Raw genomic sequence first — 57,671 nt, forward strand, 5'->3', positions numbered from 1 at the left:
CGATATCCGCTGCATATGTATCCACAGCCTCCGCTACGTATGGATAGTATTCGTAGGTGTAAATGTACAAGGATTCGATTTCTTTTTCGTTGGCGGTAAAGAATGACTGAATATAATTACCGTACTCCGGGCTCTCAATGACCTGTTTACTCGCTACAATCTGTCCCGCTTTTGCCCACTCAATCGAGTTTTGGCGAATGAATTCCAGGAACTGGCCGATGGCCTGCTCTTTCTCGTCCGTTCTCTTATCGTTCTTCAGCATGGAGAATAAGTGCGAAGAGGCCCGGTTCGTATACTTATCAGCACTCGTCGAATAAATGTTCGTAACGCCAAAGTCCAATCCATCGACGGTTGCGTGTGCCGTCGAGCTCCATGTGCCGTCTGTGGAAAATAAAACGTTTCCAGATTGGAACATCAGATAGCCGTCCTCACCAAAAGGGGTCATCAAGCCTGCATCCGATATTTTCTTAATCTCCGTAAATGCTTGCTTCATGGCTTCTGTATTTACGGCCGGCTTGCCGTCTTGTTGAATGTCGCCGCCCAGGTTCTGGATTTGCGCCAGCACAACCCAGCCCAACAGAGCGTCATTGATCACGTAATCGCCTTCATCCAGCTTGCCTTGCAGCGACAAAATTTCATCAATGGTCACGACATCATCATCCAGGAAGCTTTCAACATTGTATTTTTTGAGCAAATTTTTATTGTAATACATCGCATTGCTGTGAATATCAAGGGGTACTGTATATTGGGTGCCCTCGACGTTTCCTGTTGCCCAGGCCTGCGGCAAGTAATTATCCGCTTTCAATTCTGGCTGAGCTTGCATGACTGCCGTCATCGGCTCCAACACACCTTGCTTAACGAAGCTAGGAACGCGGTCTGCGTGAATAATGGACAGATCAGGAACGCCTTTGCCTGAATTCAGGACGGTAGAAATTTTTGTATACATATCCGAAGTAATCACGTGCTTCACTTTATATTCAGGATTGGTGGCGTTGTAATCTTTCACTAGCTGATCCATGTAAGCCCCGTCATCACCTGTCAAAGGCGTCCAGAAGGTAATGGTGTTCTTGTCCCCGTTGCCACATCCCCCTAGTACCGCTACCGCTAACAATACAAGTATTAGTGAAACCCCCATTTTTTTCTTCAACAAACTCTCCTCCTATTACTAATCATTTGGTTAATCATTTACCGGCATGGATCATGAAAACGATTAACTTTGGTTCAGTATACACTCGTTTTGAAAACGGTGTCAATAACATATATATAAATCTTTGTTACTTATTTTTAGTTTAATTAACATTTACATTAATCATATAATTGAAAATTTGTTGTATTAAATGCTTAGATTTATATACAGGTTAATAAAGCATGTGTTATGATGCATATAAGTTAATGAACCTGGTTTATGAAAAACTTGTTGAAAGAAGTGGTCATATGCAATTGGAAATAGACAAGTCATCGCTTGTGGTTTACGAGGCTTTGGCCAGCGAAGTTCGAATCAAGATTATTCAGCTGCTCTCCAAAAACAAAATGAATATCAAAGATTTGGCCCAAGAACTTCAAATCAGCAGTCCGATTGTGACAAAACATATTAAAAAGCTCGAAGATGCAGGCATTATCCGGACAGAAAAAGTACCGGGAAAATCGGGACAGCAAAAAATATCGATCCTGAAGGTGGATCATATCGAAATCAACTTCCCGAAAAAGATTTTTCATTCCTTTGCTTCATATGAGGCATCCGTGCCGATCGGGCATTACACGGACTATGACCTGAAACCTACCTGCGGCCTTGCTACCGAGAAGGAATTTATCGGGCGGGTTGACGAACCCAAATACTTCATGGATCCCAAGCGTGTGGATGCAGAAATCCTGTGGTTTACGGAGGGCTTTATCCAATACAACATCGCGAACTTCCTTCAAAAGGATGAAAAGCTGCAGCAGTTCGAAATCAGCTTGGAGATTTCCTCGGAATTTCCTTTTTCCAATGATGTTTGGCCTTCCGACATCACGTTCTCCTTAAACGGGATCGAACTTGGGACGTGGACAAGCCCGGGGGATTTCGCGGATACGAGGGGGAAGTATACGCCTGCATGGTGGCCGCACAACATCAACCAATACGGTCTGCTAAAAACGATACGAATTACAAGCCATGGTACTTATATCGATGGCGACCCGCTCTCTGCCGTCTCCATAGATGATTTGGATGCAACCTGTGATCGCTGGACCTTTCGAATTGAAGTGAAGGAAGATGCAAAGCACGTGGGAGGTGCCACCTTATTCGGCAAGAAGTTCGGAAACCACGAGCAGGATATCCAGTTCAAAATGTATTATCTGTGAGGCCAATCGAAGGTAGATAACACCGAAGATTGTTCACCTGTTAAGTTACCTAAATAAAAACAAACCAGCCGGATTAGCGGCTGGTTTGTTTTGCTCAAAGTCCATGGCAAACATAAAATCACTCCTTCACAGATTACGACATCGCAACCAATAAAGGAGTGATTTCAATGTTCCGCGCAAGTAGACATTCAGGATAACCTCTTTCATTACCCTAAATCCCTTCCTCAGTCCTTACCCTTTCAAGATACCTTATGCTCAATTCTCAGCTTGTCAGCGACCATCGCGATAAACTCGCTGTTGGTTGGCTTGGATTTGCTGATGTTGATGGTGTAGCCGAACAGATGCGAGATGCTGTCGATGTTACCGCGTGTCCAGGCCACTTCGATTGCATGACGGATCGCACGTTCCACGCGGGAAGGCGTTGTTTTGAATTTCTCTGCGATTGCCGGATACAACGTTTTGGTGATCGCACCAAGAATTTCGATATTGTTGTATACCATCGTAATGGCTTCACGCAAATATTGGTAACCCTTGATATGAGCAGGGACACCAATCTCATGGATAATCGAAGTGATATTCGCGTCCAGATTTTTGCCTTTGCCCATGGGAACCACATTGGATTTCATACTTGTAAATGAAGCGCCTGACGAAATGCTGCTGGACGAGCCAACGAGTTGACGAATACGGCTGGCGAGCACCTCCATATCAAACGGCTTCAAAATATAATAGGAAGCCCCCAACTGTACGGCTCGCTGCGTAATATTTTCCTGACCAAATGCCGTAAGCATAATGACTTTCGGCTGCGGAGACAAATTCATATCGCGTAATCGCTCAAGTACGCCAAGGCCGTCCAAATGAGGCATAATAATGTCAAGGATCAGCACATCCGGTACTTTTCCCGATTCCTCAATCATGCTCAGTACTTCTTCGCCGTTATAAGCGATTCCGGAAACCACCATATCTTGTTGATCCGAAATGTATTCACCAAGCAGGTTTGTAAACTCACGGTTGTCGTCTGCCAATAATACCTCGATCTTTTGCAATTCGTGCTCCTCCTTTATCAGATCAGTTGTTATTTTAGAACATTTTCTTGTGTATAAAGTTTTCGACATGCTTATTTAAATTCCTTCTGTCGAAAATTATTTTTCTTTATTTTTTTTTGAAGTTGATTTATAATTAAATATTTTGTTTCAAATTAATCTCTAATTCGTTATTTTACGACAAAAAATCTCAAGGCATTAACCTGCCTTAAGATTTTGAGGAGTTGATTCTGTAGATTGTAGTACGCCGGAGTCCTGAAGCATCCATTCAATAAAGCATCCATACCCCGATTTAGGATCATTAACAAAAACGTGCGTTACCGCTCCAATCAGCTTGCCATCCTGAACGATCGGACTGCCGCTCATGCCTTGTACGATCCCGCCTGTCTTCTTAAGCAGTCTCGGGTCGGTGATACGAAGCACAAGCCCTTTCGTTGCAGGAGCATCCTGCTTGGACACATGAACAATCTCCACTGTAAAGCGTTCAACATCCTGCCCTTCAACGACAGTTAAAATCTCTGCCGGTCCTTCCTTGACCTCATGGGATAAGGCTACGGGAATGGGCTCCTGATACAGACCGTGTTCAGGAAGATTATTCATTTTACCGAAGATGCCAAAATGGGTATTGCGCTCGACATTGCCCAAAATCTTGCCGTCTTTTGTGAAGGTGGCCCGTTTTTCCCCCGGCTCGCCTTCTTCACTTCGACTAATGGATGTAACGTTGGACTGAACAATCTGTCCGCTTCCGACATCAATGGGTGTTTGAGTATTCATATCGGTGATAACATGGCCTAAAGCTCCATAAACTTTCTGATGAGGCGCATAGAAAGTTAAGGTTCCTACCCCTGCTGCAGAATCACGGATATACAGACCAAGACGCCAGCTTTGATCTTCTTGATCATATGCCGGACTCAGTTTTGTTGCCATTACTTTGCCGCCCCGCTTAAAGGAGATATCCAGTGGCTTATTAGCTTTACCAGCCTTCTCGACGATATCAGCAACCTTAGTCACATCATTAAGCGGCATTCCATCCATCGTGGTCAGCAGATCGCCAACCTTCAAGCCAGCTGCTTCTCCAGGAGACACTTTAGCACCGTTTTGAACGCGTACCAGATGATGTCCAACGACCAGTATACCGGAGGATTTCACTTTGACACCGATGGTTTGGCCTCCAGGAATGACCTTGAGCTCCGGGATCACCTTCACATGAACTGTCTTCAGAGGAATTTTACCAAATAATTTCAGGGTTACTTCCGCATTTCCGCTTTGCTGGGGGTTCAGCTGCAGTGGATGCTTTAGCGATACTTGAAGTTTTGACTCGCGGGAGCCGTTGAGCTGCAGGACATCCGGGCGATCAACTGAAGCGAGGGCTTGAACAGGCATGGCTACATCAAGGCGGGACTGCTGACCGGAAATCAATCTCAGCTCATTAGGCAATGAAGCAAAAGACTGGACTGGATCAGCGGTTCCAATGAAACAAAGAAGGAAAGCAAGAACGAAACCGAGCAGTTTTCTCCTGAGGTTGGGCTTCAATGGCTGTCACGCTCCCTTTTTCTTCTTTCGCTTGACGAAAAGGTGGTCGCCAATTGCGTACCTTTAAGTTACCCTGCCCTTAAGGATTTATAACTGTCAATCATTGACCCAGAGCCGTTCTGGAAGCCTTTTGCGCTGCCGCCAGATTGAGCATTTCTTGGGCATGATGAAGTGTCTTTTGAGTGATCTCGACTCCGCCAAGCATTCGTGCAAGCTCTTTTACACGCCCCTCTTCAGTCAGGTTTTCTACTTGCGTCATCGTTCTGGAGGCTTCCAGCTTCTTCTCGATTAAATACTGATGATCCGCCATGCAAGCGACCTGCGGTAAATGCGTTATGGAGAACACCTGACAGGTTTTAGCCAGCAAAAACAGCTTCTCCGCAATCGATTGGGCAGCCCTTCCACTGACACCTGTGTCGACTTCATCAAAGATTAAGACCGGTATTTGATCATGACGGGCAAATATACTCTTCATCGCCAGCATAATTCTGGACATTTCTCCACCCGAAGCAATTTTGGCAAGCGGACGCAGAGGTTCACCCGGATTGGCGGATATGAGGAATTCGGCCGTATCCATACCTTGTCTGGTCAACCTTACTTTATGTCCTTCATATTCGTAACCGTTAGGATCCAGCTGCAGTTCCATGCGAACCTCAAGCGAGGTGCGTTCCATTTGAAGATCCTTTAGTTCTCCCTCCACCTGCCGTGCTAAATCTTGCGCACATTGCTTGCGGGCAATACTAAGCTCTTTCGCGCTAACCAGCAGCACGCTTAACAACTCGTCACGGCGCTGTTCCATCGCTTGTATAAACTCGTCCTTATTCTCCAGCATATCGGTTTCCTGCTGAATTCTCACGTAGTATTCCAGAATTTGCTCAACATTATCCCCATATTTTCGTCGCAATCCGGAGATCATATCTAAACGAAGTTCAATTTCATTCAGCCGTTCCGGATTGAATTCAATGCTGTCGCGATAATCCCTCAGCTGGAAAACCGCATCCTCCAGCTGATAATACGCGGATTGCAGCTGCTCAACAAGCGGCTTTAACCCCTTCTCATCGTAGCCGGACACATCCTCCAATCTGGATAGGGCACGGCTGACGGATTCCAGACCCGAAGATCCGTACAATAGGTCGTATGCTCCGGCAACGGAATCCATCATCTTCTCGCTGTGGGACAGCTTGGTTCTTTCTTCGGACAATTCCTCATCCTCACCGGATTTTAGCTCCGCAGCCGCGATCTCCTCGAGCTGAAACCGATACATATCCAGCATTTGATACGCCTTCTGGCTGGTCTCCTGCAGCTCCCTGAGCTCCCGCTCCACTTTGCTGAATTCGCCGTACAATTCTTGATATTTCCGTTTGGCAGGCCCGATGACCTTATCTCCGTATGTGTCCAGAAGACTCATATGCTGCTCTGAACGCAGCAAGCTTTGATGCTCATGCTGGCCATGAATATTGATGAGCTTTTCTCCAACTTCACGCAGCATGCTTAAATTCAGCAGCTGTCCGTTAATACGCGACGTGCTTTTCCCTTGAGATGTCAGTTCTCTCCGAATCAATAAATGCTCTTCCGGATCCGCTTCAACACCCAGCTTCTTCAGTGTTTCCCATACGGGATGCTGCGGAGGCAGCTCAAACAGAGCCTCAATCTCCGCTTTGTCGCACCCGTAGCGAATCAGCTCAGCCGAGCCGCGGCCGCCGGCAATTAATCCCAGCGCATCGATTATGATGGACTTACCTGCTCCGGTTTCCCCCGTCAGTACGTGAAATCCCGGATAAAAATGCACATCCACGCTTTCTACAACCGCAAGATTCCGAATGGATAGCGTGTTTAACATGTTTCCCACCTCCGCTACTGCTTAAAACTGCCAATGAGTCACAAATATTTATTACGAAATGAAATTTTTGATTTGGGTAACCACATGTTCTCCGTCATCTTCCGTTCGGCAAATCAGCAATATCGTGTCATCGCCGCAAATGGTCCCCATGATCTGGGTCCACTCCATATTATCGAGCAGCACGGCAACGGAATTGGCTGTTCCAGGCAAGCATTTCATGACGACAAGATTACCGGTACGGTCAATGTAAACAAAATTATCGACAAGCGCTCTTTTGAGCTTCTGTACAGGGTTATAACGCTGATCTGTCGGCATGGAGTATTTATATCGCCCATCATCTGTAGGCACCTTAATGAGCAGCAGTTCTTTGATATCACGTGAAATCGTAGCTTGAGTGACCTGAAAACCTTCCGCACGCAATGCGTCCACAAGCTCATCCTGTGTCTCAATATCCTGGTGGGTAATAATATCCCTGATTTTAATATGGCGTTGTCCCTTCATAAAGAGCCTCCTGAGTATTAACTGTTGTAATCATCCTGACCAATCCATTCTTCGTCCGACCAATCCATGCTTAAACGGTGAATCGACTTCTCGTTCACATTAATGTAGAGCAGCCCGGCACATTCGGGATACAGCAGCAAAAACGGCATCAACCGATCGCGAATGCCCGAGCCCGTCCAGTCGACCGGCATCCGTTCCCGTGCCAGCTTCACCATGTACAGCTCACCACTGTCATCGGATGCAATGTAATCGATAAACAACCGACTCAAGATGGGTCTATGCCCCGTTTCAAATGACAAGTTTATTTTTACTTTACCCCCAACGACATCATATCCTTCTTGTTCGAGCATCCCAATCGCTGGGTGTTCTGGAATGTGTTCATTTATCGGGATGCCCGGCAGTCGATCCGGTGATGGCGACATTAGCCAACGATTCAGCCTATAACCGATAAGCAAGGCTATGACGACACCAAGCAATATCATTAATAACCAATCATAACGCTCATTCATCCTCTCACCTCGAATTTTGTATTCGCGTATGAGAACATAAATTCCTCTTTTTCAGCAAAAGAAACCCATCATTTCGATGAGTTTCCTGTGAATGTATGAGCCGCTTGCGTTACGACGGTATCAATCCATTGACTCAAATGGACAGGTTCTTGTCCATCTGCCTGAGTCGGTTCTTCCGAGCTTTCAGAAACCTCCGGCTCTAATCGCCAGTGGGCCAGGAATTCTATATTGCCTTCTCCACCCGTAATCGGAGAGAATGTCAGGTTTTTTAATTTGAACCCAATTTCATCCGCAAAAGTCAGCACTTGCGTCAAGACTTCCCTGTGAACCTTCGGATCACGAACCACGCCGGACTTACCCACCTTCTCCCGCCCTGCCTCAAATTGAGGCTTGATCAGAGCAGCTACATCTCCTGGTTTACCCAGGAGCATCTTCAAAGGCGGTAAAATGATGCGAAGGGATATAAACGAGACGTCAATGCTGGCAAAATCAGGCTGAGGGCCATTCAGGTCATCCGGTGTCATATAGCGGAAATTGGTTCGCTCCATGACACACACGCGTTCATCGTTACGCAGCGACCAATCCAACTGGTTATAACCGACGTCGATCGCATACACATAACTTGCCCCGTGCTGGAGCGCGCAATCCGTGAATCCGCCAGTCGAAGAGCCGATATCCAGCATCGCGCGCCCCTTCATATCGATGTCGAATGAACGAATCGCTTTCTCAAGCTTTAATCCTCCACGGCTGACATAGGGATGAACCGAGCCTTTGACTTTCAATTCGGACGTCCTCGGAATTTTCATGCCGGCTTTCTCGATCCGCTCGGTTCCGGCATAGACCAGACCCGCCATAATCGCGGCCTTGGCTTTTTCGCGACTCTCATAATATCCCTGCTCCACGAGCAGGACATCAATTCGTTCTTTCTGAGATGAATCCATATTATACTCCCGATGGTTTACTAAGACATAAAACTTCTCTTGCCGAGCCCGGCTGTCCGGGCATTCTTCAAGCTCCGGATCTCCTGACAAACCGATTCCAATGTCAGCCCTACTTCTTCGCGCTGCTGCGGTATGCTGCCATGCTCGATAAACCGGTCTTCGATCCCCATTAAAGATACGACCGCATCATGGATTCCCTGCTCCGCAAAGAACTCCAGAACCGCGCTGCCCATACTACCTGCTTGCGAAACTTCCTCCAGAACCAGCATGGATGTCCCCGTCTCTGCCAGATTCCGCAGCATGCCTCCATCAAGCGGTTTAAGGAATCGGGCATTTACGACTTCCACCGTAATGCCTTCCCGCTTGAGCTGCTCCGCAGCTTCCTCGGCCAACTGAACCATAGGACCGGATGCCAGAATCGCGTATCCTTCGCCAGGACGAACGACTTCCCAAGTCCCGATAGGAATCGGCACCAGTTCGGTGTCCATTGGAACGCCGCGCACATTGTTCCGGGGGTATCGGTAAGCGATAGGTCCCTCATTATAATCGAGCGCTGTTTTCATCATATGACGAAGCTCGTTCTCGTCTTTTGGCATCATAATGACGATATTCGGGATATGACGCATGAAGGCCACATCGTATACCCCTTGATGGGTTTCGCCATCTGCACCAACAAAGCCGGCACGGTCAATCGCAAACATCACGTTGGCGTTATGGCGGCAAATATCATGCACGATTTGGTCGTACGCACGCTGCATAAACGTGGAATACACCGCAAATACAGGCTTCATGCCTTCCATTGCCAATGCTGCGCACAAGGTCGCGGCGTGCTGCTCGGCAATCCCCACATCGATCATACGATCAGGGAATTTCTTGCTGAACGGGATCAAGCCGGAGCCGCCCGGCATCGCCGGCGTAACGGCCACGATTCGCTCGTCCTGTTCCCCCAGCTCAACCAGCGTCTGTCCGAACACTTCCGTGTACATCGGATTTCCTACCGCTTTAAGGACTTGGCCGGATTCAATCTTGTAAGGCGTGATCCCATGCCATTTATGAGAATCGGATTCAGCCGGTCGGTATCCCTTGCCTTTGGTTGTTACGGCATGAATCAGAACGGGTCCATCCACATTGTCGGCCTGCTTTAACGTATCGATCAGTTTGTTCAGATCATGTCCGTCTACAGGGCCCAGATAGGTAAATCCGAGTTCCTCGAATAAAACGCCGGGAACCATCATATATTTAAGGCTGTCCTTCATCTTCTCTGCCGTCTTGGCCAGTTTGCCGCCGATGGCAGGAATTTTCTTCAGGAGCATTTCCACTTCGTCCTTGGCACGAAGATAATAACGATCAGATCGGATCTTGCTTAAGTAGTTATGCATGGCACCCACATTCGGTGCAATCGACATTTCATTGTCATTCAGGATGACCATCAGCTTTTTCTGCTCATGGCCAATATGGTTGAGCGCTTCAAACGCCATGCCGCCGGTAAGGGCACCGTCACCGATCAAGGCGATCACCCGGTTGTTCTCACCTTTCAAATCACGCGCCATCGCCATACCCATTGCGGCAGACAGCGAGGTGCTGCTGTGCCCGGCTTCCCAGACATCATGCTCGCTTTCGGAACGCTTTACGAAGCCGCACAAGCCTTTGTATTTACGGAGCGTATCAAATTTATCCATTCGTCCGGTCAATATCTTGTGTACATAGGCTTGATGGCCCACGTCAAATATGATCTTGTCACGAGGGCTGTCAAAGCAATAGTGCAAGGCCAGCGTGAGTTCAACCACTCCCAGATTCGGTGCAAGATGGCCACCGGTAACGGACAGCTTTTCGATTAGAAAATGACGGATTTGTCCTGCTAAATCCTCGAGTTCGTCCACCGATAGATGTTTAAGTTGTTCGGGATGCTTGATATTTGGAAGAAGCACGAAGAATCTCCCCGCTTTCCTTGATTAAGTTTACGTTCTTCAGCTGATATGAAATCAGCCATTAACAGACATTATATCACAAAAAAACCGTTTGCATGTAAAGCGTGCTTAGTGATCCCGAGCCATCAGGAAATCGGCGATCTCCAGCAATCTGGAGGGATCATTAAAATTCCCTTCGGAAATGACCCGCTTGGCTTCTGCTGTCAGGCGCTCAACTTCACGCCTTGATGCGTCCAAACCGATGAAGTACGGATACGTCACTTTTTCCTGTTTCACATCGCTTTGTACCGGCTTCCCAAGCTTGGACTCATCCCCGACCAGATCCAGGATATCATCTTGAATCTGAAAAGCAAGGCCGATATGATGCCCGAAGGTTCGCAAGGATTCAATCTGGGATTCCGAGCACCCGGCAATATGCCCGCCGGCCATCAGCGAGAACATGATCAGATCACTCGTCTTATGCAGGTGAATATACTCAAGCTGCTCTAGCGTCGTTATCCCTTGTTCACCCTCCATATCGGCAACCTGACCGCCTACCATCCCCCGCGGACCTGCATACTCCGCAAGATCCTCCACAATCGACAGCACGCGCTCAGCTGGAACACCATGCTTTCTGGCAGCCTGGATTACACTGTAAAAGGCATGCGTCAGCAAGGCATCGCCGGCCAAAATAGCGCTCGCTTCGCCAAAAACCTTATGATTCGTTGGCTTGCCGCGGCGATAATCGTCATCATCCATCGCTGGAAGATCGTCGTGGATAAGGGAATATGTATGGACCATCTCAACGGCGCAAGCGACTGGAAGAGCGGCATCACGGTTGCCGCCTCCGGCCTCGCATGCCGCAATGACAAGCAGCGGACGCATTCGCTTGCCGCCTGCCATTAAAGAATACGACATGGACTGGCAAAGGGTTTCAGGAACTTTCCAACCTGGCGGAAAAAGATTTGTTAACTCGCTATCCAGTCTGTCCCAAATCTCATTCATATATTGATGAATCGGAAGTCTGTTATTCACCCAGTTCACCTGTCTCATCCAGCGTCCCGCCAAAAGGCTTACGCTTCAGTTCTCCGCCTTCTTCCACGATCATTTCGATTTTTTGCTCAACCTGCTCCAGCTTTTTGCTGCACATCTGCGACAGCTTCATGCCCTGTTGAAATAAATCGATCGCTTTTTCCAGCGGCACATCTCCATCTTCCAACTGCTCTACAATCGTCTCGAGCTGCGCCATCGCTTCTTCAAAGCTGATCTCCAATGTTTCATTCGCCATTCTCTTCATCCTCCTTCATTCCCCACACTTGACACTGCAGCTGTCCGTCGCTGACCCTCACGTTAACCAAATCGCCTAACTGAACATCTTCGATGGATTTGACAAGCTTTTGTTCTGCCTCGTCATACACGAGGCTATATCCTCTGGACATAATTTTCAGCGGACTGAGCGCATCGAGATGCCTCATTTCGGTTTGCAGCTGAGACACCTTGGATTTCATGATCGACTGCATCGCATTCATTAACTGCCGGTTGGCCTGATCTTTTCTTCTCGCGGCGAACTCCGCTTGGGTTCGCGGATTATACCGGATTAATCCCTGATGCAGTGATTTTTGTCGCTGGCGGACCAGGGATAGCCGGGATTTGAGGTTCCCCTGCAGCCGCTGGGACAGCATGTCCAACCGTTCGGCATGTTGAAGCATATACCGGCGGGGATGAACCAGAACCGGGGAACGCTGGAGCGAAAATAAACGTTCACGACTCCGCTTAAGACGCTGCTGAAGTCCCTGGTTCAGCTGACGCTGTCTTTGAACAAGCTGCCCCGTCAGTTCCGCGCTGCTCGGTACCGCAAGTTCAGCGGCGGCTGTCGGCGTTGCGGCTCGTAAATCTGCAACAAAATCGGCGATCGTAAAATCCGTTTCGTGTCCGACGGCCGAAATGACGGGAATATCGGATTGATAAATAGCTCTTGCAACGATCTCCTCATTAAACGCCCACAGCTCTTCCAGTGATCCGCCGCCGCGCCCAACGATGAGCACATCAGCCTCAGCCATGTCATTCATCGTCCGAATACCCTTCACGATCGAAGGAGCAGCCCCTTTGCCTTGAACCAGCACCGGATAAAGAATGGCTCTAGCCTGTGGGTACCGTCTCCGGATCGTAATCATAATATCCCGAACCGCGGCGCCCGTCGGCGAGGTAATAACACCAATTGTCTTGGGATAACGCGGCAGAGGGCGCTTGCGCTCGGCTGCAAACAAGCCCTCTTCCTCCAGCTTCGACTTCAGCTGTTCATAAGCAAGGTACAAACTGCCGATCCCGTCGGGCTGCATTTGAACCGCATAGAATTGATACTGACCATCTCGTTCATATACCGACACATTGCCCCGGGCAATGACGCGCGAGCCTTCCTTCGGTATAAAAGGGAGCCTCTGGTTATGAGTCGCAAACATGATCGCACGAATCCGGCTGCCTTCATCCTTTAAGGTAAAGTACATATGTCCGCTGGAGTGATGGGTGAAATTCGAAATTTCACCGCGGATCCATACGTCGGAGAGCCTGGAATCGCCTTCCATTTTCATGCGGATATAACGGTTTAAATCCTTAACGGATAATACTCGTCCTGGATCTGCCGACTTCATATCAGCTCAACCCATTGAGCCTTTTGGCGGCTATCAAGGTATTCTGCATGAGCATCGTGATGGTCATAGGGCCCACGCCTCCAGGAACCGGAGTAATCGGACCGGACACTTCCTTCACGCTCTCAAAGTCCACGTCCCCGGCAAGCTTCCCGTTCTCCAAACGGTTCATGCCGACATCAATTACAACAGCACCCGGCTTCACATAACTGGCATCAATCATATTCGCTCTGCCAATTGCAACGACCAGGATATCCGCTTGGCGAGCGATTTCAGCCATATTCCCCGTTCGGGAGTGACACATCGTAACGGTGGCGTTCTCGCGCTGGAGGAGAAGTGATACCGGTTTGCCAACGATGTTGGATCTCCCGATTACAACCGCATGCTTGCCTGCAATCTCGATGCCTGTCCGCTTGATCATTTCAATCACGCCGGCAGGCGTGCACGGCAGCAGACTGTCATCGCCTATTACGAGGTTACCCACATTAACTGGATGGAAACCGTCCACGTCCTTTTCCACTGCGATCGCATCAATGACGGCCTTCTCATGGATGTGCTTTGGCAATGGGAGCTGGACCAAAATCCCGTGAATGGATTCCTGTGCGTTAAGCTTGTCCACGAGCGCCAGCACTTCTTCCTGGCTGGATTCCGCGGAAAGACGGTGCACCTCGGAATAAAAGCCCAGATCCTGACATGCCTTCTCCTTGTTGCGAACGTAAACATGCGAAGCCGGATCATCACCTACAAGTACAACAGCCAAACCAGGACGTAAATTCTGCTTGGACAATTGTTCTACTTCTAACGCAATCCCCTTGCGAATTTCTTCAGAAATCTGTTTTCCGCTAATTATCGTTGCTGCTGTCATCCTAATCTCTCCTCCATTATGATTGAATGATGCCGATTCAAGCTTAGCTTAAGCGTACAGATTAAGACTGACGCAGCTTCACCTTGACTTGATCCAGCTCCTGAATCATCCGGCCAAGTACACCGTTGACGAACTTCCCTGATTCCTCGGTTCCGAAATGCTTGGACAACTCAATCGCTTCATTCACAGCTACCTTGCCAGGCACATCTTCACGGGATGTCAGTTCATATACAGCCAGACGCAGGATTTGACGATCCACACGGGAAAGACGACTTACCTGCCAGCCTTTCAAATAATGAGCGAGCAGTGCATCAATCGAATCCTTGGATTCCCATGTTCCATTGACCAATTGCAGCACATACTCCTTCATTTGAACTTCGTCGCCGATGACCCGCTCGGTCTCATTTTCTTCGGCCGCTTCCGAGAGCAGCATCGACACGGCTTCCACACTGTCGACTTCGTTCATCTCCATCTGGTACAGGCTTTGAACGACAATCTCTCTTGCTACACGTCTTTTCATTTTGTTCCTCCTGTGGACCCTGCTGAATCCATTTTTCTAATTAGTATGATCCATTTGCCGTCAAGACTTGACAACAATTAAAACGCCAAAAAAAAACCTGTGAATATCTCTCTCCGCAAAAAAGGCGCACGACACCTGTCCTCAGCATTTTTTCCGGAGAAAGCATATCACAGGGTTCATTTAAACGGCCGCCAGCGCTCGGAAAGCCATCGTCCCCATTCCTGAAAGTGGAACATGGAACCTTCCTTCAGATCCTTGCGCTTGCCAAATATATAGCCGATAAATACCACTAATGCAAAGAACAGCATATCCCAAAAACCGGATAATAAGTAAATCAGTCCGCACACAAGCCCGCCGGTCACCCCGGCAATTCTTCCTCTGTGACTCTCCCATATTTCTTTCCAAGGCATTGGGGAAGCTCACCTCTATTCCACGCGGCTCTTGAAGCTTGGTGCCTGAACCACGTTAGCAATATATACGGATACGGATGACACGGGTATTCCTGTTGTATCTTCAACAAAGTCATGCACCTGCTTCTGCACTTCCGTTGTCAGTGTAGGAATGGATTCCTCACCATCAACCACGGCACGAATCGCAATATCAAGACCCGATTGGGATACCTTGATCCGGGATTTCAAATCCTTGACTCCCCGGACGCGCGAAGCCGCCTTCAGGCAGAGATTCTCGATCGTCTCCACAGAGATTTGGATGTCGCCAAATTCCGTGCGCTGATCGATGGAATTCAGGTTCGAGCGATCACGCCTTACGGAGATGAAGAAGAAACGGATGCTCAGTAAAAACAAAACCGCAGCTACGATAATTCCAGCCCAGAAAAGGCGTTGTTCCTGAACACTCGTTAATTCATACGGAACAGCGCCACTCAACAGGAGGATGGCAACTACGGATATAACACCGATACTTAAGCTGTAGATAAACAGCAAAAGTCTGTCCATTATTTTGGCCACGATTCAGCACAGCCTCCTTAAAATTAGATGAAACCCTCGACATCGCTGCCCAGGGCTAGCCTGAAACTATTCTATTTCACGCGTTGAGCAAGATCCAATTCTTCCGTCTTCTCCACGGCTTTCATGAAATGGACATCATGAATATGTACATTGACTTCAATTACCGTAAGCCCTGTCATATTCTCGATCGAACGTTTCACGTTGCGCTGGATTTCTCCGGCTACTTCAGGAAGACGATGGCCATACTCTACGATAACGGATACGTCAACAGCAGCCTCCCGTTGTCCAACTTCCACTTTGACACCCTTGGATAAATTCTTGCGTCCGAGCAGTTCGGCAATGCCGCCTGCAAAGCCTCCGCTCATCCCTGCAACCCCACGCACCTCTACCGTAGCAAGTCCAGCGATGACTTCAATAACCTCCGGTGCAATCTGAATCTCACCGATATCTGTACGTTCAAATTCTGTAGGCAAAGTTTCCGCCATTGTCTCAACACACCTTTCGGAATAAGTTAGCGGATGCACCTGAACTGCATAAGGCATGCGCTCTTATTACTCATACTATACCATTTGGCCAAGTTTATGACAAACTTGGCCAAAGGTTTCAAATCTCATTTTCTTCCAAAAATTTAATATCAAAGTCACCCTTCAAGAAGGTAGGATGGTTCATCAGTTTCTGATGGAACGGGATGGTTGAGTAGATCCCTTCAATCTCGAATTCGGCCAAAGCGCGCTTCATCTTGGCGATGGCTTCATCGCGGGTCGGCGCCCATACAATCAGCTTGGCAATCATCGAATCATAATAAGGCGAAATGGTATAGCCGGGATATGCCGCACTGTCTACCCGCACGCCAGGACCTCCTGGAGGCAAATAGAACTGAATGGTTCCAGGGGCAGGCATAAAGCCCTTGTCCGGATTCTCGGCATTAATCCGACACTCAATGGACCAGCCATTAATAACGACTTCTTCTTGAGTGAAAGAGAGTGTGTTGCCCTCAGCAACGGAGATCATTTCCTGAATCAGATCAACCCCGGTCACCATCTCGGTCACCGGATGCTCTACCTGAATCCGCGTATTCATCTCCATGAAGTAGAACTGACCGTCCTGGCTGAGCAAAAATTCAAGCGTACCTGCGCCGGAATAATTAACGGCCTTGGCGGCACGAACGGCGGCTTCGCCCATCCGGCTGCGTACCTCTTCACTTAGCACCGGACAAGGAGCTTCCTCAACAAGCTTCTGTCTCCGGCGCTGCACAGAACAGTCACGCTCCCCGAGATGCACGGCGTTGCCATGTTTGTCGGCGATAATTTGAATCTCTACATGCTTCATGCCGGTCAGATATTTTTCCAGATATACGCCTGCATTGCCGAAGGCCTTCTGGGCTTCCTGCTGTGCGTTTGTAATCTGCTTAACCAGCGATTCTTCATCCTCGGCGATCCGAATCCCCTTGCCTCCGCCACCTGCAGTAGCTTTGATAATAACGGGATATCCGATATCGCGTGCAAGCATAACGGCTTCATTCAGATCCTCGACCAGTCCGTCGGATCCCGGAATAACCGGAACACCTGCGTCCTTCATCGTCTGCTTCGCAACAGCCTTGTCTCCCATACGGTTGATCGCGTCAGCGGAAGGACCGATAAAGGTAATGTTGCAGGATTCACATATCTCCGCGAAATCCGCGTTCTCGGCCAAAAAGCCGTATCCGGGATGGATGGCGTCACACTCGGTCAGTGTGGCAACGCTCATGATATTGGTAAAATTCAAATAGCTGTCTTTCGATAACGTAGGGCCGATGCAGTAGGCCTCATCCGCCAAGCGAACATGCAGGGATTCCCGGTCCGGCTCCGAATATACGGCAACCGTTGCGATGCCGAGTTCCCGGCAAGCCCGGATGATACGAACGGCAATCTCTCCCCGGTTCGCGATAAGCACTTTTTGAAATGTCATGCAGTAACCTCCTTCGGACTCTTGCGACTCTCGTTCTTGGCGAGTCCCTCCATATTACTCCGGCTTCACCAGAAACAGAGGCTGCCCGAATTCTACAAGTTGACCGTTCTGAGCGAGAACCTCTACGATTTCGCCTTTGATCTCTGCTTCCAGTTCATTCATCAGCTTCATGGCCTCAATGATGCAGACCGTCGATTTCTCAGTCACCTTGTCCCCGGGACTGACAAACGGCCCGGCCTCAGGCGATGGGGAACGATAGAAGGTCCCTACCATCGGTGATACGATTTTATGTAATGAGCTGTTGCTATCCTCCACTGAATCCTGCTGTGGTGCCGCTGCAGGTGCTTGATTCGCCGTATTCGGCTGTGCGATCGGTGGTGCCATCATTTGCTGTGCCGGTATATACGCTTGCGGCGCTGCCTGATAGTTGTTAACAACCTCGGCTGCATTGGGTTTCTTAATGGATAAGCGTGTACCTTCGCTCTCAATTTCCAATTCATGCACGGAAGTTTGATCCACCAGCTTAATAAGTTCCTTGATTTCGTTTAATTTAAACATTATCGACGTTCACTCCTTCACTTTCTTGGAAGCCCTTGCTTAGGACAGTCAGTCAATAGCTTAGAGTATTATATCACAATCGAGCGAAATAGAAAGAGCCCAAGGCAATCCTTAGACTCTTTCGGTTTATCGTATATCCGTGATTTATGTTGAAATCTGCAGACAAGCTTATGGCGCAACATATTGAACGGTTACTTTATCCGGCGAAACCTTCAATTCCTTCATCACAAGACTCACAATGCCGGCTGCACCTTTGGCATCGAGTTTTTCACTCAGAACGACCACATTATACTTCTCGCTCTCTTCCTTCACAACGGCGTTGCCGTATTGCTGCTGCAGCGCTTCTTCGATGCTGAGAATCACTTCCTCTTTTGCTTCGGCCGCTTTCAGCTGCTCGGTTGCTTGAGCTGTTTGCTCCGGCTTGTTCTCATGATTGTCGATCTTTGTCATTAACTCATCGTATAATTTCATATTTTTTTGAGAGCGGTCCAATTTATAGGACTCCAACTGGGCTGCTGCGGATGTTGCATTGGCCGCCACTTGTTCCAGCACTTCTTCATCCGATTTCTTTCCGTTGCTGGTGCTGCTTGTGTCTTTGGATTCCTCGGCTCCCTCTTTGCCTGTGCTGCTAGCGTCTTTGGAGTTCTCGGCCCCCTCTTGGGATTCCTTCACTTCCGGCTCTTCCGTTTTTCCAGCTTCACCGCTGGCTTTTCCTTGATCCCCTTGCTCACCTTGTGTTGCTTCTGCAGGATCTTCCGTGCCGGCCGCACCTGTATCGCTCGTATCAGTGCCTTGCTCATTGGCACCGGAGTCACCGTCAGTGCCTTCTTCAAGCACTTCGTTCACAACCAGCTCGTCGCCAGCGCCTGCGGTTCCGTTTGCTTCTTGTCCAGCGCCCGGCTTCTGACCGTCCACTTGCGTGCTCTCGGCAACCGGCGGCGCTTTCGTTCCCGAATCGTCGGTGAATAAATAATAAGCTGACAGGATGACCATCAAACTAAGCATGGATACTAACCATATGGTTTGTCTTTTGTTATTCATCTGAACGTTTCCTCCTTTAAATGAAAACCTTGGCACGAATGATCGGATCATTCGATTGGCTGCGGTTATTCCTGTTTACGCGGGACAACGGATATACGATAAGACGGGACATTGAGGCCTCGCTGGATCGCATCCACGATCAAGCTCTTTACAACATCATTCTCGGCTCCCTTGGCTACGACGAGCACACCCCGGACTTGAGGCTTGATCTTCTTGGTGACGATTGGGGTTTCTTCCCCGGATGATTCATAGGTGACAATCTGGCCGTCTCGCTGATAACTTGTTACATGGCGCTTACCTCCGTTAGCATCGGTTTCCTCCGTCAGCTCCTGGGTATCTTTCATATCTCGCTGGACGACCAGCTCTTCTGTAGATTCCACAGTCACCATGACATCGACGGCCCCAACCCCAACAATCTGTTCCAGCATGGTTTTGGTGCGACTTTCAAAATCCTGCTCGATACTTTCGAACTCACCGCCGCCGCTGGTTGAAGTCCCGCTTTGGGGCGTTGAGACCGCTGCAGACTCCGGCGGCGGCTCGCGGCCGATATTCTCATGATCCAGCTTCTTCACATTGACGAAGGAGTTGAACAGCATAATCGCGACGCCGATCAGACCTAGAATGATCAACCATCTGAAGGTTTGCATTTTTCTTGCTCCGCCAGCTCCTCCGCCAAGCCATTGCTCCAACCGCTTCAACCAATTTCCCATCATCCTCACCTCCGCTACAGCTTTTTATCCTGCTCCTGCCCTGGCATGTATATCGTGATCAGATCCGGCTCTAAATCCCACCGGCGGCTAATGTAATCCCGAACCGGGTCTGCTCTTGCTTCTTCGGCCTTGCTCACTGCTTCTGCATTCTCTTTCACCGCTGCCTTTTCATCCCGTTCCGATTGCATGGATTCAACATTCACCTGAACGGAATCCACGGGTTCTATGCTGATGGGCTCCTTACCCTCCCTTTTGTCTACCTCTGCATTCTCCGATTCACCTCCAACCAGCCTTACGTCAACGGAGCGTATCGCAGCGCCTGCATATCCCTTGTCCTGTCCAGCAACTGCAGCCAGCACCACCTTGACCTCCTGGACCGCTTCCCCCGTTTCTGCCGCAATCTCTTCTTTCATCACCCGGGCTAATTCATTGCCTGCCCACTGAAGGCTTTGGCTCTGCTGCGTTTCCTTCAGCTTCTCGGCCTGTGCCAAAATATGCTCCAGCTGAACCTCTTCCGGCAGCCCTTTCTCCTGCCGCTCCAGCTCCATCGCCAGTTGATTCTCGGGGGGATCCGTTATCAATGCGATAATCGGGCTAAGCAGCGTAAGCAGAATCAACAGGCTCAAGACTAATCTGGCGTACCGTTCAAGCGCCTTGCCGGGCAGTATCAAATCAACGAAGGCTGCAAAGAGAACCACCATGATGACGCTTTTCAACCAACCTCCAAGCCAGTCCATTCGCCATTCCTCCTAAGCATTGGCCGCCTTCTATGTTCTGCCTCACCTCATCATGACGGTAATGTTGCCTGCCGTGAGCAGAATCGTTATGGCCAGGAAGAACATCATACTGACTGCGGCCAAGGCTGTAAAAACATACAGCATCGTCTTCCCGATCGTCTGCAGGCAGGTGCCGATCGGGGTGTCTCCTAGCGGCTGCATAACGGCCGCCGCGATGTTATATATCAAGGCAAGCGTCAAGATCTTGATCGCAGGGAATGCGCATAGGAACAAAATAATGATGACCCCTGCCAGCCCGATGGAATTCTTGACGAGTAATGAGGCAGAGATCACGGTATCCGTTGCGTCTGCGAACATCTTGCCGACTACCGGGACGAAATTGCCGGTTACATATTTGGCTGCCCGGATCGTCACCCCATCCGTTACCGAGCTGGTCAGTCCCTGGACGGAGATGACACCCAGGAACACGGTAAGCAGCACGCCCAGAACACCCATCGAAATTCCTCGCAGCAGGTTGCCAAGCTGGGTTAGCTTGTACTTTTCGGATAGCGAACTAACCAGGTGCAGCAAAGCCGAGAAGAACAGAAGCGGGAACACAACCGTGCTGATCAGCGTACCTACCGTATGTACCATGAAGATGACTAGCGGATGAGCCACCGAGACGGTCACCACATTCCCCATCGAAGCCATCAGTGCAAAAAGCAGGGGAAGCATCGCCATCATGAAATCGATCATTTGGGTAATGGCGTCCCGGGCATATCCTATCGCGATGCTGAAGCTGTTAACGGCAATGACAAGGACAACCATGTAACAGATCGTATAGGCAACCCGACTCACGGTGCTTTTTTCAAAGGCCGTCTGCAGATTCTCAAGGATCAGGCTCATGATGCTCAGCATCACGATGGTTGCCAGCAGCTTGCCGTTATAGAGCACCTCGTGCCACAAATATTTTCCGATGCCGGACATAACCCCTTTGAAGCTAAGACCGTCGCCGCCCGGAAGCAGCATATCCATCAGGGACGGCGTCTTTCCATCCGGGAAGAAACCGCCGTAATCCTTCATGAGCCGGTCCCAGTATTTCTCGACCTGGTCTGTCGGAAGCTCCTGCGTCTGCTGCTCAACCCACTCATCGGCTGGGTTTGCCGCGTCAGCCGCACTTATCGTTCCGCAGAACAATCCGCTCATAAACAACATCAGGATCAGTAGACGAAACACGGCCAAGCCTTTTCGAGGTATTACTCCTGTAACCATGTCCCCCCACCTTTTTCAAGCCGGGAGGAGCTTCAGGACCGTCTCGATGATGATCCCGATAATCGGTACAGCGAGCACCAATATGAGCACTTTTCCCGCCAGTTCTATTTTGGATGCGATCGATTCCTGTCCGGCATCTCGTACGATCTGGGCCCCCATCTCCGCGATATAGGCAATTCCGATAATTTTCAGAACGGTCTTTAAATAGATGATCTGGACACCGGAGTTCTCCGCCAAATCTTCCAGCATGGATAAGACATTTCCGATCTTCCCGATCAGGAACAGGAAGATGAGGAGCGAGGTCGCCACTGCGAGAAGAAAGGCAAAGAGCGGCTTCTGTTCCTTGACAACCAAGATCAGCACGGTAGCGATGATGCCCAGTCCTACCACCTGGATAATTTCCATAAAGGTCCACCTACTGGAATAGAAAAATACTTTTGATTTCCTTGAGCAAATCGTCAAGCAGTCTGACGACCATAAACAGCACAACCACAAACCCGATAAGGGTCACCCAATGTGCCATATCCTCTTTCCCCATCTGTTTCAGGACCGTATGGATCATGGCAATGATGATCCCAATGCCGGCGATCTGGAAGATGGCGTTCACTTCAATGTTCATTTCCCTTGGCACCTCGCTAAAAGATCAAAATGACGATCAATGCTCCAATGAGCAGTCCCAGACTTTTGCTCATTTTTTCATATTTGACCTGGTCATCCCTTGCCGCTGCTTCTTCATGCTTGAGCTGTCCCACGGCCAGAGCGATATGTTTGATCTGGTCCTGCCTGTCACTGGTGCCAAGAACGCCGCTTAGCTGCTCCAACACCTCACGCTCGGCACTTTTCATCGATGTTCGTTTCCAGTATTCGCCCAGTGCCTTGCGGATGCTTTCCTGTGCGGATAACCCGTAGTCGGGCCTCATGTAAAGCGCGGCTGCGGCAAATAATGATCTGAGCGGTTCACGAAGGGAATCGCCAATTCGCTCCAGCGCATCGGGTAATGGCGTCAAGCCGTAGCTGATCTCCGTTTCCAGCCGTTGAAGCGCGAGAATGAGTTCTCGCAGCTGCCTGGGTCTTGCCGCGAATTGCTGGGCCTGATAAAATCCGGCTAAAGTTCCAGCTCCCAGCACGAGCACAGCCCCGACCAGTTTAAGCATAGGCATCACCGCCCGGCGGACCGGCTGCAGCCGTCTGAAGCGTTCGCTGACCTCCGTCAAACAGCTTGAATGATCTGTGGTCGCCCGTTCTGTTAAGAACGGCATACATCTCAAACATCCGGTTCTCCAGAAGACCGGCGAGTGCTGGTCGCCCCCGCATATCTTGTATGGACGAGCCATGTGCCGTTGCTATGACGCTGATTCCCGCATGCAAGGCTTCAATGACGGCTTCCGCATCCTCCGGCCGACCGATCTCGTCCACAATCAACACATCCGGGGACATCGAACGGATCATCATCATCATCCCTTCAGCTTTCGGACAGCCATCGAGCACATCCGTACGCGGACCTACGTCGAATCCAGGGACTCCGCGCAGACAACCGGCGATTTCAGAACGTTCGTCAATGATGCCTACCTTCATTCCCGGCCAATGCACGGCCGATTTCCCCCATTTGCCGTAACTGATCTGCCTCGCCAGATCCCGAAGCAGCGTGGTCTTGCCTTGCTGGGGCGGGGATAAAATCAGCGAGTGCATTACCCTTTTCCGTTTCCGGTCGAGTAAATGCGGGATGATGTCATCCGCCGCACCCTGAACTTCCTTGGCAATCCGGACATTAAATCCGCTAATATCCCGAATGTGTTCAACCTTGCCACCGCTGAGCACCGTCCGGCCGGTGAGCCCGACCCGATGACCCCCAGGTATCGTGATAAACCCTTTTCGCAATTCCTCTTCCATGGTGTAGAGGGAATGGTTACTGATTAGATCCAGCAACCTATGGGTATCTTCACGCGTCGGCTTATACGCTTCATCAGGCCGCAAAGTGAGCCCGCCGCGCCGATCCAGAAAATGATGCTTGCCCGCCGAATTAATCTCCAGCGGACGTTCCTCCCGGATACGTACCTCCTCCACATGATCGAGAAGCTCTTTCGACAGGTTCAGCAGCATCCGTTTTACGGTCTCGGGAAACAGGTCTAACCAGTTCAATGTCATATCAATTTCCCCCAGGTTGTCCTTTTTGATCATCTTCTAATAAGAGAACTTCATATCCCATGTGTATGCTTGTACCTGAAAAATATGCAGCGAATCTATCATTTTTTTAAAACGCCGTATAAGAGACAGGAAACGCCGCACAAAATCCAGCCGATCTTCCCCCACGACAATTTATCCGCCATTCCCACGAGTCCGATCGTTGTTGTCAGAATCAAGATCAGCGGGCCCATAAAAGCCAGAGCGGAATTCACAGCCAGCGCTTTATCGACCTGGTTCAGGCGCAGCATGATGATGGCCGCCACAATCTCGAGACTGCCGGAGAAAAAACGAAGCGTGGCCATACTAGCGACAAACTTGTCCAGCATGCTCTATATCCTCCTTCTTCCTTGTTCACAAGTGTGATGTTTAAAAATATGCGAGCCACTCTCGTTTTATCTCTATTTTTTCAATTTCATAGAAGCGAACTTTGAATCTTTCGGACAACGCAAAAAATCCCGGCCGATATGGACCGGGATTAACTCTATTTAATATCGATATGATTGCATAAATTATTCCATTAAAAACAGGTTATCGACGCACCTGCGGTCCGCCAACGGAAGCCTGCTGATCCGTATCCAGTCCGTACGCGGTATGAAGCGCTTGTACGACACCTTCCAGATTGGTTCCTTCAATGACACAGGATACTTTGATCTCGGACGTGCTGACCATCTTGATGCTGACCCCTTGCCGGGAGATGACATCAAACATTTGCGCCGCCACACCCGGATGGCTGACCATTCCGGCACCAACAATCGATACTTTCACCAGATGATCTTCCGAGGTAACGTCACGATACGGAATCTTGCCGCGGATTTGTTCGATAACCGACAACGCACGCTCCCGATCGGCCAAGGAAACGGTAAAGGAAAAGTCTGCTTCGCCGTTCTGGACACCGCTCTGTACGATAATATCAACATCAATCGCTTCTTTCGCAAGCTCTCCGAACACTTGAGCCAAAACGCCCGGCGTATCGGAAACGCCCAGAATACTGATTCTTGCCACATTCTTGTCAAATGCAATTCCGCTGACAACCACACCTTGTTCCATGCTTGCTTCCTCCTTAACAACCGTACCCTCGTTATGATTAAAGCTGGATCTGACGACAAGCTTCACTTGATTATGCTTCGCATACTCAACCGCGCGCGGGTGAAGAACAGCTGCACCAAGATTGGCTAGCTCCAGCATCTCGTCATAGGAAATCTCCTTCAACTTCCGCGCACATTTGACAACCCGCGGATCCGTGGAGTAAATCCCGTCCACATCCGTATATATTTCACATACATCCGCTTGAATGGCAGCCGCAAGAGCAACCGCCGTGGTATCTGATCCCCCGCGTCCAAGCGTTGTAATCTCTCCGTCTTCCGACATTCCCTGGAATCCCGCTACAATGACGACATTCCCTTCATCAAGCGCTTTAAACACGCGTTCAGGCATAATATCCGTGATACGGGCTTTGCCATGCACCGCTTCCGTACGGAACCCCGCCTGCCAGCCGGTAAGAGACTTTGCCTTGCGTCCGAGACCGTGAATAGCCATGGATAGCAGTGATATGGATATCTGCTCTCCCGTGGTCATCAGCATATCCATTTCCCGTGCCGGTGGATTCTCGTTCAACAGCTTTGCCTGGTCAATCAAATCGTCTGTTGTATCCCCCATAGCAGACACCACGACTACACATTGATGACCTTCATCTTGTTTCTCTACAATTCTTCTGGCAACACGCTTCATACGTTCTGTATCCCCTACAGAGCTGCCTCCGAATTTCATGACGTACAGTGACAATGCTTCTTTCACTCCCCACTAATATCAGTATGTAACAGCATTCAGGTGGTTTCTCACTTTAAAACAGTATAATACGAAAGTGAGTCATCCCGTCAAGGCTTTTCAAGGCAAAAAGAACTCAGGTTTATGTCACCGGCTTTCACCCATCGCAAAAAGACTCCCGTACATACGTACAGGAGTCCTCGTTGTTTAGAAGATATTGGCACCCGTCAATCGTTGAAGGGTCCCGTTTTAAAGCCTACTATGCACGGGAGATGTATTTACCTTCGCGTGTATCGATCAGAAGCACATCGTCTTCGTTAATGAACAGCGGTACTTGTACATTCAGGCCGGTTTCCACTTTCGCATTCTTCGTTGCACCCGTAGCCGTGTTGCCTTTGATTCCCGGCTCGGTTTCAACGACCTTCAGCTCCACGCTGTTAGGCAGGTTGATCCCGAGGATCTCGCCTTGGTAGCTGATGATGTTAACGTTCATGTTCTCTCTCAGGAAGTTAAGCTCCCACTCCAGCTGCTCACTGGTCAAGCTGAATTGATCGTAAGTTTCGTTGTCCATGAAGACATGCTCTTGACCGCTGGCATAGAGATACTGAACCCCACGGTTGTCGATGATGGCACGGCCAATCGTTTCGCCTGCACGGAACGTCTTCTCGACGGTGTTGCCGTTGCGAAGGTTTTTCAATTTGGAACGAACGAAAGCTGCGCCTTTACCAGGTTTAACGTGCTGAAAATCCAAAACGGTGAATATATCGCCATCTACTTCTACGGTCAAACCTGTCTTAAAATCGTTTACTGAAATCACTAAGATTCCCTCCTAAGGATGCGGTCTAATTAATATAGTACACAATTTTCCTAAAGTACAAGTTCAAAAAGCTAGCTTTTTGAACAGTCACCTAAAGCACAGTGTAGTCTTTGGACGAGCTTGTTAGTATATGAATACCCGATTCCGTAAACACGATATCATCTTCAATACGGACACCGCCAAGCCCGGGCAGGTATATGCCCGGCTCCACCGTTACCACCATGCCCGGCTGCAGCACATCATCACTCAGCTTGGACAGTCTTGGAGATTCGTGAACCTCCATGCCCAATCCATGCCCGGTGCTGTGACCAAAGTATTCCCCGTATCCATAACGGGTAATAATATCACGGGTTAAGCCGTCTGCCTCGCGTCCTGTCATGCCAGGTTTAATATGATCCAGTGCATGAAGCTGCGCTTCCAGCACGATATCATAGATCTCCTTCAGCTTAGGATCAGGACTTCCGAGCGCAACGGTTCTGGTGAGATCGGAGCAGTATCCGTCAAGCAGCGCACCGAAATCAAACGTAACGAATTCGTTCCCTTGAATCACTCGCTCGCTGGCAACACCGTGCGGAAGAGCCGAACGCTCGCCGGAAGCGACAATGGTATCAAAGGAAGACGCGGTTGCGCCATGCTTGCGCATGAACATTTCCATCTCCAGATCGATTTCACGCTCCGTTTTGCCGGCAGCCAGAATCGTCAGCACATGGCTGAACGTCTGATCAGCCAAATCGGCAGCCCGCTGCATAATGCTCAATTCTTCCGCATCCTTGAATATGCGCAGATCCTCTACAAGACCTGAAACCGGCACCAGGCTAATTGGCGCGAGCTGTTCCGAATAGGTCGAAAATACGCCGTATGTAACATGGTCCTGTTCAAATCCAAGCGATGTTATTCCCTCGGAAGATAGCAATTCCTTGACCGTCTCCATGACCTTCGGTCCATGCTCAACCACTTGAAAGCCGACGGCTTGCTGTGGAGCTTGAGTCGCCGGCAGACCCGGTAAAGCCTGTCAAATATCTGCGGTTGATCGGGCTTGCCACCATCATAGCTGTTAAGCCTTTAGTCTGAAGTTTCTCGCGCAGTTTAACCACTCGTTTGTTACTCATTCTAACCTCTCCTCTCACCCATTTCCAAGCCGGCACAAGAAAAACATCTTCGACGTATTTCTAAGCAGCCAGTTACGGTTAGCTGTAATTCTTCTGATAACAAAAAGCAACCTCTCGGTTAAAGCTTTCTAATATCTGATCGGATTAGCTATCCTTCTTGGTCGTTCAGGACTTGCAAAAGGGCCGACAAGCCCAGTGTGTAACTCGCTGCGCCAAAACCCGCGATTTGTCCGACAGCAACAGGTGCGATGACGGAAGTATGACGAAATTCCTCCCTGGCATGAATGTTCGATAGGTGAACTTCCACTGTCGGCATACGGGCAGAACTGATGGCATCACGTACAGCATAGCTGTAGTGAGTCAGTGCTCCCGGGTTAAGAAGTATGCCGTCCGCCTGTCCAATAGCTTCATGAATACGGTCGATGATAGCACCCTCATGATTAGACTGATAGAAGGTAATACCGATACCGGCGAGATCCGCCTGTTTACGCAAATTATCTTCGATCGCCTGCAGGCTGAGTGAACCATAAATGCCCGGTTCACGGAAGCCGAGCAGGTTTAAGTTCGGTCCGTTTATCACCCATATGGATTTCATAGGGCTTCCCACCTTTTCGTCAAATAACCAAAAGCTATTTTACCATAGGCGGGACAGGGTTGAGAAGTTTTTCTTGGCTAGCCCGTCACCTTCTTCGGTTCGCGCAGTTTCTCATCGGTGAATTCCTGCGCAGTCGTATAACCGATAAATAGTCCCCATAATATAAAAATACAAACCTCAGAGATGTTTGTATCCCAAGGCAGCTTCTTCACCGGATCCGTCAGCCGAAGCCATGGATTGAGCGCGACGAACAGCACCGCCCACCATACGATTCCGTATGCAATCCCGGGCCATGGGCCCTTTAGCTTCCTGAACAAGGTGACATAGATGAGGGAAGCGATGACGGAAAACGCGATAAAGGACAGCCAACCGGCAATTTGGCCAGCTGTCGTCGCGAGGAACTCATGCTTGAAGAACGGCTCCAGCAAAAAGCCTGGCAGCACCTTCGTGAATTTTAGCCAGTAAAATATCCAAAGCACGGCCCCCCAGATCAGGCCCGCATAATAGCCCAGCTCCAGGGCAAACGTAAACGGATTGGTGACCTGGTTCTGCTTGCGAAATTGATGTTCATGCATCTATTGATTCTCCTCTTTGTCAGTTATCGAATGCCCGCTGTTACTCCATTTCATCTCTGAAGGTAGTATGCTCCGCTTCCCCTGCCCTAATCCAACTAGAAATTACTTTCAAAATTCGATACAATAGTTCATAGAACGAAAAACATGTCAGGGAGGGTGAACTGGTTGTCCGATAAGTCAACCCCTATCAGCTATGGAGGCCAAGCTGTAATCGAAGGCGTTATGTTCGGCGGCAAGCATGTGAATGTGACGGCCGTGCGGCGTAAAAATAACGAAATCAAGTTTCTCGAGGTGCCTCGCGAAGACAAGGCTTGGGTTCGAAAGCTGCGGAAGATTCCGCTTCTTCGCGGCATCGTCAGTCTCATAGATTCTACAATTAAAGGTTCCAAACATTTGAACTACTCTGCGGATGCTTATGCTGACGATACCCTGGAGCCGGAAGAACGTGAAAAACAGAAGGAGAAAGAAGACTCAGGCTGGAGTCTAAGCATGATCATCGGTGTGGCCGCCGTCAGCGTGCTTTCCTTCATATTCGGTAAGCTGCTGTTTACACTCGTTCCTGTTTTTGTAGAGGATTTCTTTTTTGGCGATACATTTGATCACTATATTGTGCATAACCTGATTGAAGGCGTCATTAAATTAATACTGCTGCTCGTGTATTTATGGGCAATCTCCCAGACACCTGTCATTAAAAGACTGTTCCAGTACCACGGCGCCGAACACAAAGTCATCAGCGCATTTGAAGCCGGCGAAGAGCTGACGGTGAAGAATGTTCAGAAATATACGCGACTGCATTATCGCTGCGGCAGCAGCTTCATGATGCTGACCATTGTTCTCGGCGTTGTCGTCTACTCGGTGGTGCCATGGGATACCATGACGCAGCGGGTCATTCAAAGAATCGCGCTTCTACCGGTCGTGCTTGGCGTTTCCTTTGAGTTCCTGAAACTTACCAATGCCATGCGAGACATGCCGGTACTCCGTTTCCTCGGATATCCCGGTCTGTGGCTGCAGCTTTTAACGACGAAGGAACCTACTGATGATCAAGTTGAAGTATCCATCGCATCCTTTAACAGAATGCGTGAGTTAGATGCTCAATACGAGAATGTTACAGTTCACCAATCTGTGACAGGAAGTGTGCTGGATCCCGCGAAAGGGTGATAATCCATGAGAAGGCATGCGATCATTTTTTGGACGGCGATCACGTTAGCCGCCATAGGGCTACTGGTATTCCTGTTAGATCCTGGATCAAGAATGAATATTATGATTCCACTCATTATTGTAGCTGTCGTGTATGTGCTCTATAAGTTCCCGCCTCGTCGTTTTAACAAGCGGCCTAAGGTGAAACCTTCCAAGCGAACGGCAGCTAAGCTGGCGGCTAAACATAGCACCGCACGGAAGAGCAATCCAGCTGCAAAACGTAAACAGTACCCGTTTCAGGTTATCGATGGGCAAAAAGGAAAACCGGACCCATCCGATGATGTTCCTAAATATCACTAAGAAGAAAACCGTCCAACCGTGCTAACTCATGCCGGCCGGACGGTTTTTTAATGTTCGGATTTCCAGCGGGCGAAAAACATCGTACCCGCCGTTAACCCCGAATTGTATAAATTCTCGCTTTCCTCCTTGGTCAGATTAAAATGAGTGGTACCAATGCCAAGTGTCGGAATTTTAATCGTTCGATTCCGGTTTTGCTGTTCAATATAACGTTCATCGTGAGCGGAAAGCATCGTCTCAAACATGGCGGTTAACATGCCGATCGGGCCATCAATCAAATGGGGCAAGTTACTATTCTTCCCGACCATCTGGAAGCCAAGCACTGGCAGCGGCTTAGGTCCCCCCTTCGACTCGCGATCAAAGAGCCATAACGGAAAGTTGCTGAGCAGTCCCCCATCCACAATGTATACAAATTGTTCGCCGAACGACTTACCTTTGGCGGCCCTGCCCAATAAGCGAAGAATGACGGGATCGAAAAAATACGGAATGCTGCAGCTCATGCGCACAGCCTTGGCCACGGGAAATGTTGCGGGGTTTATGCCATATTGGCGAAGGTCATCCGGAAGCACCAGCAGCCTTCCATTCGTAATGTCCGAAGCCACGATATACAGCTTGCCTGCCGGGATGTCCGAGAACGTAAATATCCCTTTGGCAAGCAGGATTTCCCGAATCCAGTTCTCCAGGGCTTCTCCGGAATACAGCCCTTTCTTAATCAACACCCGCAAGGCGGGACCGATAAACTTCGTATTAAAAATCGGCGCTCGCTGGAGAAACGAATGAAAGGGCGTCTCCTCAATAATGCGCTTGATCTCGTCTGCCCGGTAGCCTGCTGCCAGCACGGATGCCACGATCGAACCGGAGGACGTTCCGGCAACACGGCTGAATTCCATGCCGGCATTCTCCGCCGCCTTGACAGCCCCGGCAAGCGAGATCCCCTTCACTCCCCCACCTTCAAATACCGCATTAATTTGCATATAAAATCCCCCGCCTCACATGGTCTAATGACTATGTATGAGCGCGGGGGATGTTTCATACCTATGGGACGTGCCGATTCATCTATAATATGATTGCAATTGATCTTTAATGCCTAACGGATTACTTAAAATATTCTCTGCTCTAAAGAAAATGCTGCCTTTAACCTCGGCATAATTCTGATTGTACTTCAATTGATTGATGATCTCCGATGCGCTCTGCCAACCGATTTCGCTGGTTCCCAGTTTGTAGGGGGCATGCCCGATCAGGAGATCTACGCCGGTTCCTTGTACTTCGCCGGCCCACCAGTCCACCAGCTTATCATAGTCGGCGGCCGGATTACTCATGCTCCAATAGATTTGCGGAGCCACGTAATCGATCCAGCCGTTCTGGATCCAGGCCCTCACATCAGCATACATGCTGTCATAAGCCGTCACGCCGGCTTTCGTATCCGATCCCGTCTTATCCACGGACTGGTTACGCCATACGCCGAAAGGACTGATTCCGTATTCAACGTCCGGTTTCACACGGTGAATGCTCTCACCGAGCGATTGCACAAATGCATTGATGTTTCCGCGACGCCAATCTGCGAGGTTTGCGTAAGCACCTTGATTGTATTGGCGGTATGCCGCATCATCTTTGAAGACCGTATTCGATGGGTAGAAGTAATCATCCAGGTGAATACCGTCAATATCGTATCCGTTCACGACCTCCATAATGGTATCGATGATATGCTGACGAGCTTCCGGGATCCCTGGATTGATGTACAGCTGCTTGCCTGTGTTCACGATCCAATCCGGGTGGCTAAGCGCAACGTGGGATGGATCGAGCGATGCCGTCAAAATATCGGTATTGGCCCGGAAAGGATTAAACCATGCGTGGAACTCCATATTCCGTTTATGCCTGCTCCTTGAATGCCTGTCAGCACCTTGGACCATGGCACCATAGTGGATGGATACAATGCATCGCCAGCCGGACGTACCTGCACGTACACGGTATTGATGCCAACTTCCTGGAGCGAATCCAGCAAGGCGATGTAAGATGCCTTTTGCTGTTCTGCACTGGTCTTTGTTTTCGGCCAATCCAGATTGAACACCGTGGATATCCAGGCGCCTCTGACTTCATCCCCATTGGATACCGGTGGTGGAAGAACAACGTCCGTGCCTGTGGTCAGCGAGATACGCTGTGCCGCTTGGTTCCATTCGACTTGCACACCCAGGTTCTCGCTGACAAACCGCAGCGGAACCATAACCCGGCCGCTCTTAATTTCAACCGATGCATCAAGTGCTACGGATGAGCCGTTCACAAGCGCGGTTTTACTGCCGGATGTCAATTGCAGATTCGAGCCGTCCAGCCCGATCGTTACGGTCTTTAACTTCTGATTCCAAGCTACCGAAGCGCCCAGGCCTTCACTGATAATCCGCGTAGGAACCATGGTTACATTAACCTTCGGCAATATGTAAGGAGATACGTCACTGTTTAAGGTTACGCCGTCCAACTGAATACGGATAGGAGCTGCCTTCGCTTGCGCAGTTGGGACCACCGACGGGAGACACAATAGTAACATAATCAGCACCAACAACCATCTACGAAGCTTCATTTCTATTAATCCTCCGAAAATATGAAATTTGCAGGTAATCTAACTTATTAATATAACACTGGAAATATGACGGTTCAGTTTAAAAAAGCATCTGTCACAAGCGGACAGATGCCACATTACGATTCGTTGACTAATTCGTTATGAACGTCACGCAAATCCTGAAGTCGATTCTCATCGCGCTTGAAATACTCCACAAGCGTCTCAATTCTCGTAATGGAATCCCAGCTTAAATGATGCTCGATTCCTTCAACATCCCTATAAATATTTTCATCCTGTACACCTATCATCTCAAGGAATTCCTCAAGCAAATGATGACGTTCCATGAGCCGTTTGCCCATTTTTTTGCCTTTGCTGGTCAGAACCAAACCGCGATATTTTTCATAGATCAAATATTCGTCTTTGTCCAGCTTTTGAATCATCTTCGTGACGGATGAGGGGTGAACCTCCAAGCCTTCGGCAATATCCGAAACGCGCGCATATCCTTTTTCGTCGATCAACTTGTAGATGCGCTCCAAATAATCCTCCATGCTAGGTGTCGGCATCTTATTCCCTCTTTTCTATAATTACATAACCCGTGCAAAATACTCTTTTACCTGCAATAGTAATGATACATGTTTTGGAGACCGGTTGGCAAGTCCTGGCCCAATCCTATGTCAATAATGACTTATGAATTGAACCAGTCTTCCACTCGATTTTAAAATTTAAGCCACTCCGGTGTAATGCCTTGCAGCCAAATCGTAATTTTGTACATTTGATCTGTAAAGAGCAGAACCCCCATCAATATCATCAAGACGCCGCCGACCTTCATCAGCGTGCTTGAATACTTGAGAATCCAGCGGGTCGAGCCGATGAAAAAAGCCAGGATGAAAAAAGGCACTGCAAACCCCAGGGAGTACGAGGTAATCAACGGGAACCAGGTTCCCGGATCGGAAGCTGCCAGCGCGATGATGGCCGTTAAAATCGGGCCGACGCATGGCGACCAGCCTGCAGCAAACCCGATGCCAAACAGAAATGTTCCTATGTATCCGGTCGGTTTGGATTTAAAATTGAATTTCCGGTCCTTCATTAAAAACTTGGGCTGGAAAATGCCAATGAGCATAAGTCCCATCACGATGATCAGCAGCGCAGAAAGCTGACGGATCAAGTCTTGATATTCCGTGAAGAACTCCCCGAACAGGCCTGCCCCCCAACCGAGGGTGTAATAAACAGCAGAAAACCCAAGGATGAACGCAAGTGTATGCGTCATGGTCCGGAATCGGACCTCCTTGCGGTTCTGATCGTTCTTCAAGTCATTAACCGACATGCCTGTAATAATCGATAAGTAGGACGGGTACAGCGGTAAACAGCATGGAGATATAAAAGAAGCAAAACCGGCAGCAAACGCGATGCCGATATTAATATCAGCCATTTTATTTCAGAACCCCCTTATGTCGTAAAGCCCTTTTTGCCGACAAGCGTAATGATAAGCAGGCTGATCAGCAGCAGCACGATGGTCGCGCCTGGTGCCAGATTAAATACGCCCGCAAGCATCAATCCCCCGATAACGGCAATTTCGGAGATGATGACCGATAATACGATGGAGCTTCGGAAGCTTCTTGCCAGCAGTAAACTGATTGCTACCGGAATCACCAACAATGCGGATACCAGAAGCGCGCCCACAATTTTGATGGCGGTGCTTACAACAAGGGCCGTCAGTACCGTAATGATCATGTTCATCCATTTGACAGGCAGTCCGCTGACACTGGCGGCATCCTCCTCGAAGCTGAGCAGGAAGAACTCCTTGAAGAACATCACCACAACCGCAATGACAACGATGGTTACACCGCCCACCATATAAATATCCGTGGAATCCAGCGTGTAGATGCTGCCGAACAAATAACTCATAACATCCGTATTATAGCCCATTCCCAGGGTGAAAAACAGCGAAGCAAGCGCAACGCCGCCAGACATAATAATGGCGATTGACAGCTCGGCATAACTTTTATATGCCTTTCGCAGCTTCTCAATCGCAAATGAGGCCAGCACCGCGAACACAAGTCCAGCGGCAAGCGGATATACTTCGATCAGAAATCCGAGCGCCACACCCGCAATCGTAACGTGCGACAACGTATCGCCGATCATGGACAGCCTGCGCAGCACGAGGAATATCCCGATAAGCGGGGCTGTAATGCCGATCAGAATCCCTCCGATCAGCGCCCGCTGAAAAAAATCGCTAAACAAAATATCAAGCAATGATAACGTCCCCTTCTCCTGCTTCAAAAAGCTTGTTTCTATACATTAGACGAGCGAATGCTGCAAATCCACTTCCGCGCAGTTTTCGATTTCATGAGAATGCCTTACAAAAAACTGAATTTTTCCGTTCTGCGATACCGGCGATTCTCCCAGGTAGTCTTTGACCATGTCCAAATCATGGGTGACCATCAAAAACGTCATGTGATGATGGGCATGCATATGGGTAATCAGTTCAAAGAATCCGGCCTGGGTCTCGGCATCAATGCCGATCGTAGGCTCGTCCAGTATGAGCAGATCCGGGCGATTGATGAGCGCCCGAGCGAGAAACACGCGCTGCTGCTGTCCCCCGGACAGGGCCCCGATCCGCTTATCGGCAATATCCTGAATGCGCATCACTTCCAGCGCGTCCTCACATTTCTGGTGGTCCAGGCGGTTCAAACGGCGAAACATTTTCTTCCGATTATATAGCCCGGACATGACAACTTCACGCACAGTGGCCGGGAACAGCGGATTAAACGAATTTTTCTGCGGAACGTACCCAATTCGCTCCCAGTCCTGAAACTTACGGATCGGCTGACCGAACAGTTCGATAGACCCTTCGGCGGCAGGCAGCAATCCAACGATCATGCGGAGCAGCGTCGTTTTGCCTGCCCCGTTCGACCCGACAATACCTACGAAGTCCCGCTCTTTTATGGTGAAATTGAGATCCTTGATCACCTGTTGCTCGCGGTAATGAAAGGATACATCCTTGATTTGTACAATAGGTTGGTGGCAATCCTGTGCTGCCGGCTCCATAACCAGGCCGCCTTTCTCTCTGTAGTCTTTCTATCTAATATATGAATTTCATAAACATTCATAACACGAAAGAAGAGGGGGATAAGCTCCCCCATCTTCCTTATTGTAAAGCCTTCGTTAGATTTTGCAAATTTTTCTCCATCAGCGTGAAATAATTCTCGCCGCCGCTCGCCTGCTCTTTAGTCAGTCCCTCCACCGGATTCAATACCAAGGTTTCCACGCCTGCTTCATTTGCCAGCGTTTTGGCAAGTTTATCCGATACGAGTTCTTCGAAGAAAATATATTTAACTTCCTTCTCTTTTACCGTCTTGGTGAGGTTCACAATATCCTGCGCTCTGGGCTCCGCGTCCGGTGAGAGTCCCATAATCGCATGCTGCGTCAAGCCATAATCCCGACACAGATATCCGAACGCCTGGTGGGATACGACAATGTCTTTCTTCGGCATTTTGGACAACTCGCTTGTGAAATCGTTATCCAGTTTGACCAGCTTCTCTTTCAAGGCTTCAAAGCGCTGTTCATAACCGTCCTTATGTTCAGGATCCACCTCGACAAGGCTGTTCTTGATATTCTCAGCCATGACCAGGGCGGATTTTGGGCTTACCCATGTATGCGGATCCGTATGATGAGTGTCGGTGCTAGTCTCGGCTGCCTCTTCTGCGTGGTCATGGCCTGCATGATCTTCTTCGGCGCCTTCCTCATGGCTGTGGTCATGCTCCGCTTCGGCACTTTCTTCATGGCTGTGATCGTGCTCCGCTTCGGCGCCTTCTTCATGGCTGTGATCATGTTCCTCTTCGTGGGCTGCTTCCCCGTGTCCATGACCATCGTCTCCCACAGCATCAATCAGCTGGATGCCGTGACTGACTTCAACCGGCTTGACTTGCGTGTCTTTATCAAGTCCCTTCAAAAATCCCGGTACCCAGCCTTCCAGCCCGGCACCGTTATAGAGAAACAGCTGGGCCTTGGAAGTATTCACGATATCCTGGCTGCGCGGTGTCCAATCATGCGGCTCCACGCCCGTTGGCAGAAGATTTACGACATTGGCGTCATCCCCGCCAATCTCCTTCGTAAATTCATATATTGGATAAAAGGTCGTAATGACGTTTACCTTGCCCTCTACAATGCTGCCGCCGGATTTACTTCCGCATCCCGACAGGATGAGTACCGCCAATAAGATAGAGGTTACACTCCAGGTCCAACCGGTAAGTTTGTTCTCTCTCTTTCTCTTGTTCATGTTCATCTCCCCATATCCGCTCCGATCAATTAATCGTAATCTTTACTAACAAGATTATAAAAGCAGGTAAAGCCCGTTGTCAACCAAATCGTAAAATTTACTATTAATTTTCAATAGAGATGTTGTATCCTCCGTATTAAAGGAAAAAATAACGGCGTACCCTTTAACAGGGTACACCGTCTATCGCGACTTAATTCAATGAGAGAGCATTTTATTTGACAACTGCGCCGTTAGGCATGCCGTCCGGTACGGTTGCAAGCGTCAGCTGATCGCCGTGGGATGCGGCCAGAATCATGCCTTGCGACATTTCGCCTCTAAGCTTCACCGGTTTCAGGTTCGTTACGCAAATCACTTTCCGTCCAACCAATTCCTCCGGCGTGTAAAACTTCGCTATACCGGATACCACTTGCCGCTGCTCGAATCCGAGGTCAAGCTGCAGCTTAAGCAGCTTGTCCGCTTTCTTCACCGGCTCGGCTGCAATCACCTGCGCTACGCGCAGCTCGACCTTGGCAAAATCCTCAATGCCGATTTCCTCTTTAAGCTCTACAGGCTCCGCCGTGCTCTCGGCCGGCGAATCTGCTGCCGAGGTCGAAGTCTCTTCCTGAGTGGCCTTCGTACCGCCTGTCATCGCCTCGGCGATGTATGCCACTTCCTGCTCTGTATCCAGGCGAGGGAATATCGGCTCGCCTTTTTGAAGCTTCGTTCCAGCCGGTATAGCTCCGAACTGGCGTCCGCTCTCCCAAGTCGTCCATTCGCCTTCCGCCAGGCCAAGCTGATCCCACATTTTCTTCGGTGTTCGGGTCAGGAACGGCTGAAGCAGGATTGATGCTACGCGGAGCGTCTCCACCAAGTGACTCATGACCGATGCCAGCTCATTCCGTTTGTTCTCGTCTTTGGCCAGTGTCCAAGGCTGGGTCTCATCAATATATTTGTTGCTGCGGCTGACAAACTGACTGATGGCCGTCAGCGCAACGGAAAATTCCATATTTTCCATAGCGGTTTCGACTTTCTCATAAACCGACTTAGCCGCTTCCTCGATCGCTGCATCAAACGGCGTTACGCCGGCGGAGAACGCCGGAACGACTCCGTCAAAATATTTATCGACCATGGCCACGGTACGGTTCAACAAGTTACCCAAGTCATTGGCCAGGTCGGAGTTCACCCGTTCCACGAAGCTTTCCGGCGTAAAGGTGCCGTCCGCTCCGAATGGAACTTCACGCAGCAGGTAATAACGAAGCGCATCAAGACCATACCGGTCAATCATCGTAACCGGATCAACCACATTCCCCTTGGACTTGGACATTTTCCCGTCCTTCATCAGCAGCCAGCCATGGGCAAACACCTTTTTCGGAAGCGGAACATCGAGCGCCATCAGAATGATCGGCCAATAGATCGTATGGAAACGGACGATCTCCTTACTCATCAGGTGTACGTCAGCCGGCCAGTATTTGTCATACAGGCTGGTGTCCTCTGTACCGTAACCGAGTGCCGTTATATAGTTCAGAAGGGCGTCAATCCACACATAGATCACATGTTTCGGATCGCTCTTCACTTTCACGCCCCACTCATAGGTCGTACGGGACACAGCCAGATCCTCAAGACCCGGCTTAATGAAGTTGTTGATCATCTCATTCTTGCGGGATACCGGCTGAATGAAATCCGGATTCTCCTCGTAATACTGGAGCAAGCGGTCCACATATTTGCTCATGCGGAAGAAGTAGCTCTCTTCCTTCACAAGCTCAACAGGTCGTCCACAGTCCGGACAGTTGCCGTTTACAAGCTGACGTTCCAGGAAGAAAGACTCACAAGGCGTACAGTACCAGCCTTCGTATTCGCCCTTGTAGATGTCATCCTGCTTCAGCAGACGCTCAAATACCTCCTGTACAACCGTGGTGTGGCGCTGCTCCGTGGTGCGAATGAAATCTTCGTTCGATATGTCCAGCTTCTTCCACAGGTCCTTGATGCCGGCCACGATATCGTCGACGAACTGCTGCGGGGTTTTTCCAGCCTCCGCCGCTTTGCGTTCAATCTTCTGTCCGTGCTCATCGGTCCCCGTCAAATAACGGACATCGTATCCGCGAAGCCGTTTGTAGCGGGCCATCGCGTCGCCGGCCACCGTAGTATAAGCATGCCCGATATGCAGCTTATCACTTGGATAATAGATTGGCGTTGTAATATAAAACGTCTTTTTGTCTGCCATTGTAACCTTCCTTTACCGTGAAATGGATTGTTTGTATCAGGCAATCTCTTTACGAAAACAGCAGTAAATAGCAAAAAACCCCCGTCCCCATGGGACGAGAGTTGTTCTCACGTGTTACCACCCAAATTCCCTGTCCCCTTACGGGTAACAGGCTCATCTGCCGTCATCCGGCCGTCCATTAACGCTGGCTCACGCCGCTCCTTTACGGCAGCCTTCATACCCCGACTGCAGCGCTCAAAAGCGGATCCTCCAAGACCATTTTCCGAAATTCGCCAAGACCGGTTTCCAGCAGCTCCGGCTCTCTGTTCAAGGCAAGCTTTCCGTACTTATCTCTTCCTCGGATATACCTATAATTTCTTACATTTTAATCAAACGGGCTGCGGCGTGTCAAGATGAGCCGCGGTCCGTCGAATGGCTATGACCTATAAGACAGGATGCATTCCGTTTCGTATCCGCTAGGATACCCCAAAAAACGCTATTTCTCTGTCCATGAAGACGACATCTTATCCTTGCGCGGCGGAACCATATCAATGCCGCCTGGATGAAACGGATGGCATCTTGCTATTCGCTTGGCCGCCAGCCAGGAGCCCTTAAGCGCGCCGTGCACCTCAATCGCTTCAAGAGCATAGGCCGAGCAGGTTGGATAGAATCGGCAAGTCGCCGGTTTCAACGGAGAGATGAATTTCCGATAGAAGTGTATCGGCACCTTCACCACCCTGCGCGCTGTGCTCATGCCCGGCTATCCCGCTTTCCTGCACCGCCTGGTGAAACTTCATTATCCGCACTGTCCTTGCCGCAGTCCCGGCAGTAGCCGAACACTTCGAATTTATGCTGAACCACCTGGAAATCATCCGGCGCATCGGTCAGCTGCATCGGGCAAAACGTAATCGGGTACGTCTTCTGGCACTGCAGGCAGATCATGTGATGATGGTGATGTTCTTCGCTGCAGCGTCCTCTAAACTTGATGCCTTCCTCGAACACAACCTGCTCCAATACGCCAAGCTCGTACAATACCCGAAGATTCCGATAGACCGTATCGAAGCTCAAACCGCTGTACTTCCGGCCCATATATTCGTACACATCCTTGGCCGTTAAATATCCAGGATGTTCCCCAAACAATTTGGCAAGTGTCTTGCGCTGATCAGTAATGCGCAGCCCATGTTCCGACATGGCGTCGATGATCTGTTCCGTCGTAAGCATACGGAGGTAACCTCCTCTACTTGAAGATACTCTCTTCTTATAATGCCTGAAAAATAAGACAGCGTCAATGAAAGCGGTTGTGTATAGGCTAAACGCCTGCAAGGTACCCGCCAGTGGAAAATAGATGCCTGGGATATGACATGATCCCTCAGCAAGAACCAACAAAAAGGACAGCCCTAACCATGTTCTGGCTAAGAAGGCTGTCCCGTTGCTATACATGATGAATGGATTAGTTCTTTAATTGCGGAAGCGGCTGGAGCAGAATGTTGATTGGCAGACTGCTTCCCGGCGCCGCCGTAAACAGGATTTCCACGGTCTGCTCGTATTTCCCCGTACGATAGAGAACGGCAGCTTCATTCGGCGCAGATACGGCGCCACCGCTTGTATTCGGCGTCTGAATGATATTTCCGTTCACCATCATCGCACCCATGTACTTGCCTCCGCGCGGATTCAGCGTGATCAGCGTATTGGGTGCTACGCGGTGCAGCTTGATTTTGTACAGTACACCGAAGTTCCCGGCATTGGATTGATATGAACCGTTAATGCCGTCATACCCTTCCAGATTCGGATCGTTTGTCTTGTCGCCGAGCGCGAGACGGGTAGGCGCGTCGCCAACCAAGTCATAGGATTCAATAATCCGCGTCGAGTCCGGATACGTTCCCCGGTTATGAACGCCATCGCTCGGATGGAGTTTCAGGTAAGGCAGCTTTTGAATCGGATCCTTGGCTTCATCAATCATGATGACATCATATCGGATCGGCGAGTCGGAATAGAGATCAGCAAACATGGAGAGCACCTGCTGATTCTTCAAGGTTTGCGCGCTCAAGTCTTGCAAAATGATCCGGCTTTCCCCAGGGGCGAGCGAGATCGTCTTGAATGCATCCGCAGACTGCATGGACTCGAGATAACGCTGGACAGCCGCTTTACCCGTGGCTGTCGGGATATTGATCGGACCGCCCAAACCGGTATACTCGGTGGTCAGACGCGCCGTCATCGTGTTGATGTTGGTAGCGACGACATACATCTTCATATTCTTCCCGGTAGCGTTCAAGTGGTGAATCATGAATCGCGTGCTGGCATTGCCGACCTCACGGTAGACAATCCCCTCTTGATAGACGGTTTCCGGAGAGTTGCTGCGAATCAACAGATACGGTTCGGAGCTTCTCGTAATCGGCATCAGTTTCCATGTCGGCACAGCTGATCCGTCAAAGGTGTATTTGTCGCCGATGCCCGTAAATAATTGATTGAATTGATCGCGCGTATACAACACTTCACTCGTTACGTTTATGATCTTCTCGTATGAGCTGGTCGCTCCATGTTTATCGGTAACAATGAGCAGCACCTTATGCGTTCCTGCCGTAAAAAAGGCCTGATCGTTGTTTTCCCACTTATACGTAAGCTCATCGCCAGGATCGTTGTCATAACTCATATTCATGTACGTTATTTTCTCACCGATCTTATATTCCTGTTTGTCCGTTTCGAACATGGCAACAGGGGGCGTATTCGGTGCGGATACTTGAATGCTCAATATATACGGGTCGCTCCACTCCCCGCTGGAATCCTGTACCGAGTAGGAAACCGTATGCACGCCGGGTTCGTCAAAAATCTCTTCCCGGCCTTCCCAATGCTCGTCAACAATAGCCAGTCCCGTCGGAGAATAGGCATTCGTCTTATACGTAACCGTTGTTTGTCCGGCAAGAATCTCGCCAGGCTGCACCGTGAAGGAAGCTACCGGCTTTGAGCTCAGGCTAAGGATAACCCGTTTGTTCGGCTGGTCCACCCGATAACTAATGTCCAGCGCCTGCGTAATGCTGGTCAGCGGCACCATGAATGTATTGTTGGACTGATAAGCCGGTCCCTTCATTGATTTTCTGACMCCGTTCACGGTGTATACGCTGCTGTTCGTCTTAAAACGAAGCTCATCGTTACCGCGGATAATAATCGTTTCCTTTGTCTTTCCGTCATAGGTCAGCTTCAGGCCGACACGATCAACGAGGGAGCGAATGGCAACATAGGATACGCCATTCTTGACTGCCATTGGCTGACCTGCCGTATAAGCTTTCCCGTTCTGATACATCTTGTTGCTGTTCATCATCAGGATGAGGTCATTCGGACCCAGGTTCGGTATGTTCGGAACCTCGCTGCCAGATCCCCCGCCGTTATTTCCGCCTGGCTGTTGGCCGTTACCGTTGCCGCTGCCCATACCGGATAAATCAAGAATAACCTTTTTCTCGGGCTGGTTTACCCGGTATGGAATATCAAGGGCTTGCGTGATCGCGGTTAACGGAACCATAAACACATTGCTGCTCTGGTAAGCAGGGCCTTTCATTGGGCGTACCTGTCCGTTGACCTTATAATTGCTGCTTCCTGTCGTAAACCGAAGTTCATTGCCATCCTTAAGGATGATGGTTTCCTTCGTTTTGTTATCGTAAGACAGCTTCAGTCCTGCACGTTCAACCATGGCGCGAATGGCGACATAGGATACCCCTTGCTTCACAGCCATCGGCTGACCCGCTTTGTATTTCTTGCCGTTATGGTACATCACATTGCTGTTCATCAGCAGCACAAGTTCGTTAGCCGAAACATGGGAAGTGCTGACTTCGGGCTTGTCTCCGGATGGGCTGCCCTCTTCGTTCTCTGATACCTCATTATCGGAAGGATCGCTATCCGTGTCCTCCTGCTCCTGCTGTTCATTTGGGGCAGAAGGTTCGGCATTCGGATCGCTAATCGTGCCTTCAACTGAATCAGAAGGTGTTTCCTTTGGCGTTGCCGATGTTTCCTCCGCTTGCTGCATGTCCGTCTGTTGTTCTCCACTCTGCTGGCTTTGTCCTTCCACCGGGGACTGCAGCGCTGATTGGCTATTTAGCGCCGGAGCTGTAATATCCGGTGATTCAGCTGCCGCGGGAAATGCCATGGATACCTGTGCCGCGGCAAGGACTGTAATCATCGAGATTCTCTTGAAATTCATTCTCTACTCCTTTAAAACACTCAGTATAGTCTGTCTGCCTCTATTGGACATACTATTAGACGCGAAGTTTCCCGAAAAGTTGCTCAGAAATGGCTGGAAAATAGGAAAACCGGAGCATTCCTGGGTAGGAAGACTCCGGTTTGAGCAACCCTTATTCAATTGTTGACATAGTCCTGATTACCGCTCCAACCTAGCGGATAAGCCTCGCTGATCCCTACCGGGAGCTTACCCTCCGGTTTAACCTGTCCTATCAAGACGCCCGCGGTCGCATTCATATAATAAGGCGTGTTCTCGTAGCTGCACAAATACGTCGGAACCGGGGGAAGATCATTGATATCATAAGGATTACGGGTAGCGACGATAACAAGGGCCACATCCTCAAGTTCAGCCAGCTTGTTCACCAGCTTCTGCTGGCCGGCGGGAAGACGGCTCTCGGAAGTGTACGTGGCTACCACAATCTGTTTATATCCTTCGGCTGCCTTAACGGCCTGCTCGACCTCTTCATCGGACATATCGGTTCCGACACGCAGATCGTCTGCCGGAACCCCGTAACATCTTAAGGCATCCCCCAAGGTATAGCTCATGCTCCATGCTTCATCAACCTGGGTTGCCGAAAGCAGTTCCGGCCAGATCACGGCCACAGCCTGCGCCGGCTTAAGAGGCAGCTGCCCTTCGTCTTTCACCAGCGTGATGCCTCTGCCTGCGATTTGAGCCAGCAATTGTTTGGTCTCTTCCGCCACCTCGCCAATCGGGTAGACCGGAAGCTCCTCTGCGAGCATCGCATTACGCTGCTTAAGCGCCAATATCCGCTCTACAGCCGTATCGATCAGATTCTCTGAAAGCCTTCCGCTGCGGACAGCTTCAATGACGGCCGTAATCGCCGCCGTCTGCTCGGATAGATTGTGGCTGACCAGTACGCAGTCCGCACCCGCTGCGATCGCGCGTATCGCGCCCTCCGGAATCCCGTACTCTTTGGAGATCGCATGCATCTCAAGGCAGTCCGTTATGATCAGCCCTTCAAACCCCATCTCTTCCCTCAGCAAACCCGTTAACACGGCATGAGAAAGCGTTGCCGGCAGATCACTCGGCTCTATCGCCGGGAAACTGACGTGAGCCGTCATAATGGCGTCCACACCGTCCCGGATCGCTTGCGCGAACGGATACAATTCCACGCTGCGGAGCCGTTCCAGATCATGCGGTACAGAAGCCCGCCCGAGATGTGAATCGACGCTCGTATCGCCATGTCCCGGGAAGTGCTTGGCCGTAGCGGACACGCCTTCTTCCTGATATCCCTTAATGGCCGCAGCCCCAAGCGCGGCAACAGCTTGGGGATCTTCGCCGAAGGAACGCACGCCGATGACCGGATTACGAGGATTGTTGTTCACGTCGAGGCAAGGAGCGAAATTCATGTTCACGCCGAGTGAACGCAATTCGCGCGCCCCGATTTGCGCTACCCTGTACGAATCCTCCGCGCTGCCCGCTGCTCCAAGCGCCATATTTCCCGGAATGCGGCTGATGCCTTCATGATCAATCCGGGCAACCATACCGCCCTCCTGATCTATTGAGATCAGAAGCGGGAACTTTTGGCGGTCCGATGCGAGCTGCTGCAAGGACTCTGACAGTTCGGCAAGCTGAGGCAGCGTTTTCACGTTCCGGCGAAAATAGCAGATGCCCCCGACCTGATATTGTTCGATCAGTATTTTGGCGTGCTCATTCGGCGTTAAGGCGTTGAAGCCGCATATAAACATTTGTCCTACCTTTTGTTCTAACGATAAATCTGCTGCCGTCCATTTCATTGATCTCATACCTACTTTCTATCCATTTAAAGGACTTTGCAAGCCAAGCGGGTTAATCTAGCGATGACTGTAGCAGCCTGCATGGGCCCTATCAAAACCTATACCGTTGCCTCTCCGGACATTTCCCGGAATTCGGATGGCGTCATGCCGGTGGCTTTTTGAAATACCTTGGTAAAATACCGACGCTCATGATAACCGACAAAAGAGCCGATCTGCGCAATGTTCTTGTCGCTGTTCACTAACAGGAACTTGGCCGCCTCCATCCGCTGTCTCGTCAAGTACTCCACGAAGGTAAGCCCTACATGGTTCTTGAACAATAAACAGAAGTAACTGGAGCTGATCCCTAAATGCTCCGAAAGCTCCTCAATCCCCAAATCCTGTCCCATATGGGTATTGATATACTCCAGAGCAGACGTTACCAATTGCTCCGGCGTTTTCTTAACCGCTTCAGGATTCGGAGCCTCATCGATTAGCGAAACGGTATTGTAATACTTCTCTTTCGCCCTCTTCTTGCGGATCTCCTCCCCGATCTCTCGAATCTTCATCTCAAGCTCACCGTAATGAATCGGCTTGCTGATATAATCCTTGACGCCCAGCTTAATTGCTTCCCGGGCATATTCAAACTCCTGATATCCCGTTAACAAAAAAATTTCCGCCCGGCTTCCTTTCTCCCGAATCTTCGTAATAAAGGTCAGTCCGTCCATGACGGGCATCCGGATATCACACAGAATCAGATCCGGGTTATACTGATCCGCTACTTCAAGTGCTTCCATCCCGCTTCGGGCAAGTCCGACAACCTTCATGCCCATCTCTTCCCAAGGCAGAACCTTGCTGAGATTGTTCAGGATTGGAGCCTCATCGTCAACTAATAATGCCTTCAACATGCTGCCCTTCCCCCCTGTCATAATTGGGTATGACGCATTGTATAACGGTGCCGCCGGGGCGGCTTGAGCATATGAATAGACCGTAATAATCCCCGTACTGAATGCGAAGCCGGTCAGCCACGCTCCGCAGTCCAAGTCCCCGTCGTTCCTGGTTCACTTTGAGATTCTGCATCGTCGTCTGTTCCGATCCGTTATCCTCGGACACCATATATTCAAACATGGACAACTGCTCTGAGGTCATGCCGAGCCCGTTATCCTCTACCCGAATGATGACATTACCGAGTTCCTTCCATGCAGAGATGCGTATCCATCCTGTGTAAGAAATCCCTTCAAAGCCATGCTGTATGCTGTTCTCAACCAGCGGCTGCAGCGTCAGCTTCAAGATGCGGCTGTGCATAAGCTCTTTCGGCACGTCAATCTCGTATTCGAACAGGTCCTCGAACCGAAACTTCTGGATTTCAAGGTAGCTCTGCAAGTGCTTGATTTCTTCATCCAGCGTAATTTCTTCCTTTTCCTGTATACTGATCCGCAAGATGCTGGCAAGCCGGTATACCATTTCGCTGACCTTGCGTCCTTCATTCTGCACAGCGAGAACGTTGATCGATTCCAAGGTGTTAAAGAGGAAGTGCGGCTTAATCTGCGCTTGCAGCACACGCATCTCCGCGTCGGTCTTCTGCCTCTGCTCCTTTTTGATCTGCGCAAACAGATTGTTGATCCGGTTCATCAAATTGTTGAACCCTTTCGACAGCAGCAGCAGCTCATCCTCTCCCTTCTCTTCAACTCTCGCATTCAAATCCCCATCTTCCACGCGGCGCATAAACCGTACGATGACTGCGATCGTCCCGGTAATCCGATTCATGAACAGGCGGTTGAACACAATCGCCGTAACCAGACAGAGGCCCATAATGACGAAGAACCACTTGGCAAAAGAAGTCACTTCTTGTGAGAGCGAGTTCCAGCTGGTCACCGAGACGAGATTCCAGCCGTAATCATTCAGATGATAGATGGAGACAATATTCTCCTTACCGTTAAACTTGGCTTTAAAACTTTGGTAGCCTTGCTTAAATTCAACGTCACGCTTCATATATTGACTAATATTTTGGCCATCCATATCGTTATTTGGATCAAATAAAATGAAGCCTTCATTGTTGACCAACATAAACGATGTATTCTGCAGATTGTTAGGCAGTGTCAGATGACGGAAAATTTCTTCAAACTCCCACCTCTTGATCTGGACGACCAGGATCCCCAGCTTGCGGAGTGTCGTCACGTCCTTAATCAGCCTGATCTGGGTAAATACCGGCTCCGCCCCCGTCAATTCCGGAAATTCGTGCGGAGCCAGCCATTTGGGGATTCCGTTAAGCTGCACAACCTCTTCGTATAAAGGACTGTTCTTAAACTGCTCATAGGGCAGTGTTCTGAAATCCTCTTTACTGAATATCGGAATCGGCGATGACTCTTTATTGAAATGATATAAAAACGCATAACTGATGGCTGGGTGATTGTATAGTAGATTCCGAAAGTTTCGCTGTCTGTCGTTCAGTTTCAGCTGTTCCGCATTGGATTCCTTAATCAGGTTTTGATCATCGGGATTCTTGGCATTCAGCGCCATGGCAAAGACGGAGGTGGCAATCCCGTTATCCGTGACATACTCCATCTCCTTGAACACGCTCAGAATGCTGTAGCTGATCGCTTTTAGCGAATATTCAGCCTGCTGGCTGTACTTTTTCTCAATCGAATTGTACGTAATAAAGAATGTAAATAGGCCCAGCACAAATAACGGAATAATAATAAGCCCCAAAAAGGCCGTGAATAGTTTGTTCCGCAAATTCATACGCATGCTCCTGCTCCTGGTATTACCCCTTGACGCTTCCTGCGGTAACGCCTTCAATGATCTTCTCTTGCAGCACGGCATAAATGATAAGGACCGGCAGCACGCTGAATACGATACCCGCGGACATCTGTGCGTAGTTCATATTGTAGGCGTCCCTGAATCCGACCATTCCGACAGGCAGCGTTCTCAGTTCATCATTCGATAGGAAATAGTTAGCAAGCAAGAATTCGTTCCAGTTACCCAGGAAGTTGATGATAAATACGGTAACGATGGCCGGTACGGTCAGAGGTAAGATAATTCTAGCAAACAACCCTCCGGACCTCAATCCATCAATAACCGCGGCTTCTTCGATTTCACCGGGCAGCGACCGCATGAAGGCAGCCAGTATAATAACCGAGAACGGGATGGCATTGGCAACATACGGCAGAATCAGGGCCATATGCGTGTTCAAAATATCCAACTGCCTCATCATGCCATATATCGGCAGCATGAGAGAGTTATTTGGAATCAGCATACCTATCAAAATACATTGAAAGACAATCGCGCTGATCCGGTTGTATCTCATCCGCGTCACGGCAAAAGCCAGCATCGCCGCAAATAGAATCGACAAGCAGGCTGACAGCACGCCGATGTATAAGCTGTTCCAGAAATACGTGCTAATTTTGGCGCTCACCCATGCGTTCACATAGTTATCAAATACCAACGTGCTTGGCAAACCAAATGGGTTCGTAGCAATGGACTGGTTATCCACCTTCACGGAAGAGAACAGGACGAACAGGAATGGATATAGTATGACGAGCAAGTAGGCCATCAGAAAAATGTGCGGGATCAGTTTCTTTATTGCTCTCATCAGTATTCAATCCTTTCGTTGCGTCTTGCGACCAGCACCTGGTAGAGCACCGTTACAATAATCGTAAAGAGGAAGATCAGCACGGCGATCGAATTGCCAAAGCCATGCTTGAAGCTCGTAATTGCATATCGAATCATATATGTCGCCATAACGTCGGTTGAGCCGGCCGGCCCACCCTTGGTCATAACCAGAATAATGTCCGCCGCTTTCATGGCTCCCGCGATCGACAGCATGATCACAACAGAGATAATTGGCATAATTAAGGGAAGCGTGATTTTGGTTGCTCTTTGGACGCCTGTCGCTCCATCGATTGCCGCAGCCTCATCAAGCTCCTTCGGTATGGATAAAATTGCGGCAAGCACCATCACGATGTAAAAGCCGGTCCATTGCCACGCGTTTGTGATCAGGATGGCAATCATGGCCCATTTGCGATCCGATAACCAATAGATGGGTTCAATGCCAACCAGCCCTAAAATCTCATTCATCAGACCAAAGTCCGGATTGTAAATGAATCCCCATAAAATGCCGATGACAGCCGTCGACATGATGGACGGCGCGAAAACCGCCGTTTTATAAAGCCCCTTCAAACGCTTCACGTTTGCGATTAACAGGGAAAAGATTATGATCGTCGGAACCTGGATCAAACAGGAAAAGAGAATGAAATAAACGTTGTTCCTGACAGCTTTCCAAAAAGCATCGTCATTCAAGGCTGTTACATAGTTATCGAACCCAATATACTTCACATCTTTGGAGATGCCGTTCCAGCTCGTAAAGCTGTTGTCAAATGCAGTAAAGATCGGGTATATGAAAAAAGCCAGAAACAGCAAGAATGCCGGCAGCACAAAAACGATGTAAATCAGAGGATTTCTCAGCGCTTTGTTCATGGTAACCTCCGTATTTATGTCTGATGTTGTTTAGGCGAAAGGGCACCCCCAAGTACCGCAGCGGGTGGTGCCCTTCCGTCTAGGATTGTAGTTATTCCTCTGAAGCATTGGCCGCTTCTTGCGCTGCCTGCACATTCTCGAGCATCTTCTCGGCATCAAGCTCGCCGCCGATGACTTGCTGAATTCCCATGCTCAGTGCGGTGTTCACGTCTGCTTGAACAAGTGCATCAAAGGCAGGGAAGGATTTGTTGATCTCACTTACGCCTTTGAAAATGTCTTGCATAAGCGGGTCGTCCGAAGTGGAGTTCATGGTGGCCAGATCCATCTTCATCGCCGGCAGTACACCGTCTTCTTTCAGTCCGCGAAGCTGCATTTCATCTGTCCACATATTTTTGATGAACTCTTTAACCGCCTGAAGTTTACGAGGATCTTCCGCAACCGCTGCCGAAAATCCATATCCGTTGTTTGCGTCCTGCATGACAATGACTGGGTCGCCTTCATTAACCGGAGGCAGGTTGAAGTATCCGACCTTGCCTACCATGTCACCCGCTTGAGCCGGATCTCTAAATACGGAGTTCGCCCACGATCCGTCCATCATCATGATGGCTTCGCCGGTAATCATTTGGTTTCTCATGTCCGCATATTCGAATCCGAGCTCGCCTTTTTTGAAGTACCCTTTCTCAACCCATTCTTGGTGCTTCTTCACACCTTCAACGACTTTCGGATCCGTCCATTTCGTTTCTCCGGTCTTGAAGCCGTAAGTAACCTCTGGCCCCGCGTAATAGCTCCACAAGTTATTCGTGGTCATGAGCGGAATCCAAGCATCCTTGGAGGATTGCGCGAACGGAATCTTGCCGTCGGCTTTGATGGTTTCGGCAATTTGCTCTAATTCAGCCAATGTTTTTGGAACGCTCAGCCCTTTTTGCGTGAAGTAGTCCTTGTTATAGAAAATACCTTCGATGGAACCGCCAATCGGCAATCCGTAGATCTTGCCATCATGTGTGAACGGGTCTAGCGTCGTAAATTTGTCTTTAATGCCCAGCTCATCCAAAATCGGAGTCAAATCGAGCATCAAGCCTTCTTTGGAATATACGCCTGCATCGGGGCTGCCGAACACATCGAACACTTCCGGCGGCTTACCGGCTGCCATCTCGCCTCTCAGCTTCTCTTTACGGTTCACTTCAGAGTCTACAGCGTCCAGCTTGATTTTCAGTCCGGGCACCGCCTCTTCGGTCTTACTGACCACATCGTTCAGCAATGCGAGACGGAACTTCTTGGATTCACCTACTTGCGTATGGCGGATGGTGATTTCAAACGGCTCATTGCTTACCGTTTCTTCCGAACCACCTGACGGCTTCTCTGCTGCCTTGTCACCGCCGCCGCACGCAGACAAAAGCGTGGATGAGACGAACAGAAGCGACATTAATAATGCCAGACCCTTTTTCTTCATTGTCTTGACCCTCCCGAAGTGTTTGTATATTTGATAGGCACTTTCCTTACATCTTCATTATAGAAAGCGATTGCATATTTCGATAGGTCGACATTTTTCTATCCAAGGGATAAAATCCTCTACAAAAAAACAATAACCCTTCCATTATTAGGAAAGGTTATTGTCATTAATCATAACATATTATGTTTAGTATTATGCAGCTGAAATCATTACTGGACAGTCTCTATATTCTCGGGTATTTCGCCAATCAACCGGTAAGCGCGTGCCACTTCCTCTTCGGATGGTGAAGGAACGCCCTCTAATGGATAAGCCATGCCGAGTTCCTTCCATTTATACACGCCCATCTGATGATATGGCAAAATTTCGAATTTCTCGACGCCGTGCAGCGTCCGAATAAATTGACCTAACTCAATCAAGTCTTCTTCGCTATCATGGATGCCCGGCACATATACGTGCCGGACCCACATGTTCCGACCATGTTCGGACAGCCAGCGGGCGGTCTTCAACGTCCGTTCATTGGACTTCCCGGTGAGCTTGATATGTTTCTCGTCGTTGATATGCTTCAGATCCAGCAGCACCAAGTCGGTATGCTCCAGCAATTCCGATATTTTCTCCGGTTCATTATAGCCGTTGCTGTCCAGCGTCGTATGCAAATTCCAGCGTCGCTTCACTTCCTTGAACAGCTCCGTGACAAAAGGATACTGCAATGTCGGCTCACCGCCGGAGACCGTTAACCCGCCGCCCGATGAACGGTAGTAGCTCAGATAAGGCTCAATCTCTGCCAATACGTCATCTACCGTCATCTCGCGTCCTTCATGCAGTCCCCAGGTATCCGGATTATGGCAGTATTGACACTTCAAGAGGCAGCCCTGCATGAAGAGCACAAAGCGGATACCCGGACCGTCCACCGTTCCGAACGTTTCTATGGAGTGTACATGACCTTTTAGCATGGTGCGTCATCCTTTCCGTATCCGCTATGGTAGTCTTCCATCCTTACATCGATCCGTGGAACGTACGGTTGATAACGTCAAGCTGCTGTTCGCGCGTCAGTTTGACGAAGTTGACCGCATAACCGGATACCCGGATCGTCAACTGCGGATAATTCTCCGGATGCTCCATCGCATCCATCAGCTGCTCCCGGTCAAATACGTTGACGTTCAGATGGTGCGCTTTGCTGCCAAAGTAACCGTCCAGCATCGCAACCAGGTTGTTCACACGGATATCACTTTCCTTGCCAAGAGCTTTCGGTACGATCGAGAACGTATTCGAGATGCCGTCGAGACTGTCCTCGTATGGCAGCTTGGCCACGGAGGTCAGCGAAGCGAGAGCTCCCTTCTTATCGCGTCCGTGCATTGGATTCGCGCCCGGCGCAAACGGCTCGCCTGCCTTACGTCCATCCGGCGTGGTTCCTGTCTTCTTGCCGTATACAACGTTCGACGTAATCGTGAGCACCGATTGCGTTGGCATGGCATCACGGTATGCCTTGTGCTTGCGAATCATGCTCATGAAGGCCTCGACCAGCTCAACAGCGATGCTATCCACGCGATCATCATTATTGCCATAGCAAGGGAACTCGCCCTCGATTTCAAAATCCACCGCAATCCCTTGCTCGTTGCGTACCGGCTTCACCTTCGCATATTTAATCGCGCTCAGTGAATCCGCTGCTACGGACAGGCCTGCAATGCCGCATGCCATCGTGCGCAGGATATCCCGGTCGTGAAGCGCCATCTCGATCCGTTCATAGCTGTATTTGTCATGCATGTAATGGATCACATTGAGCGTATTCATGTAGAGCTTCGCAAGCCATTCCATCATCGGCTTGAACCGCTTCATGACTTCATCATAACTCAGAACTTCCGCGGTAATGGCCGGATATTCCGGTCCAACCTGGGCGCCGGATTTCTCATCTCTACCGCCGTTAATCGCATAGAGCAGCGCTTTGGCGAGGTTTGCTCTGGCTCCGAAGAATTGCATCTGCTTTCCGATGCGCATTGCAGATACGCAGCAGGCGATGCCGTAATCGTCTCCGTAGATCGGGCGCATAAGATCATCGTTCTCGTATTGAATCGAGCTGGTTTCGATCGAAACTTTCGAACAATATTTTTTGAAGGCTTCCGGCAGCTTCTCCGACCATAGCACCGTCAAGTTCGGTTCCGGAGCAGGTCCCAAATTGTACAGGGTGTGCAGGAAACGAAAGCTGTTCTTGGTCACTCTCGTCTCACCGTTTACCGACATGCCCCCAATGGATTCCGTCACCCACGTCGGATCCCCGCTGAACAGCTCGTTATAATCCGGTGTACGCAGGAATTTCACGATCCGAAGTTTCATTACGAAATGGTCGACCAGTTCCTGGGCTGTTTCTTCCGTCAGCTTGCCTTCAGCCAGATCCCGTTGAATATAAATATCAAGGAAAGAGGATACCCGGCCAAGAGACATCGCAGCGCCATTCTGCTCCTTGATAGCGGCCAAGTAACCGAAATACAGCCACTGGAATGCTTCCTTCGCCGTATTCGCAGGTTTGGAAATGTCATAACCATGCATAGCCGCCATTTCCTTCAGTTCCTTGAGCGCCCGCATTTGTTCAGACAATTCTTCCCGCAAACGGATGACCGGCTCATCCATCGCATCCACTTCAAGCTCGGCGAGTTCTCTCAATTTGTCCTGGATCAGCGCGTCCACGCCGTATAACGATACTCTGCGATAGTCACCGATGATACGTCCACGGCCGTACGCATCGGGAAGACCCGTAATAATCCCGGCCTTGCGCGCTGCTCTCATCTCAGGAGTATAGGCATCAAACACACCTTGGTTATGCGTTTTGCGTATGCCGTTAAAGATGTCCACAACCGCCTGCGGCATTTCAAAGCCGTATGCGTTGCACGCATCAATCATCATCCGGATTCCGCCGAAAGGTTGGATGGAGCGTTTGAACGGCTCGTCGGTCTGAACGCCGACAATCTGTTCCTTATCCTTATCCAAATAGCCGGGTTGATGGGAGGTGATGGTTGATGGTGTATGGACATCCACATCCAGAACCCCGCCATTCTCCCTTTCCTTCTTGGTTAAATCCGATACGATATCCCACAGCGCTTTGGTGTTATCCGTGGGTCCAGCCAAAAATTCATCAGAGCCATAATAGGGAGTAATGTTCTCTGCAATAAAATCATTAACGTCAATCCGCTTGGTCCATTTACCTGATTTAAAACCTTTCCAGCCTGCTTCTTTTTCAATCACCGACATATTGAATCCCTCCTAGATTTGCTGGGGCTTGCAAGGACAGGCGGGGCCACACCTTGATCTATCTCAGATCTTTAATGTGATTATTTTCACGATCAATGGTGCCACTACCCCGCCTTGTGCCTTCAAGCTTCTATATCAAAGATCTGAGATTCAGCTTCCTTCTACATCTTTATTGTAGTCCTGTTGATCTCCTGTATCTGTGATAATAATCACAAACTTATCTTTTCCCGTGACTTTTATCACTCTGAGTCTAGTTTTGCATGCCTTACCTCAAAATCTTCATGGATCTTCACGATCAGCGTTTAGAGTCTATCTTGTCTAGAACCGGCCGTAAAATGCGTTGCGGTAAACTTCTGCGAGCTCCGTTACCAGCGGCAGCTTCGGATTGCTCGTTGTACACTGGTCTTCAAAAGCCCGGTCCGCCAAATGCTCAACATTTTTCTCGAAATCTTTAGGGTCGATGCCAATCTGCTGGAACGATTCCTCGATCCCGAGCTTGCTGTTCAGCTCCCGGATTGCGCCAATCAGACTGTTTACGCCCTCTTCCGTCGTTCTTGCCGGCAGTCCGAGAATCCGCGCGATTTCAGCATATCTCTCATCAGCCACAAAGTGGGTGTATTTAGGCCATGCAGCGAATTTCGTTGGCTTCTTCGCGTTGTAACGGATGACGTGAGGCATCAGGATCGCATTGGTGCGTCCGTGTGCCGTATGATACTGTCCGCCCCACTTATGCGCAAGACTGTGGTTGATGCCAAGGAACGCATTCGCAAAAGCCATGCCGGCAAGCGTCGAAGCATTATGCATTTTTTCGCGGGCAAGTTTGTCGCCGGTAAGCGCCGACTGCTCAAGATACTGGAACACCAGCTGTATGGCCTTGATGGCAAGCCCATCCGTATAATCGCTGGCCATCACCGATACGTAGGCTTCAATTGCATGTGTCAGAACATCCATGCCGGTATCGGCTACCGCCGTTTTAGGCAGCGTGTAAACGAATTCCGGATCGATAATCGCCACATCCGGTGTCAGTTCATAATCAGCCAGCGGGTACTTGGTATTCCCCAGCCCTTTGTCCGTGATGACGGCAAACGAAGTTACTTCCGAGCCCGTTCCCGACGTTGTTGGAATGGCAACGAACTTCGCTTTCCGTCCTAGCTTCGGATATTTATAGACCCGCTTGCGGATATCCATGAATTTTTGCTTCAGATTGTTAAAATCCGTATCCGGATATTCATAGAACAGCCACATGGCTTTCGCTGCATCCATTGGCGATCCGCCGCCGAGGGCGATGATGCAGTCCGGCTGGAATCTTGCAAGCATTTCCGTTCCGCGTTCTACGGTCGTTGTCGAAGGATCCGGCTCAACCTCCGAGAAGACTTCGATGGCTACCGGCACTCTGCGCTGACGCAGATAGTGCTCTACCCGCTCCACATAACCCAGCTTCACCATCATGGGGTCGGTAACGATAGCGACACGGGTGATTTCCGGCATTTTCGCAAGATACTGCGTCGAACCTTTTTCAAAGTAAATTTTGTCCGGCACTTTAAACCACTGCATATTCACGGTTCTGCGGTTCACCCTTTTCACGTTGATTAAATTGACGGCCGTCACGTTCGACGAAGTGGAATTACGTCCATACGAACCGCAGCCCAGCGTCAGCGATGGCAGATTCGTGTTGTAGATATCGCCGATACCGCCTTGCGAAGATGGCTGATTCACCAGGATACGGCAGGTTTTCATCCGATCCGAGAATTTCATGATGATGTCCTCATTGTGCGAATGGATTACCGACGAGTGGCCCATGCCGCCAAAAGCAACCATCTCTTCAGCGCGCGTGATGCCCTCTTCCGCATCTTTCACTTTATAGCAGGCCAGCACCGGGCTAAGCTTCTCGGCAGACAACGGATAGGCAGGTCCGACTCCCTCCAGCTCGGCGACCAGGATCTTGGTGCTTTCAGGTACCTCGAATCCGCAAGCCTCGGCTATCTTAGCTGCCGGCTGTCCGACGATAGTAGGATTTACCGCACATTTATCCGATATCATCGCATGCGCAGTCAGTTTCGCCAGCTCTTCCTTGTTGACAAAATAACAGCCGCTGGCAATCATTTTTTTCTTCACTGTATGATATATAGGCTCCTCGATAATGACAGCCTGCTCGGAAGCGCAGATCATGCCGTTATCAAAGGTTTTGGACAAAATCAAATCGTTCACCGCCTGATCCAGATCCGCGCTCTTCTCTATAAAGCAAGGCACGTTTCCTGGTCCTACGCCCAGGGCAGGCTTGCCGCAGCTGTATGCCGCTTTGACCATCGCCGAACCGCCTGTAGCCAGAATGCAGGCAACGTCAGGATGATTCATCAGTGCATTGGTTTTATCCATGGAAGGTGCTTCGATCCACTGGATGCAGTCGGCAGGAGCACCTTGCTTCACGGCGGCATCCCGCAGTATCCGTGCAGCTTCCCGGCTGCAGGCCTGCGCGGATGGATGGAATCCGAAGATGATCGGGTTTCTTGTTTTAATGGAGATCAGTGCCTTGAATATCGTCGTGGAGGTCGGATTGGTTACCGGTGTTATCCCCATGATAATCCCGATCGGTTCTGCTATTTTTTGAAAGCTGTCATAGGCGTTGTCTTCAATGATACCTACGGTTTTGTCGTATTTAATGCTGTTGTGGATATACTCCGTGGCAAACAGGTTTTTGATGATCTTGTCTTCGTACACGCCGCGTCCCGTTTCCTCAACCGCCATTTTCGCCAGCTGCATGTGCTTCTCAAGGCCTGCCATGGCCATGGCCTGTACAATCCCGTCGACTTGCTCCTGATTCAATTCCATAAACTTTTCTTTGGCCCGATTCGCCTTGTCAATCAGCCCCTGAATGTACTCCGACGCTGTTTGTCCTTTTACTTCCACCGTTCCTTTGCTCACAGCCATATCTCTCATCCTCCCATGATTCATGTTTCTTTCTACGCTTTGATCGTAACACAGCTGTTTCTAATTTCATGTGAATTATTTCACAATATAAGTATTTATCTTTTCTGTGTGATTTACACCTGTCTTCCCCTCCTTTCAAGTGAAAGAGATCACAAAGTTTGAAAATTCGCCACGATTTCCCTCTTAATCTCCCCCAAAAGTGAATGTTTTCACGTTATAATG

Annotated in this window: 53 protein-coding genes and 2 pseudogenes; 3 read left to right on the top strand and 52 right to left on the bottom strand. The window is 49.7% G+C overall.

The genetic code is table 11. From position 1 onward, the window contains the following. A partial coding sequence (locus tag ACPV3A_RS05890; RefSeq protein WP_426198438.1) for an extracellular solute-binding protein occupies positions 1-1,150 on the bottom strand: 1,150 nt, incomplete at its 3' end. Between the two features lie 284 nt (positions 1,151-1,434). On the opposite strand from ACPV3A_RS05890, the gene ACPV3A_RS05895 reads away from it, so the two are divergent. Beyond that, a complete protein-coding gene (locus ACPV3A_RS05895) occupies positions 1,435-2,337 on the top strand; it encodes an ArsR/SmtB family transcription factor (protein ID WP_194541877.1) in 903 nt (300 codons plus the stop codon). A gap of 239 nt (positions 2,338-2,576) precedes the next feature. On the opposite strand, the gene spo0A is transcribed toward ACPV3A_RS05895, so the two are convergent. The 31 genes and pseudogenes from spo0A to ACPV3A_RS06050 all read right to left on the bottom strand — a co-directional run bounded on the left by spo0A (position 2,577) and on the right by ACPV3A_RS06050 (position 28,891). Further along, entirely contained in the window at positions 2,577-3,380 is an 804-nt protein-coding gene (gene spo0A, locus ACPV3A_RS05900) for a sporulation transcription factor Spo0A (protein ID WP_194541876.1), read from the bottom strand. 195 nt (positions 3,381-3,575) lie between these two features. Continuing rightward, the gene (gene spoIVB / locus ACPV3A_RS05905) at positions 3,576-4,910 is read right to left on the bottom strand and encodes a SpoIVB peptidase (RefSeq protein WP_220685909.1); all 1,335 of its coding nucleotides are present in this window, start codon (positions 4,908-4,910) and stop codon (positions 3,576-3,578) included. Between the two features lie 100 nt (positions 4,911-5,010). Beyond that, positions 5,011-6,750: a DNA repair protein RecN gene (recN, locus tag ACPV3A_RS05910; RefSeq protein WP_426198439.1), complete on the bottom strand. Its 1,740-nt coding sequence runs from the start codon at positions 6,748-6,750 to the stop codon at positions 5,011-5,013. A 51-nt stretch (positions 6,751-6,801) separates the two neighbouring features. Then, complete coding sequence (gene ahrC, locus ACPV3A_RS05915; protein ID WP_071223861.1) at positions 6,802-7,251, bottom strand: transcriptional regulator AhrC/ArgR; 450 nt, start codon at positions 7,249-7,251, stop codon at positions 6,802-6,804. Between the two features lie 17 nt (positions 7,252-7,268). Beyond that, the gene (locus ACPV3A_RS05920; RefSeq protein ID WP_339296108.1) at positions 7,269-7,760 is read right to left on the bottom strand and encodes a hypothetical protein; all 492 of its coding nucleotides are present in this window, start codon (positions 7,758-7,760) and stop codon (positions 7,269-7,271) included. A 68-nt stretch (positions 7,761-7,828) separates the two neighbouring features. Next, a complete protein-coding gene (locus tag ACPV3A_RS05925; protein WP_194541872.1) occupies positions 7,829-8,701 on the bottom strand; it encodes a TlyA family RNA methyltransferase in 873 nt (290 codons plus the stop codon). Positions 8,702-8,721: 20 nt separating this feature from the next. Next, complete coding sequence (dxs, locus tag ACPV3A_RS05930; protein WP_194541871.1) at positions 8,722-10,629, bottom strand: 1-deoxy-D-xylulose-5-phosphate synthase; 1,908 nt, start codon at positions 10,627-10,629, stop codon at positions 8,722-8,724. Positions 10,630-10,737: 108 nt separating this feature from the next. Continuing rightward, complete coding sequence (locus ACPV3A_RS05935; RefSeq protein ID WP_426198552.1) at positions 10,738-11,613, bottom strand: polyprenyl synthetase family protein; 876 nt, start codon at positions 11,611-11,613, stop codon at positions 10,738-10,740. Between the two features lie 22 nt (positions 11,614-11,635). Continuing rightward, a complete protein-coding gene (gene xseB, locus ACPV3A_RS05940; protein ID WP_009591232.1) occupies positions 11,636-11,896 on the bottom strand; it encodes an exodeoxyribonuclease VII small subunit in 261 nt (86 codons plus the stop codon). Continuing rightward, entirely contained in the window at positions 11,886-13,256 is a 1,371-nt protein-coding gene (gene xseA / locus ACPV3A_RS05945; protein ID WP_426198440.1) for an exodeoxyribonuclease VII large subunit, read from the bottom strand. Before xseA ends, xseB begins: the two co-directional genes overlap by 11 nt. 1 nt (position 13,257) lies before the next feature. Then, positions 13,258-14,118, bottom strand: coding sequence for a bifunctional methylenetetrahydrofolate dehydrogenase/methenyltetrahydrofolate cyclohydrolase FolD (folD, locus tag ACPV3A_RS05950; protein WP_426198441.1), 861 nt, complete (start codon positions 14,116-14,118; stop codon positions 13,258-13,260). Between the two features lie 61 nt (positions 14,119-14,179). Then, on the bottom strand, positions 14,180-14,638 hold the full coding sequence (gene nusB / locus ACPV3A_RS05955) for a transcription antitermination factor NusB (RefSeq protein WP_194541868.1): 459 nt from the start codon (positions 14,636-14,638) through the stop codon (positions 14,180-14,182). A gap of 176 nt (positions 14,639-14,814) precedes the next feature. Beyond that, positions 14,815-15,048 (bottom strand): DUF2273 domain-containing protein, encoded by a 234-nt coding sequence (locus ACPV3A_RS05960; protein WP_113057002.1) that lies wholly within the window; start codon positions 15,046-15,048, stop codon positions 14,815-14,817. Between the two features lie 15 nt (positions 15,049-15,063). Beyond that, on the bottom strand, positions 15,064-15,603 hold the full coding sequence (amaP, locus tag ACPV3A_RS05965; RefSeq protein ID WP_113057003.1) for an alkaline shock response membrane anchor protein AmaP: 540 nt from the start codon (positions 15,601-15,603) through the stop codon (positions 15,064-15,066). Positions 15,604-15,674: 71 nt separating this feature from the next. Then, complete coding sequence (locus tag ACPV3A_RS05970) at positions 15,675-16,088, bottom strand: Asp23/Gls24 family envelope stress response protein (RefSeq protein ID WP_071223853.1); 414 nt, start codon at positions 16,086-16,088, stop codon at positions 15,675-15,677. Positions 16,089-16,206: 118 nt separating this feature from the next. After that, entirely contained in the window at positions 16,207-17,550 is a 1,344-nt protein-coding gene (gene accC / locus ACPV3A_RS05975; RefSeq protein WP_426198442.1) for an acetyl-CoA carboxylase biotin carboxylase subunit, read from the bottom strand. Between the two features lie 54 nt (positions 17,551-17,604). After that, the gene (accB, locus tag ACPV3A_RS05980) at positions 17,605-18,108 is read right to left on the bottom strand and encodes an acetyl-CoA carboxylase biotin carboxyl carrier protein (RefSeq protein ID WP_426198443.1); all 504 of its coding nucleotides are present in this window, start codon (positions 18,106-18,108) and stop codon (positions 17,605-17,607) included. Between the two features lie 168 nt (positions 18,109-18,276). Then, complete coding sequence (locus ACPV3A_RS05985; RefSeq protein WP_426198444.1) at positions 18,277-19,149, bottom strand: SpoIIIAH-like family protein; 873 nt, start codon at positions 19,147-19,149, stop codon at positions 18,277-18,279. Positions 19,150-19,214: 65 nt separating this feature from the next. Further along, entirely contained in the window at positions 19,215-19,859 is a 645-nt protein-coding gene (gene spoIIIAG, locus ACPV3A_RS05990) for a stage III sporulation protein AG (RefSeq protein ID WP_194545123.1), read from the bottom strand. A gap of 14 nt (positions 19,860-19,873) precedes the next feature. After that, the gene (spoIIIAF, locus tag ACPV3A_RS05995) at positions 19,874-20,596 is read right to left on the bottom strand and encodes a stage III sporulation protein AF (RefSeq protein WP_220685913.1); all 723 of its coding nucleotides are present in this window, start codon (positions 20,594-20,596) and stop codon (positions 19,874-19,876) included. Positions 20,597-20,638: 42 nt separating this feature from the next. After that, positions 20,639-21,847: a stage III sporulation protein AE gene (gene spoIIIAE, locus ACPV3A_RS06000; RefSeq protein WP_220685914.1), complete on the bottom strand. Its 1,209-nt coding sequence runs from the start codon at positions 21,845-21,847 to the stop codon at positions 20,639-20,641. Positions 21,848-21,862: 15 nt separating this feature from the next. Further along, positions 21,863-22,252: a stage III sporulation protein AD gene (spoIIIAD, locus tag ACPV3A_RS06005; RefSeq protein ID WP_071223846.1), complete on the bottom strand. Its 390-nt coding sequence runs from the start codon at positions 22,250-22,252 to the stop codon at positions 21,863-21,865. Positions 22,253-22,262: 10 nt separating this feature from the next. Next, positions 22,263-22,466: a stage III sporulation protein AC gene (spoIIIAC, locus tag ACPV3A_RS06010; RefSeq protein ID WP_007129715.1), complete on the bottom strand. Its 204-nt coding sequence runs from the start codon at positions 22,464-22,466 to the stop codon at positions 22,263-22,265. A gap of 16 nt (positions 22,467-22,482) precedes the next feature. Continuing rightward, the gene (spoIIIAB, locus tag ACPV3A_RS06015) at positions 22,483-23,001 is read right to left on the bottom strand and encodes a stage III sporulation protein SpoIIIAB (RefSeq protein WP_194541864.1); all 519 of its coding nucleotides are present in this window, start codon (positions 22,999-23,001) and stop codon (positions 22,483-22,485) included. Beyond that, positions 22,994-23,992 carry a stage III sporulation protein AA gene (gene spoIIIAA, locus ACPV3A_RS06020; RefSeq protein ID WP_194541863.1) on the bottom strand — a complete coding sequence of 333 codons (999 nt, stop codon included), beginning with the start codon at positions 23,990-23,992 and terminating at the stop codon, positions 22,994-22,996. Before spoIIIAA ends, spoIIIAB begins: the two co-directional genes overlap by 8 nt. A 98-nt stretch (positions 23,993-24,090) precedes the next feature. After that, positions 24,091-24,357: a YqhV family protein gene (locus ACPV3A_RS06025; RefSeq protein WP_071223843.1), complete on the bottom strand. Its 267-nt coding sequence runs from the start codon at positions 24,355-24,357 to the stop codon at positions 24,091-24,093. Between the two features lie 202 nt (positions 24,358-24,559). Next, entirely contained in the window at positions 24,560-25,813 is a 1,254-nt protein-coding gene (locus ACPV3A_RS06030) for an aspartate kinase (RefSeq protein WP_071223842.1), read from the bottom strand. A 241-nt stretch (positions 25,814-26,054) separates the two neighbouring features. After that, a complete protein-coding gene (gene efp, locus ACPV3A_RS06035) occupies positions 26,055-26,612 on the bottom strand; it encodes an elongation factor P (RefSeq protein ID WP_009591242.1) in 558 nt (185 codons plus the stop codon). Positions 26,613-26,703: 91 nt separating this feature from the next. Beyond that, positions 26,704-27,721: pseudogene (locus tag ACPV3A_RS06040) on the bottom strand (M24 family metallopeptidase). Between the two features lie 148 nt (positions 27,722-27,869). Continuing rightward, the gene (aroQ, locus tag ACPV3A_RS06045; RefSeq protein ID WP_426198445.1) at positions 27,870-28,316 is read right to left on the bottom strand and encodes a type II 3-dehydroquinate dehydratase; all 447 of its coding nucleotides are present in this window, start codon (positions 28,314-28,316) and stop codon (positions 27,870-27,872) included. Between the two features lie 77 nt (positions 28,317-28,393). Next, on the bottom strand, positions 28,394-28,891 hold the full coding sequence (locus ACPV3A_RS06050; RefSeq protein WP_216530912.1) for a YqhR family membrane protein: 498 nt from the start codon (positions 28,889-28,891) through the stop codon (positions 28,394-28,396). A 165-nt stretch (positions 28,892-29,056) separates the two neighbouring features. On the opposite strand from ACPV3A_RS06050, the gene ACPV3A_RS06055 reads away from it, so the two are divergent. Both ACPV3A_RS06055 and ACPV3A_RS06060 read left to right on the top strand, forming a co-directional pair. Next, positions 29,057-30,049 carry a DUF1385 domain-containing protein gene (locus tag ACPV3A_RS06055; protein WP_426198446.1) on the top strand — a complete coding sequence of 331 codons (993 nt, stop codon included), beginning with the start codon at positions 29,057-29,059 and terminating at the stop codon, positions 30,047-30,049. A 6-nt stretch (positions 30,050-30,055) separates the two neighbouring features. Then, positions 30,056-30,388 (top strand): hypothetical protein, encoded by a 333-nt coding sequence (locus tag ACPV3A_RS06060; RefSeq protein ID WP_071223836.1) that lies wholly within the window; start codon positions 30,056-30,058, stop codon positions 30,386-30,388. A gap of 47 nt (positions 30,389-30,435) precedes the next feature. On the opposite strand, the gene ACPV3A_RS06065 is transcribed toward ACPV3A_RS06060, so the two are convergent. The 20 genes and pseudogenes from ACPV3A_RS06065 to adhE form a co-directional block, all read right to left on the bottom strand. Further along, the gene (locus tag ACPV3A_RS06065) at positions 30,436-31,359 is read right to left on the bottom strand and encodes a patatin-like phospholipase family protein (RefSeq protein WP_071223835.1); all 924 of its coding nucleotides are present in this window, start codon (positions 31,357-31,359) and stop codon (positions 30,436-30,438) included. 78 nt (positions 31,360-31,437) lie between these two features. Then, positions 31,438-32,957 (bottom strand): annotated as a pseudogene (locus ACPV3A_RS06070) (family 10 glycosylhydrolase). 116 nt (positions 32,958-33,073) lie between these two features. Next, the gene (mntR, locus tag ACPV3A_RS06075) at positions 33,074-33,499 is read right to left on the bottom strand and encodes a transcriptional regulator MntR (protein WP_009591262.1); all 426 of its coding nucleotides are present in this window, start codon (positions 33,497-33,499) and stop codon (positions 33,074-33,076) included. 152 nt (positions 33,500-33,651) lie between these two features. After that, positions 33,652-34,365, bottom strand: coding sequence for a cytochrome c biogenesis CcdA family protein (locus ACPV3A_RS06080; RefSeq protein ID WP_194541856.1), 714 nt, complete (start codon positions 34,363-34,365; stop codon positions 33,652-33,654). A 17-nt stretch (positions 34,366-34,382) separates the two neighbouring features. Continuing rightward, complete coding sequence (locus tag ACPV3A_RS06085) at positions 34,383-35,189, bottom strand: metal ABC transporter permease (RefSeq protein ID WP_194545121.1); 807 nt, start codon at positions 35,187-35,189, stop codon at positions 34,383-34,385. A 45-nt stretch (positions 35,190-35,234) separates the two neighbouring features. Continuing rightward, complete coding sequence (locus ACPV3A_RS06090; protein ID WP_071223831.1) at positions 35,235-35,984, bottom strand: metal ABC transporter ATP-binding protein; 750 nt, start codon at positions 35,982-35,984, stop codon at positions 35,235-35,237. A 100-nt stretch (positions 35,985-36,084) separates the two neighbouring features. Then, a complete protein-coding gene (locus tag ACPV3A_RS06095) occupies positions 36,085-37,215 on the bottom strand; it encodes a metal ABC transporter solute-binding protein, Zn/Mn family (RefSeq protein WP_426198447.1) in 1,131 nt (376 codons plus the stop codon). A gap of 211 nt (positions 37,216-37,426) precedes the next feature. Further along, positions 37,427-39,415, bottom strand: a complete 1,989-nt coding sequence (gene metG / locus ACPV3A_RS06100) for a methionine--tRNA ligase (RefSeq protein WP_339222990.1) — start codon at positions 39,413-39,415, stop codon at positions 37,427-37,429. Between the two features lie 475 nt (positions 39,416-39,890). Then, on the bottom strand, positions 39,891-40,148 hold the full coding sequence (gene yidD / locus ACPV3A_RS06105) for a membrane protein insertion efficiency factor YidD (protein WP_194541853.1): 258 nt from the start codon (positions 40,146-40,148) through the stop codon (positions 39,891-39,893). Then, positions 40,145-40,615 (bottom strand): Fur family transcriptional regulator, encoded by a 471-nt coding sequence (locus ACPV3A_RS06110; RefSeq protein WP_220685924.1) that lies wholly within the window; start codon positions 40,613-40,615, stop codon positions 40,145-40,147. The genes yidD and ACPV3A_RS06110 overlap by 4 nt, the downstream gene beginning before the upstream one ends. A 229-nt stretch (positions 40,616-40,844) precedes the next feature. Beyond that, the gene (locus ACPV3A_RS06115; RefSeq protein ID WP_426198448.1) at positions 40,845-43,583 is read right to left on the bottom strand and encodes a stalk domain-containing protein; all 2,739 of its coding nucleotides are present in this window, start codon (positions 43,581-43,583) and stop codon (positions 40,845-40,847) included. 155 nt (positions 43,584-43,738) lie between these two features. Further along, positions 43,739-45,379, bottom strand: a complete 1,641-nt coding sequence (nagZ, locus tag ACPV3A_RS06120) for a beta-N-acetylhexosaminidase (RefSeq protein ID WP_339222986.1) — start codon at positions 45,377-45,379, stop codon at positions 43,739-43,741. Between the two features lie 98 nt (positions 45,380-45,477). Beyond that, entirely contained in the window at positions 45,478-46,263 is a 786-nt protein-coding gene (locus ACPV3A_RS06125; RefSeq protein ID WP_194541850.1) for a response regulator transcription factor, read from the bottom strand. Further along, entirely contained in the window at positions 46,241-48,097 is a 1,857-nt protein-coding gene (locus tag ACPV3A_RS06130) for a cache domain-containing sensor histidine kinase (RefSeq protein WP_220687473.1), read from the bottom strand. The genes ACPV3A_RS06125 and ACPV3A_RS06130 overlap by 23 nt, the downstream gene beginning before the upstream one ends. 22 nt (positions 48,098-48,119) lie before the next feature. Continuing rightward, positions 48,120-48,947, bottom strand: coding sequence for a carbohydrate ABC transporter permease (locus ACPV3A_RS06135; RefSeq protein WP_071223823.1), 828 nt, complete (start codon positions 48,945-48,947; stop codon positions 48,120-48,122). Then, positions 48,947-49,831, bottom strand: coding sequence for a carbohydrate ABC transporter permease (locus ACPV3A_RS06140; RefSeq protein WP_194541849.1), 885 nt, complete (start codon positions 49,829-49,831; stop codon positions 48,947-48,949). The genes ACPV3A_RS06135 and ACPV3A_RS06140 overlap by 1 nt, the downstream gene beginning before the upstream one ends. Before the next feature lie 91 nt (positions 49,832-49,922). Then, positions 49,923-51,281 carry an ABC transporter substrate-binding protein gene (locus ACPV3A_RS06145; RefSeq protein WP_194541848.1) on the bottom strand — a complete coding sequence of 453 codons (1,359 nt, stop codon included), beginning with the start codon at positions 51,279-51,281 and terminating at the stop codon, positions 49,923-49,925. A 209-nt stretch (positions 51,282-51,490) separates the two neighbouring features. After that, complete coding sequence (gene pflA / locus ACPV3A_RS06150) at positions 51,491-52,231, bottom strand: pyruvate formate-lyase-activating protein (RefSeq protein ID WP_194541847.1); 741 nt, start codon at positions 52,229-52,231, stop codon at positions 51,491-51,493. A gap of 43 nt (positions 52,232-52,274) precedes the next feature. Further along, positions 52,275-54,521: a formate C-acetyltransferase gene (pflB, locus tag ACPV3A_RS06155; RefSeq protein WP_339222980.1), complete on the bottom strand. Its 2,247-nt coding sequence runs from the start codon at positions 54,519-54,521 to the stop codon at positions 52,275-52,277. A gap of 318 nt (positions 54,522-54,839) precedes the next feature. Continuing rightward, on the bottom strand, positions 54,840-57,449 hold the full coding sequence (gene adhE, locus ACPV3A_RS06160; protein ID WP_426198449.1) for a bifunctional acetaldehyde-CoA/alcohol dehydrogenase: 2,610 nt from the start codon (positions 57,447-57,449) through the stop codon (positions 54,840-54,842). Positions 57,450-57,671: the final 222 nt, after the last annotated feature.

Origin of the sequence: Paenibacillus sp. Dod16 (assembly GCF_049893405.1) — a bacterium.
Classification (GTDB): Bacteria; Bacillota; Bacilli; order Paenibacillales; family Paenibacillaceae; genus Paenibacillus_AQ.

Coding starts and splice junctions, on each gene's coding strand:
- ACPV3A_RS05895 (WP_194541877.1), top strand. CDS start 1,435: ATGCAATTGGAAATAGACAAGTCATCGCTTGTGGTTTACGAGGCTTTG.
- recN (WP_426198439.1), bottom strand. CDS start 6,750: ATGTTAAACACGCTATCCATTCGGAATCTTGCGGTTGTAGAAAGCGTG.
- ahrC (WP_071223861.1), bottom strand. CDS start 7,251: ATGAAGGGACAACGCCATATTAAAATCAGGGATATTATTACCCACCAG.
- ACPV3A_RS05920 (WP_339296108.1), bottom strand. CDS start 7,760: ATGAATGAGCGTTATGATTGGTTATTAATGATATTGCTTGGTGTCGTC.
- ACPV3A_RS05925 (WP_194541872.1), bottom strand. CDS start 8,701: ATGGATTCATCTCAGAAAGAACGAATTGATGTCCTGCTCGTGGAGCAG.
- ACPV3A_RS05935 (WP_426198552.1), bottom strand. CDS start 11,613: ATGAATGAGATTTGGGACAGACTGGATAGCGAGTTAACAAATCTTTTT.
- xseB (WP_009591232.1), bottom strand. CDS start 11,896: ATGGCGAATGAAACATTGGAGATCAGCTTTGAAGAAGCGATGGCGCAG.
- xseA (WP_426198440.1), bottom strand. CDS start 13,256: ATGAAGTCGGCAGATCCAGGACGAGTATTATCCGTTAAGGATTTAAAC.
- folD (WP_426198441.1), bottom strand. CDS start 14,118: ATGACAGCAGCAACGATAATTAGCGGAAAACAGATTTCTGAAGAAATT.
- nusB (WP_194541868.1), bottom strand. CDS start 14,638: ATGAAAAGACGTGTAGCAAGAGAGATTGTCGTTCAAAGCCTGTACCAG.
- ACPV3A_RS05960 (WP_113057002.1), bottom strand. CDS start 15,048: ATGCCTTGGAAAGAAATATGGGAGAGTCACAGAGGAAGAATTGCCGGG.
- ACPV3A_RS05970 (WP_071223853.1), bottom strand. CDS start 16,088: ATGGCGGAAACTTTGCCTACAGAATTTGAACGTACAGATATCGGTGAG.
- accC (WP_426198442.1), bottom strand. CDS start 17,550: ATGACATTTCAAAAAGTGCTTATCGCGAACCGGGGAGAGATTGCCGTT.
- accB (WP_426198443.1), bottom strand. CDS start 18,108: ATGTTTAAATTAAACGAAATCAAGGAACTTATTAAGCTGGTGGATCAA.
- ACPV3A_RS05985 (WP_426198444.1), bottom strand. CDS start 19,149: ATGAATAACAAAAGACAAACCATATGGTTAGTATCCATGCTTAGTTTG.
- spoIIIAG (WP_194545123.1), bottom strand. CDS start 19,859: ATGGGAAATTGGTTGAAGCGGTTGGAGCAATGGCTTGGCGGAGGAGCT.
- spoIIIAF (WP_220685913.1), bottom strand. CDS start 20,596: ATGGACTGGCTTGGAGGTTGGTTGAAAAGCGTCATCATGGTGGTTCTC.
- spoIIIAE (WP_220685914.1), bottom strand. CDS start 21,847: ATGGTTACAGGAGTAATACCTCGAAAAGGCTTGGCCGTGTTTCGTCTA.
- spoIIIAD (WP_071223846.1), bottom strand. CDS start 22,252: ATGGAAATTATCCAGGTGGTAGGACTGGGCATCATCGCTACCGTGCTG.
- spoIIIAC (WP_007129715.1), bottom strand. CDS start 22,466: ATGAACATTGAAGTGAACGCCATCTTCCAGATCGCCGGCATTGGGATC.
- spoIIIAB (WP_194541864.1), bottom strand. CDS start 23,001: ATGCTTAAACTGGTCGGGGCTGTGCTCGTGCTGGGAGCTGGAACTTTA.
- spoIIIAA (WP_194541863.1), bottom strand. CDS start 23,992: ATGACATTGAACTGGTTAGACCTGTTTCCCGAGACCGTAAAACGGATG.
- ACPV3A_RS06025 (WP_071223843.1), bottom strand. CDS start 24,357: ATGCTGGACAAGTTTGTCGCTAGTATGGCCACGCTTCGTTTTTTCTCC.
- aroQ (WP_426198445.1), bottom strand. CDS start 28,316: ATGAAATCCATATGGGTGATAAACGGACCGAACTTAAACCTGCTCGGC.
- ACPV3A_RS06050 (WP_216530912.1), bottom strand. CDS start 28,891: ATGCATGAACATCAATTTCGCAAGCAGAACCAGGTCACCAATCCGTTT.
- ACPV3A_RS06060 (WP_071223836.1), top strand. CDS start 30,056: ATGAGAAGGCATGCGATCATTTTTTGGACGGCGATCACGTTAGCCGCC.
- ACPV3A_RS06065 (WP_071223835.1), bottom strand. CDS start 31,359: ATGCAAATTAATGCGGTATTTGAAGGTGGGGGAGTGAAGGGGATCTCG.
- mntR (WP_009591262.1), bottom strand. CDS start 33,499: ATGCCGACACCTAGCATGGAGGATTATTTGGAGCGCATCTACAAGTTG.
- ACPV3A_RS06080 (WP_194541856.1), bottom strand. CDS start 34,365: ATGGCTGATATTAATATCGGCATCGCGTTTGCTGCCGGTTTTGCTTCT.
- ACPV3A_RS06090 (WP_071223831.1), bottom strand. CDS start 35,984: ATGGAGCCGGCAGCACAGGATTGCCACCAACCTATTGTACAAATCAAG.
- ACPV3A_RS06095 (WP_426198447.1), bottom strand. CDS start 37,215: ATGAACAAGAGAAAGAGAGAGAACAAACTTACCGGTTGGACCTGGAGT.
- metG (WP_339222990.1), bottom strand. CDS start 39,415: ATGGCAGACAAAAAGACGTTTTATATTACAACGCCAATCTATTATCCA.
- yidD (WP_194541853.1), bottom strand. CDS start 40,148: ATGAGCACAGCGCGCAGGGTGGTGAAGGTGCCGATACACTTCTATCGG.
- ACPV3A_RS06110 (WP_220685924.1), bottom strand. CDS start 40,615: ATGCTTACGACGGAACAGATCATCGACGCCATGTCGGAACATGGGCTG.
- nagZ (WP_339222986.1), bottom strand. CDS start 45,379: ATGAAATGGACGGCAGCAGATTTATCGTTAGAACAAAAGGTAGGACAA.
- ACPV3A_RS06125 (WP_194541850.1), bottom strand. CDS start 46,263: ATGTTGAAGGCATTATTAGTTGACGATGAGGCTCCAATCCTGAACAAT.
- ACPV3A_RS06130 (WP_220687473.1), bottom strand. CDS start 48,097: ATGAATTTGCGGAACAAACTATTCACGGCCTTTTTGGGGCTTATTATT.
- ACPV3A_RS06135 (WP_071223823.1), bottom strand. CDS start 48,947: ATGAGAGCAATAAAGAAACTGATCCCGCACATTTTTCTGATGGCCTAC.
- ACPV3A_RS06140 (WP_194541849.1), bottom strand. CDS start 49,831: ATGAACAAAGCGCTGAGAAATCCTCTGATTTACATCGTTTTTGTGCTG.
- ACPV3A_RS06145 (WP_194541848.1), bottom strand. CDS start 51,281: ATGAAGAAAAAGGGTCTGGCATTATTAATGTCGCTTCTGTTCGTCTCA.
- pflA (WP_194541847.1), bottom strand. CDS start 52,231: ATGCTAAAAGGTCATGTACACTCCATAGAAACGTTCGGAACGGTGGAC.
- pflB (WP_339222980.1), bottom strand. CDS start 54,521: ATGTCGGTGATTGAAAAAGAAGCAGGCTGGAAAGGTTTTAAATCAGGT.
- adhE (WP_426198449.1), bottom strand. CDS start 57,449: ATGGCTGTGAGCAAAGGAACGGTGGAAGTAAAAGGACAAACAGCGTCG.